Source organism: Pseudomonas sp. MEJ108, assembly GCF_030208985.1.
GTDB classification, from domain to species: domain Bacteria; phylum Pseudomonadota; class Gammaproteobacteria; order Pseudomonadales; family Pseudomonadaceae; genus Aquipseudomonas; species Aquipseudomonas fragariae.
Genome location: NZ_JARVSW010000017.1, coordinates 1 through 57,671, shown reverse-complemented (window position 1 = coordinate 57,671; position 57,671 = coordinate 1). Strand labels below are relative to the sequence as shown.

50 protein-coding genes and 1 pseudogene (1 of these 51 running past the window's edge) are annotated in these 57,671 nt (G+C 59.9%); 26 read left to right on the top strand and 25 right to left on the bottom strand.

Annotated features, from left to right (window positions below):
- The 3 genes in view from moaC to moaE are tightly spaced (at most 2 nt apart) and all read left to right on the top strand, a layout consistent with a single transcriptional unit that may run on beyond the window.
- Positions 1–438: the 3' portion of a cyclic pyranopterin monophosphate synthase MoaC gene (gene moaC / locus QRN50_RS09735; protein ID WP_003341741.1), read on the top strand. It extends 48 nt beyond the left edge of the window; only the last 438 of its 486 coding nucleotides appear in the window; its start codon lies off the left edge, out of view; it ends in the stop codon at positions 436–438.
- Complete coding sequence (gene moaD, locus QRN50_RS09730) at positions 435–680, top strand: molybdopterin converting factor subunit 1 (protein WP_004406746.1); 246 nt, start codon at positions 435–437, stop codon at positions 678–680. The genes moaC and moaD overlap by 4 nt, the downstream gene beginning before the upstream one ends.
- Positions 681–682: 2 nt before the next feature.
- On the top strand, positions 683–1,132 hold the full coding sequence (gene moaE / locus QRN50_RS09725; protein WP_011266803.1) for a molybdopterin synthase catalytic subunit MoaE: 450 nt from the start codon (positions 683–685) through the stop codon (positions 1,130–1,132).
- 3 nt (positions 1,133–1,135) lie between these two features.
- On the opposite strand, the gene rhlB is transcribed toward moaE, so the two are convergent.
- Both rhlB and QRN50_RS09715 read right to left on the bottom strand, forming a co-directional pair.
- Entirely contained in the window at positions 1,136–2,593 is a 1,458-nt protein-coding gene (gene rhlB / locus QRN50_RS09720; protein WP_161806391.1) for an ATP-dependent RNA helicase RhlB, read from the bottom strand.
- Between the two features lie 115 nt (positions 2,594–2,708).
- Entirely contained in the window at positions 2,709–3,368 is a 660-nt protein-coding gene (locus QRN50_RS09715) for an alpha/beta hydrolase (protein WP_003415217.1), read from the bottom strand.
- A 485-nt stretch (positions 3,369–3,853) separates the two neighbouring features.
- Here QRN50_RS09715 and QRN50_RS09710 point away from each other — a divergent pair, with 485 nt between their 5' ends.
- The 5 genes from QRN50_RS09710 to QRN50_RS09690 all read left to right on the top strand — a co-directional run bounded on the left by QRN50_RS09710 (position 3,854) and on the right by QRN50_RS09690 (position 9,414).
- Complete coding sequence (locus QRN50_RS09710; RefSeq protein ID WP_024642131.1) at positions 3,854–4,882, top strand: amino acid ABC transporter substrate-binding protein; 1,029 nt, start codon at positions 3,854–3,856, stop codon at positions 4,880–4,882.
- Between the two features lie 70 nt (positions 4,883–4,952).
- Positions 4,953–6,134, top strand: a complete 1,182-nt coding sequence (locus QRN50_RS09705; protein WP_011266807.1) for an amino acid ABC transporter permease — start codon at positions 4,953–4,955, stop codon at positions 6,132–6,134.
- A gap of 10 nt (positions 6,135–6,144) precedes the next feature.
- Positions 6,145–7,242, top strand: coding sequence for an amino acid ABC transporter permease (locus tag QRN50_RS09700; RefSeq protein ID WP_011266808.1), 1,098 nt, complete (start codon positions 6,145–6,147; stop codon positions 7,240–7,242).
- 10 nt (positions 7,243–7,252) lie between these two features.
- The gene (locus tag QRN50_RS09695) at positions 7,253–8,017 is read left to right on the top strand and encodes an amino acid ABC transporter ATP-binding protein (protein ID WP_003408905.1); all 765 of its coding nucleotides are present in this window, start codon (positions 7,253–7,255) and stop codon (positions 8,015–8,017) included.
- A gap of 167 nt (positions 8,018–8,184) precedes the next feature.
- Complete coding sequence (locus QRN50_RS09690) at positions 8,185–9,414, top strand: CynX/NimT family MFS transporter (protein ID WP_024652199.1); 1,230 nt, start codon at positions 8,185–8,187, stop codon at positions 9,412–9,414.
- A gap of 42 nt (positions 9,415–9,456) precedes the next feature.
- On the opposite strand, the gene QRN50_RS09685 is transcribed toward QRN50_RS09690, so the two are convergent.
- Positions 9,457–10,395 (bottom strand): aromatic alcohol reductase, encoded by a 939-nt coding sequence (locus tag QRN50_RS09685; protein WP_060400538.1) that lies wholly within the window; start codon positions 10,393–10,395, stop codon positions 9,457–9,459.
- A 48-nt stretch (positions 10,396–10,443) separates the two neighbouring features.
- On the opposite strand from QRN50_RS09685, the gene QRN50_RS09680 reads away from it, so the two are divergent.
- From QRN50_RS09680 to QRN50_RS09665, 4 genes are all read left to right on the top strand, one after another.
- The gene (locus QRN50_RS09680; RefSeq protein ID WP_060400539.1) at positions 10,444–10,887 is read left to right on the top strand and encodes a winged helix-turn-helix transcriptional regulator; all 444 of its coding nucleotides are present in this window, start codon (positions 10,444–10,446) and stop codon (positions 10,885–10,887) included.
- Between the two features lie 88 nt (positions 10,888–10,975).
- Positions 10,976–11,467: a nuclear transport factor 2 family protein gene (locus tag QRN50_RS09675; RefSeq protein WP_004406721.1), complete on the top strand. Its 492-nt coding sequence runs from the start codon at positions 10,976–10,978 to the stop codon at positions 11,465–11,467.
- On the top strand, positions 11,460–11,801 hold the full coding sequence (locus QRN50_RS09670; protein WP_024652202.1) for a GIY-YIG nuclease family protein: 342 nt from the start codon (positions 11,460–11,462) through the stop codon (positions 11,799–11,801). The genes QRN50_RS09675 and QRN50_RS09670 overlap by 8 nt, the downstream gene beginning before the upstream one ends.
- A gap of 64 nt (positions 11,802–11,865) precedes the next feature.
- Positions 11,866–12,798, top strand: coding sequence for a glutathione S-transferase family protein (locus QRN50_RS09665; protein ID WP_024652203.1), 933 nt, complete (start codon positions 11,866–11,868; stop codon positions 12,796–12,798).
- 61 nt (positions 12,799–12,859) lie between these two features.
- On the opposite strand, the gene QRN50_RS09660 is transcribed toward QRN50_RS09665, so the two are convergent.
- Both QRN50_RS09660 and yejK read right to left on the bottom strand, forming a co-directional pair.
- A complete protein-coding gene (locus tag QRN50_RS09660; RefSeq protein WP_004406715.1) occupies positions 12,860–13,210 on the bottom strand; it encodes a glutaredoxin family protein in 351 nt (116 codons plus the stop codon).
- A gap of 5 nt (positions 13,211–13,215) precedes the next feature.
- The gene (gene yejK, locus QRN50_RS09655) at positions 13,216–14,217 is read right to left on the bottom strand and encodes a nucleoid-associated protein YejK (protein WP_004406712.1); all 1,002 of its coding nucleotides are present in this window, start codon (positions 14,215–14,217) and stop codon (positions 13,216–13,218) included.
- Positions 14,218–14,610: 393 nt separating this feature from the next.
- On the opposite strand from yejK, the gene QRN50_RS09650 reads away from it, so the two are divergent.
- On the top strand, positions 14,611–14,892 hold the full coding sequence (locus QRN50_RS09650) for an HU family DNA-binding protein (protein ID WP_004406710.1): 282 nt from the start codon (positions 14,611–14,613) through the stop codon (positions 14,890–14,892).
- Between the two features lie 797 nt (positions 14,893–15,689).
- Here QRN50_RS09650 and rlmF read toward each other — a convergent pair.
- On the bottom strand, positions 15,690–16,676 hold the full coding sequence (rlmF, locus tag QRN50_RS09645) for a 23S rRNA (adenine(1618)-N(6))-methyltransferase RlmF (RefSeq protein ID WP_004406708.1): 987 nt from the start codon (positions 16,674–16,676) through the stop codon (positions 15,690–15,692).
- Positions 16,677–16,833: 157 nt separating this feature from the next.
- A complete protein-coding gene (locus tag QRN50_RS09640) occupies positions 16,834–19,680 on the bottom strand; it encodes a valine--tRNA ligase (RefSeq protein WP_058398973.1) in 2,847 nt (948 codons plus the stop codon).
- 180 nt (positions 19,681–19,860) lie between these two features.
- Here QRN50_RS09640 and QRN50_RS09635 point away from each other — a divergent pair.
- Positions 19,861–20,804: pseudogene (locus tag QRN50_RS09635) on the top strand (RHS repeat-associated core domain-containing protein).
- Between the two features lie 43 nt (positions 20,805–20,847).
- Here QRN50_RS09635 and QRN50_RS09630 read toward each other — a convergent pair.
- From QRN50_RS09630 to QRN50_RS09620, 3 genes are read right to left on the bottom strand one after another with little or no spacing between them, the layout of a single operon-like run.
- Positions 20,848–21,282, bottom strand: coding sequence for a hypothetical protein (locus QRN50_RS09630; protein ID WP_024660495.1), 435 nt, complete (start codon positions 21,280–21,282; stop codon positions 20,848–20,850).
- Positions 21,283–21,289: 7 nt separating this feature from the next.
- A complete protein-coding gene (locus QRN50_RS09625) occupies positions 21,290–21,718 on the bottom strand; it encodes a DNA polymerase III subunit chi (RefSeq protein ID WP_002552284.1) in 429 nt (142 codons plus the stop codon).
- Positions 21,719–21,776: 58 nt separating this feature from the next.
- Positions 21,777–23,267, bottom strand: a complete 1,491-nt coding sequence (locus QRN50_RS09620; RefSeq protein WP_032656277.1) for a leucyl aminopeptidase — start codon at positions 23,265–23,267, stop codon at positions 21,777–21,779.
- 319 nt (positions 23,268–23,586) lie between these two features.
- Here QRN50_RS09620 and lptF point away from each other — a divergent pair, with 319 nt between their 5' ends.
- Positions 23,587–24,714: an LPS export ABC transporter permease LptF gene (lptF, locus tag QRN50_RS09615; RefSeq protein ID WP_003316899.1), complete on the top strand. Its 1,128-nt coding sequence runs from the start codon at positions 23,587–23,589 to the stop codon at positions 24,712–24,714.
- Positions 24,701–25,762, top strand: a complete 1,062-nt coding sequence (gene lptG, locus QRN50_RS09610; protein ID WP_004406700.1) for an LPS export ABC transporter permease LptG — start codon at positions 24,701–24,703, stop codon at positions 25,760–25,762. Before lptF ends, lptG begins: the two co-directional genes overlap by 14 nt.
- Before the next feature lie 128 nt (positions 25,763–25,890).
- On the opposite strand, the gene QRN50_RS09605 is transcribed toward lptG, so the two are convergent.
- The 15 genes from QRN50_RS09605 to gap all read right to left on the bottom strand — a co-directional run bounded on the left by QRN50_RS09605 (position 25,891) and on the right by gap (position 45,361).
- The gene (locus tag QRN50_RS09605; RefSeq protein WP_003365337.1) at positions 25,891–26,103 is read right to left on the bottom strand and encodes a cold-shock protein; all 213 of its coding nucleotides are present in this window, start codon (positions 26,101–26,103) and stop codon (positions 25,891–25,893) included.
- Between the two features lie 411 nt (positions 26,104–26,514).
- On the bottom strand, positions 26,515–27,639 hold the full coding sequence (gene gcvT, locus QRN50_RS09600; protein WP_024641315.1) for a glycine cleavage system aminomethyltransferase GcvT: 1,125 nt from the start codon (positions 27,637–27,639) through the stop codon (positions 26,515–26,517).
- Between the two features lie 81 nt (positions 27,640–27,720).
- A complete protein-coding gene (gene gcvP, locus QRN50_RS09595) occupies positions 27,721–30,585 on the bottom strand; it encodes an aminomethyl-transferring glycine dehydrogenase (protein WP_096126773.1) in 2,865 nt (954 codons plus the stop codon).
- Positions 30,586–30,595: 10 nt separating this feature from the next.
- Complete coding sequence (gcvH, locus tag QRN50_RS09590) at positions 30,596–30,979, bottom strand: glycine cleavage system protein GcvH (protein ID WP_011266823.1); 384 nt, start codon at positions 30,977–30,979, stop codon at positions 30,596–30,598.
- Between the two features lie 325 nt (positions 30,980–31,304).
- Positions 31,305–33,422, bottom strand: a complete 2,118-nt coding sequence (locus tag QRN50_RS09585; protein ID WP_004406686.1) for a putative bifunctional diguanylate cyclase/phosphodiesterase — start codon at positions 33,420–33,422, stop codon at positions 31,305–31,307.
- Between the two features lie 9 nt (positions 33,423–33,431).
- On the bottom strand, positions 33,432–33,821 hold the full coding sequence (locus QRN50_RS09580; protein WP_004406684.1) for a response regulator: 390 nt from the start codon (positions 33,819–33,821) through the stop codon (positions 33,432–33,434).
- Positions 33,806–35,536 carry a PAS domain-containing sensor histidine kinase gene (locus QRN50_RS09575; RefSeq protein WP_004406681.1) on the bottom strand — a complete coding sequence of 577 codons (1,731 nt, stop codon included), beginning with the start codon at positions 35,534–35,536 and terminating at the stop codon, positions 33,806–33,808. The genes QRN50_RS09580 and QRN50_RS09575 overlap by 16 nt, the downstream gene beginning before the upstream one ends.
- Positions 35,537–35,706: 170 nt before the next feature.
- Positions 35,707–37,215 carry a transcriptional regulator GcsR gene (gene gcsR, locus QRN50_RS09570; protein WP_004406678.1) on the bottom strand — a complete coding sequence of 503 codons (1,509 nt, stop codon included), beginning with the start codon at positions 37,213–37,215 and terminating at the stop codon, positions 35,707–35,709.
- Between the two features lie 1,078 nt (positions 37,216–38,293).
- Complete coding sequence (locus tag QRN50_RS09565) at positions 38,294–38,650, bottom strand: DUF5064 family protein (RefSeq protein ID WP_096126799.1); 357 nt, start codon at positions 38,648–38,650, stop codon at positions 38,294–38,296.
- A gap of 98 nt (positions 38,651–38,748) precedes the next feature.
- Positions 38,749–39,207, bottom strand: coding sequence for a YbaN family protein (locus tag QRN50_RS09560; protein WP_004406667.1), 459 nt, complete (start codon positions 39,205–39,207; stop codon positions 38,749–38,751).
- On the bottom strand, positions 39,204–39,818 hold the full coding sequence (locus QRN50_RS09555) for a biliverdin-producing heme oxygenase (RefSeq protein ID WP_096126800.1): 615 nt from the start codon (positions 39,816–39,818) through the stop codon (positions 39,204–39,206). The genes QRN50_RS09560 and QRN50_RS09555 overlap by 4 nt, the downstream gene beginning before the upstream one ends.
- Before the next feature lie 114 nt (positions 39,819–39,932).
- Positions 39,933–42,512, bottom strand: a complete 2,580-nt coding sequence (locus QRN50_RS09550) for a TonB-dependent receptor (RefSeq protein WP_096126801.1) — start codon at positions 42,510–42,512, stop codon at positions 39,933–39,935.
- Positions 42,513–42,633: 121 nt separating this feature from the next.
- Entirely contained in the window at positions 42,634–43,599 is a 966-nt protein-coding gene (locus QRN50_RS09545; RefSeq protein ID WP_024640387.1) for a FecR family protein, read from the bottom strand.
- 59 nt (positions 43,600–43,658) lie between these two features.
- Positions 43,659–44,177, bottom strand: a complete 519-nt coding sequence (locus tag QRN50_RS09540; RefSeq protein ID WP_003415260.1) for an RNA polymerase sigma factor — start codon at positions 44,175–44,177, stop codon at positions 43,659–43,661.
- A 182-nt stretch (positions 44,178–44,359) separates the two neighbouring features.
- On the bottom strand, positions 44,360–45,361 hold the full coding sequence (gene gap, locus QRN50_RS09535; protein WP_024643214.1) for a type I glyceraldehyde-3-phosphate dehydrogenase: 1,002 nt from the start codon (positions 45,359–45,361) through the stop codon (positions 44,360–44,362).
- Between the two features lie 219 nt (positions 45,362–45,580).
- Here gap and edd point away from each other — a divergent pair, with 219 nt between their 5' ends.
- From edd to QRN50_RS09485, 10 genes are all read left to right on the top strand, one after another.
- The gene (gene edd, locus QRN50_RS09530; protein ID WP_004406660.1) at positions 45,581–47,407 is read left to right on the top strand and encodes a phosphogluconate dehydratase; all 1,827 of its coding nucleotides are present in this window, start codon (positions 45,581–45,583) and stop codon (positions 47,405–47,407) included.
- Entirely contained in the window at positions 47,404–48,369 is a 966-nt protein-coding gene (locus QRN50_RS09525; protein WP_096126802.1) for a glucokinase, read from the top strand. The genes edd and QRN50_RS09525 overlap by 4 nt, the downstream gene beginning before the upstream one ends.
- A 50-nt stretch (positions 48,370–48,419) precedes the next feature.
- Positions 48,420–49,157 carry a response regulator gene (locus QRN50_RS09520; RefSeq protein WP_011266831.1) on the top strand — a complete coding sequence of 246 codons (738 nt, stop codon included), beginning with the start codon at positions 48,420–48,422 and terminating at the stop codon, positions 49,155–49,157.
- 61 nt (positions 49,158–49,218) lie between these two features.
- Positions 49,219–50,625 (top strand): ATP-binding protein, encoded by a 1,407-nt coding sequence (locus QRN50_RS09515; protein WP_024660500.1) that lies wholly within the window; start codon positions 49,219–49,221, stop codon positions 50,623–50,625.
- 169 nt (positions 50,626–50,794) lie between these two features.
- Positions 50,795–52,081, top strand: coding sequence for an ABC transporter substrate-binding protein (locus QRN50_RS09510; RefSeq protein ID WP_058823343.1), 1,287 nt, complete (start codon positions 50,795–50,797; stop codon positions 52,079–52,081).
- Between the two features lie 104 nt (positions 52,082–52,185).
- Positions 52,186–53,094, top strand: a complete 909-nt coding sequence (locus tag QRN50_RS09505) for a carbohydrate ABC transporter permease (RefSeq protein ID WP_003314048.1) — start codon at positions 52,186–52,188, stop codon at positions 53,092–53,094.
- The gene (locus QRN50_RS09500; RefSeq protein WP_004406653.1) at positions 53,087–53,932 is read left to right on the top strand and encodes a carbohydrate ABC transporter permease; all 846 of its coding nucleotides are present in this window, start codon (positions 53,087–53,089) and stop codon (positions 53,930–53,932) included. Before QRN50_RS09505 ends, QRN50_RS09500 begins: the two co-directional genes overlap by 8 nt.
- A 2-nt stretch (positions 53,933–53,934) precedes the next feature.
- Positions 53,935–55,104: an ABC transporter ATP-binding protein gene (locus tag QRN50_RS09495; RefSeq protein ID WP_024640393.1), complete on the top strand. Its 1,170-nt coding sequence runs from the start codon at positions 53,935–53,937 to the stop codon at positions 55,102–55,104.
- Between the two features lie 125 nt (positions 55,105–55,229).
- The gene (locus QRN50_RS09490; protein ID WP_011266835.1) at positions 55,230–56,591 is read left to right on the top strand and encodes a carbohydrate porin; all 1,362 of its coding nucleotides are present in this window, start codon (positions 55,230–55,232) and stop codon (positions 56,589–56,591) included.
- Positions 56,592–56,700: 109 nt separating this feature from the next.
- Entirely contained in the window at positions 56,701–57,576 is an 876-nt protein-coding gene (locus QRN50_RS09485; protein WP_024643210.1) for a D-hexose-6-phosphate mutarotase, read from the top strand.
- Positions 57,577–57,671 lie beyond the last annotated feature (95 nt).

Here is a 57,671-nt window from a genome sequence, read left to right as displayed (position 1 = left end):
ACGGATAAAGCCGTGACGTCCCGAGAGGCGGTGGCCGAAGCCTTCGTGCGCATGCTGCCGACGACGCTGCAAATGATCGTCAGCGGTGGTCATCCCAAGGGTGACGTGTTTGCCGTCGCGCGTATCGCCGGCATTCAGGCGGCGAAGAAAACCAGCGATCTGATCCCGCTTTGCCATCCGTTGATGCTCACCAGCATCAAGGTGCACCTCGCCGCCGAGGGTGATGATGCCGTGCGCATCACCGCGAGCTGCAAGCTGGCCGGGCAGACCGGTGTGGAAATGGAAGCCCTGACCGCCGCCAGCGTTGCTGCGCTGACCATTTACGATATGTGCAAGGCGGTAGACCGCGGCATGGTCATCGAGTCGGTCCGGCTGCTGGAAAAGCTGGGCGGCAAGAGCGGTCACTTCATTGCCGACCAGGCACAGGTTTCCTCATGAAGGTTCAGGTTCAGTATTTTGCCCGTTACCGTGAAGTCCTGGGCCTGGACAGCGAGTCCGTTGAAGGCGAGTTCGCCACGCTGGACGCATTGCGCCAGACGCTGCTGCAGCGCGGCGAGGTCTGGCAAGTGCTTGCCGAACAGAACCTGATGTGTGCTCGCAACCAGGAGCTGTGCAAGCCGACCGAACCATTGGCCGATGGCGATGAAGTCGCGTTCTTTCCGCCCGTGACCGGAGGTTGATGATGAGCGTTCGTGTCCAGGCAGAGGCTTTCGACCCCGGCACTGAAGTCAACGCGCTGCATGCCGCGAATCTGGGCATCGGCGCGGTGGTCAGTTTTGTTGGCTATGTTCGGGATTTCAATGAAGGGCGTGAAGTGTCCGGCATGTTTCTCGAGCACTATCCGGGGATGACCGAGAAGGCACTGGCAAAAATCATTGCCGATGCCGAACAGCGCTGGCCGTTGCTACGCGTTGACGTACTGCATCGGGTTGGCGCGCTGGAGCCCGGCGAGCCGATCGTGTTCGTCGGCGTTGCCAGCGCGCACCGTCAGGCGGCGTTCGAAGCCTGTGATTTCGTCATGGATTACCTCAAGACCCGCGCGCCGTTCTGGAAGCGTGAAAACACGTCAGAAGGCACGCGCTGGGTCGAAGGTCGTCACAGCGATCACCAAGCGGCTGATCGCTGGAAGTAAGCATCAGGCGTTGCTGCGCACCACAGCCCTGAGCAGATGAGTCGGCGGTGTCTCGCAACTGATCTTGCGGCCCAGTTTTTCCTCGATGGCGGGCAACTGGTAAGAGTCATCCTCACCGGCAAAGCTGATCGACACGCCATCGGCGCCAGCGCGACCGGTACGGCCGATGCGGTGCACGTAATCGTCCGGCACTTCGGGCAGGGTGAAGTTGATCACGTGACTGATGCCGTCGATGTGAATGCCGCGACCGGCCACATCGGTGGCGACCAGCACGCGGATCTTGCCTTCGCGGAAGCCTTCAAGGGTCTTGATGCGCTTGTGCTGAGGCACATCGCCTGACAGCTGCGCCGCGTTCACGCCATCGCGCACCAGGCGCTCTTCGATGCGTCGGACTTCGTCCTTGCGGTTGGCGAAGACCATGACCCGTTCCCAACCGTTGTCGGTCACCAGGTTGTAGAGCAGCTTGTACTTGTCGGCACCGGCGACGGCATAGATATGCTGTTCGACGTTGTCGCTGGCAACATTCAACGATTCGATCTCGACAATGGAAGGGTCCGTCGTCCACTGTTTGGCGAGGTTCATTACGTCTTCGGTGAAAGTCGCGGAGAACAGCAGGGTCTGGCGCTCACCCTTGTGCGGCGTCTGACGAATGATCTGGCGTACCTGCGGGATAAAGCCCATGTCCAGCATGCGATCGGCTTCGTCGAGGACCATCACTTCGACCATGTCCAGATGCACTTCGCCGCGCTGGTTGAAGTCCAGCAGGCGGCCTGGCGTGGCGACCAGGATGTCGCAGTGGCGTGCTTCGAGTTGTTTGAGCTGCTTGTCGAAGTCCATGCCACCGACGAAGGTCATGACGTTCAGGTTGGTGTACTTGGTCAGGTCGGCGGCGTCCTTGGCGATCTGCACCACCAGCTCGCGGGTCGGAGCGATGATCAGCGCGCGCGGTTCACCCATGTAGCGTTCTGCAGGCGGCGGCGTCTGGGTCAGTTGCTCGATGATCGAGATCAGAAACGCAGCAGTCTTGCCGGTGCCGGTCTGGGCGCGTCCGATCGCATCCTTGCCCTTGAGGGTGAAGCCCAGTACGCCCGCCTGGATCGGTGTGCAGTACGGGAAACCCAGGTCCTGAATCGCGTGCATCAGTTCAGGCGCGAGGTTGAAGTCATGGAAGCGGGTCTTGCCTTCCTGCGGCTCGACGACGAAATCCTCGAGTTTCCATTCCGGGGCGGGCGGTTTGGCTACGCGTTCGCGGCGCGGGCGCTCGGCCCTTGGCTTGTCGGTGCGCGGCGCTCTGGCTTTGGAGGGCTCGCTGGTCGTGTCCAGAGCCTGAGTCTGGACAGCATGATCCGGTGTGTCGCCTGTGGCAGCGGGAGAGGCGGGAATAGAGGTTATCGGAGTAGGCGCAGGCTGCTCAGCCTCGCTCTTACCGAACATCTTTTTAAGTGCTTTGAGCACGGTCATCTCATCAATTGGTTAAGGAATGTACGCCGAGCAGTGTAAAGCAAGAACCGTGCTCGGCGTAGTGCCATCCATGGCGAGCTACAAAAGCGGTCCGTCGCAAGGGGGTCAGAGCGCTTCAGCGAAGCCTTTCAGCCAGCCAGACGCCGATGTCGCGAATTTCCTCCGGTAACACTTGATGCTCCATTGGGTATTCCTGCCATTCAACGGTTACACCCTGGGCGGTGAGATGGTCGTAGACGGCGCGGCCCATCGGATAAGGCACCACCGCGTCGTGCTTGCCGTGCAGGCAGTAGGCCGGGATGCGTTGCTGACTCGCTGACAGGGTCATCTCGTTGCTGAATGTAGGGGCATAAGTGGACAGCGCGAGTACGCCGCCCAACGGACCCTGCCAGCGGCGGTAGCCGGCATGCAAGACCACCGCGCCACCCTGGGAAAAGCCGGCCAGGAAGATTCGTGCCGGGTCGATGCCGCTGTCGCGCTGCTGCTCGATCAGGTCCAGCACCTTCTGCGCCGAGGCTTCCATCTGATCATGGTCAATGGCCCTGGCCTCTGAACTCATGGACTTGATGTCATACCAGCTGGGCATTGCATAACCGCCATTGACGGTCACAGCGCGTGTCGGTGCCTGAGGCAGTACGAAGCGGGTGGTGCGCAACGACTCCTGCAGTGCTTCGGCGACCGGCAGAAAATCATAGCGGTCGGCGCCCAATCCATGCAGCCAGATAACGCAGGCGTCGGCGGGGCTGGAAGGTTCAATGATCAAGGAATCGCTCATGACTGCTCCATTTGTGTGCGCGGGCTCTTTTTGAGCGCATTAATAAGGTGCGCAGGTAGATTAAAAATGAAAGAAGATGTCGCAAGGTTACAAGTTTTTGTCTTGACCTGTCGCTAATTCGACTTAGCCAGCATGCTGGTACGGGCTTTGCTACAGCAGCATTGGAGTCGAGTCGCTCACATCGTTCGGTAACACTATAAGGCTATTACTTATAGCGATCGAAAAGCAGCTCGGGAGTCCATGCGTCAGGATTCGCGGCACGATTCAACCTGTACCGCTCAGGTCCGGGAAAATCATGGGGTTTCAGTCCACGGGGCCGATTCTGAATCATGAAGACGAATGACGGGATGATCCTGCAGGCAATTCATGATTCAGGCCCAGCGTCGCATGACCCAAAAATAAGCCAGCACGGGTCATTAGCGCCTCACAAAGGTGCGACGCGACTGAAACACCTACACAACAAAGAGCAAACTGGAGGTTTTTGAATGAAGATGTTGAAATCCACCGTGGCTGTCGTCACTGCCTTGGCCGCATTTGGTGTGATCGGGGCTGCAAACGCCGGTACCACCCTTGACGCTATCAAGAAGAAAGGTTTTATCCAGTGCGGCGTCAGCGATGGCCTGCCAGGGTTTTCCGTTCCGGACTCTACCGGCAAGATCACCGGTATCGATGCTGACGTCTGCCGCGCAGTAGCCGCCGCAGTATTCGGCGACGCCACCAAGGTCAAGTTCAGCCAGTTGAACGCCAAGGAGCGCTTCACCGCACTGCAATCGGGCGAGATCGACATCCTTTCGCGTAACACCACCTGGACCAGCTCCCGCGACGCGGGCATGGGCCTGGTGTTCACCGGCGTGACTTACTACGACGGTATCGGCTTCCTGGTAAACAACAAGCTGGGCGTCAAGAGCGCCAAGGAACTGGACGGTGCAACCATCTGCATCCAGGCCGGTACCACTACCGAGCTGAACGTCTCCGACTACTTCCGCTCGAACGGCCTGAAATACACCCCGATCACCTTCGACACCTCCGACGAAAGCGCCAAGTCGCTGGAAGGCGGCCGTTGCGACGTGCTGACTTCCGACCAGTCGCAACTTTACGCGCAGCGCAGCAAGCTGGCCAAGCCGGACGATTACATCGTGCTGCCTGAAGTGATCTCCAAGGAGCCTCTGGGCCCTGTCGTGCGTAAAGGCGACGAAGACTGGTTCTCGATCGTGCGCTGGACCCTGTTCGCCATGCTCAATGCCGAGGAAGCCAAAATCACTTCCAAGAACGTTGAAGCTGAAGCCAAGTCGACCAAGAACCCTGACGTAGCCCGTATGCTCGGCGCAGACGGCACTTACGGCAAAGACCTGAAGCTCGAGAAAGACTGGGTCGTGCAGATCGTCAAGCAGGTCGGCAACTACGGCGAAGTGTTCGAACGCAACCTGGGCGAAGGCACCCCGCTGAAAATCAAGCGTGGCCAGAACGCTCTGTGGAATGCCGGTGGCATCCAGTACGCTCCACCTATTCGTTGATTGACCCGGCGCCCGACAGGCTTCCCAGCCTGTCGGGCGTTGTTCTGTTGGATTTTTCCTGGGGCATTTCATGGAAAAGCAAATCGTCGCACCCAAGCAAAAGCTCTCTCTGAGCGATCCGAAAGTGCGCGCGTGGTTATTTCAGATCATCACTGTCGTGGCGGTGATCGCGTTGGGCTGGTTCATTTTCGACAACACCCAGACCAACCTGCAACACCGTGGTATTACCTCGGGTTTCGGTTTTCTTGAGAACAGTGCCGGTTTCGGTATCGCTCAGCACCTGATCGACTACAGCGAAGCGGACAGCTATGCCCGTGTGTTCGTCATCGGCCTGCTGAATACCTTGCTGGTGTCGGTTATCGGTATTGTCCTGGCGACCTTGCTGGGCTTTGTCATTGGTGTCGCTCGCCTGTCTCCGAACTGGATGATCAGCAAGCTGGCCACCGTGTATGTCGAAGTCTTCCGCAACATTCCGCCATTGCTGCAGATCCTTTTCTGGTATACCGCCGTATTCCTCACGCTGCCTGGTCCGCGTCAGGCGCATGGCTATCTGGACATGTTCTTCGTCAGCAGCCGCGGGCTCAACATGCCCAGAGCATTGCCTGCCGAAGGCGCCTGGGCATTCCTGATCAGTCTGGTGGTTGCCGTGATCGCCATCGTGATGATGGTGCGCTGGGCCAACAAGCGCTTCGAAGCCACCGGCCAGCCGTTTCACAAGTTCTGGGTCGGCCTGGCGTTGTTGCTGGTTATCCCCGGTCTGAGCATGCTGATCTTCGGCAGCCCGGTGCATTGGGAGCTGCCGCAGCTGAAGGGCTTCAATTTCTCGGGCGGCTGGGTGCTGATCCCTGAACTGATCTCCCTGACCCTGGCACTGACTATCTATACGGCGGCGTTCATCGCTGAAATCGTGCGTTCCGGCATCAAGTCGGTCAGCCATGGCCAGACCGAAGCTGCTCGCTCATTGGGCCTGCGCCCTGGGCCGACGCTGCGCAAGGTGATCATCCCGCAGGCGCTGCGCGTGATCATTCCGCCGCTGACCAGTCAGTTCCTGAACCTGGCGAAGAACTCTTCGCTGGCAGCCGCCATCGGCTACCCGGAAATGGTTTCCCTGTTCGCCGGTACGGTGCTCAACCAGACCGGGCAGGCCATTGAAGTCATTGCCATCACCATGAGCGTGTACCTGGCGATCAGTATCAGCATTTCCCTGCTGATGAACTGGTACAACAAGCGCATTGCGCTGATCGAGCGGTGAGGAAAAGCGCATGACAACTCATACTTTCAAACCTGATATGCCACCACCGGGCAAAGTGTTCGGCCCGATGGCGTGGATGCGGCAGAACCTGTTCTCCAGCTGGATCAACACCCTGCTGACCCTGTTCTCGCTGTATCTGATCTATCTGGTCGTACCACCGATCATCAGTTGGGCCCTGCTGGACGCCAACTGGATCGGCACGACCAAGGCAGACTGCACCAAGGCGGGCGCCTGCTGGGTGTTCATCGAGCAGCGCTTCGGTCAGTTCATGTATGGCTACTTCCCCAATGAACTGCGCTGGAGGGTCGACCTGACCGCCATCCTGGCGATCGTCGGCGCTGCGCCGCTGTTCATCTCGAAGTTTCCGCGCAAGGCTGTCTACGGTATTGCCTTCCTGGTGATCTACCCGGTTGTCGCGTTCTACCTGCTGCATGGCGGCGCGTTCGGTCTGACCAACGTACCGACCAGCCAGTGGGGCGGTCTGATGCTGACCCTGGTGATCGCCACCGTGGGTATCGTCGGTGCCTTGCCGCTGGGTATCCTGCTGGCGCTCGGTCGTCGTTCCAACATGCCGGCCGTGCGTGTGGTGTGCGTGACCTTCATCGAGTTCTGGCGCGGCGTGCCGCTGATCACCGTGCTGTTCATGTCGTCGGTGATGCTGCCGCTGTTCATGCCAGAGGGCATGAACTTCGACAAGCTGCTGCGTGCGCTGATCGGCGTCATCCTGTTCCAGTCGGCGTACATCGCTGAAGTGGTGCGTGGCGGCATGCAGGCCATTCCCAAGGGCCAGTACGAAGCTGCCTCGGCGATGGGCCTGGGTTACTGGCGCAGCATGGGTCTGGTGATCCTGCCGCAGGCGTTGAAGATGGTCATTCCCGGCATCGTCAACACCTTCATTGCCTTGTTCAAGGACACCAGTCTGGTGATCATTATCGGTCTGTTCGACCTGCTCAACAGCGTCAAGCAGGCTACCGCCGACCCGGCATGGCTGGGTATGGCCACTGAAGGCTACGTCTTCGCGGCCCTGGTGTTCTGGATCTTCTGTTTCGGTATGTCCCGCTATTCCATGCATTTGGAACGTAAGCTGGACACAGGCCACAAGCGTTAGGAGTTTTGTGATGAGTGAAGTTATCAATAAGCCTCTGGGCGCTGAAGGCATGATCCGCATGGAGGGCGTACACAAGTGGTACGGCCAGTTCCATGTACTCAAGGACATCAACCTGAATGTGCGCCAGGGTGAACGTATCGTGCTGTGCGGCCCGTCGGGCTCGGGCAAGTCGACCACCATTCGCTGCCTCAACCGTCTGGAAGAGCACCAGCAGGGTCGCATCATTGTCGATGGCACCGAACTGACCTCGGACCTCAAGCAGATCGAGACCATCCGCCGCGAAGTGGGCATGGTGTTTCAGCACTTCAACCTGTTCCCGCACCTGACCATCCTGCAGAACTGCACCTTGGCACCGATGTGGGTGCGCAAGATGCCGAAGAAGAAAGCCGAAGAAATCGCCATGCACTATCTGGAGCGTGTGCGGATTCCGGAGCAGGCCCACAAGTTTCCGGGTCAGCTTTCCGGTGGTCAGCAGCAGCGTGTGGCGATTGCCCGTGCCTTGTGCATGAAGCCGAAAATCATGCTGTTCGATGAACCGACGTCGGCCCTTGACCCGGAAATGGTCAAGGAAGTGCTCGACACCATGGTCGGTCTGGCTGAAGAAGGCATGACCATGCTGTGCGTGACCCACGAAATGGGCTTTGCCCGTACCGTGGCAAACCGGGTGATCTTCATGGACAAGGGCGAAATCGTCGAACAGGCCGCGCCGAACGACTTCTTCGATAACCCGCAGAGCGACCGTACCAAGCTGTTCCTCAGTCAGATCATCCACTGAGTGGACTTCTGCTGAACAAGGAAACCGGGCCCTGTGCCCGGTTTTTTTATGCCTGTCGTTGCTGTGTGGGTTGTATGCAATTGATCTGAACCTTGTATTCGCGATGATTCTCCAACAGGATACCGCCCCCCTGAAAAGGGTCGACATACTTGATGACCGAGAAACTGATGACTGCCAAGGCTCAACTCAGCCCCCAACCGACTGCCGATCAACCTCATTCTGCCTTGAAGCGCCCCTGGCTGTTGCTGCTGGGTCTGGTGCTGGTCGCCCTCAACCTGCGCCCGGCGTTGTCCAGCATTGCGCCGCTGCTTGACACGGTGTCCGACAGCCTGGGCATGTCCGCTGCCGAGGCCGGACTGCTGACCACCTTGCCGGTTTTGTGCCTGGGCCTGTTCGCGCCGCTCGCACCGATCCTCGCCCGCCGGTTTGGCAGTGAGCGGGTGGTCATGGTGGTGCTTCTGACACTGGCTGCAGGCTTGGCAGTGCGCAGTCTGTTTGGTCAGGTCGGGCTGTTTGGCGGCAGCCTGCTGGCGGGTGCGAGCATCGGAATCATCGGCGTGTTGCTGCCGGGTATCGTCAAACGTGATTTTCCGCACAAGGCCGGAGCCATGACCGGTGTCTACACCATGGCCTTGTGCCTGGGCGCGGCCATTGCAGCCGGTTCGACGGTGCCGCTCAGTCAGTACGTGGGTGGCAGTTGGCAGATTGGCCTGGGTTTCTGGCTGGTTCCGGCACTGATTGCCGCCGCATTATGGTTTCCGCAGGCGCGTGAAGTGCATGGCACGCATCGCGATGTTTACCGGGTCCGTGGTTTGTTGCGTGACCCGCTGGCCTGGCAGGTCACGCTGTACATGGGCCTGCAATCGTCGCTGTCGTACATCGTCTTCGGCTGGTTGCCGTCGATCCTCATCGGTCGCGGCCTGACGCCCACCCAGGCCGGCCTGCTGCTGTCCGGCTCGATCATTGCGCAGGTCATCAGCGCGCTGGCGGTGCCTTATCTGGCCACACGCGGCAAGGATCAGCGTCTGGCGATCATGCTGGTCATGTCGCTGACCCTGATCGGTCTGTTCGGCTGCCTGTATGCGCCGCTTGGCGGGCTGTGGGGCTGGGCGATCCTGCTGGGGATCGGGCAGGGCGGCACGTTCAGTCTGGCGCTGGCCTTGATCGTCCTGCGCTCGCGCGACTCACATGTCGCCGCCAACCTGTCGAGCATGGCGCAAGGCGTCGGCTACACCATCGCCTCGACCGGCCCGTTTGCCGTGGGCGTGGTGCATGACATGACCGGCAGCTGGAGCGCGATTGGCTGGATCTTCGCGGTACTCGGGCTGGGCGCCATCATCGCGGGCATGGGCGCCGGTCGGGCGCTGCAGGTGCAGGTCAGTAGCGAGAAGGTTTGATGTTCGATGATTGATGATCGTGCGACCCGGGCTTGAGTTGCTTCAGGTCTGGGTCAGATTGGCCCGTGCCCATTGTTCGGCACGGGTGACGCTCAGCCCTGATTTCGCGTTGTAGGTACTGGCGACGTCCCATGCCACGCCTCGGCCCATGGCAAAGACTGCCCGGTATTTGCCCAGATTGTCATCCGGCATTTCCGTCAGATCAGCTTGCAACTGCGCAACACTCCATACGTGCCGCTCGATGTCGCGCCCCGTGACACGCTCCACCAGATCGGCCAGCCCGGCGTACGTCAATGTGTCGCCAGCGGTGTACACCACCTGATTCACGATGCGCGGCTCGTGCATCACGATGGCAGCAGTCAGCCTGCCAATGTCCTCTGCGGTCGTGACTGTCACGGCAGTATCGAGGCTGCCCAGCGCATTGATCCGCCCGCCTTGCAGATCGACGACACCGAACGCGGGATCGAACAGGAAGCTTGTAAACATGCCGGTCGAAACGATCACCCATTCGGTGCGCTGCTGGGCGCGCAGCTTTTCTCGCACATCGAGTTGTTCATCGAACAGATCCTGAGGGCTGCCCCGGCCGATAAGGTCGTAGTCAACGCCGAACTGCCAGGGCAGGTAGCGTTTTATGCCGGCCTTGAGCGCTGCATCGGTCAGTTTGCGTTGAGTGCCCCGGCCAGCGGCAAACCCCGCACAGCTGATTACCGTGTCGTAGCGCGTCATGACAGTGGCAAGTTCGTCCACGCTGGCAACGGCCAGATCGGCTGTTTCGATGGCAATGTCCAGCGCGCGGATTTCTTCGATTTCCACACGCTTGGCAGGCGCCTGAGTGCTCAAGCTGCTCTGGCGTAGCAGCACGGCAATGCTCAAGCCATGTGCCCCGGCTTTCTCGACCAGCCCTCGCAACACCGCGAGCCCAAGCTCTCCTGCACCTATTACCAGAATGCGTTGTTTGACGTTTGCGTTATCGGCTTGCATGGTGATCCCTTTGGACAGCCTTTCAATTCAGGCGGGAGAGATGCTGGCATGCCTGTCGACATACAAAAAGTAGGCACATCGGTGATACCGGGCGGGCTGGACGCGCAGGAAGTGGTCAGACGCTCCGAAGCGGTCTGTGCTGCGCTCAGCGATGATGAGGATGGTCTCAAGCGTGACATTCTCGGCCACGCCGGTAATCGCTGGTCATTGGGCGTGGTCCATGCCCTTGGCGTCAGCAGCCCTTTGCGCCACGCCCAATTGCGCCGAAAACTGCACGGTGTCACTCAGCGCATGCTCACTCATACCTTGCGCCAGCTCGAACAGGACGGGTTGATCACCCGCCACGACTACCGCGAGAAGCCGCTCAGGGTGGAATATTCGTTGACCGACCTGGGCATGGGGCTGCTGGTACAGATGATTCCGCTGTGGACTTGGGTGATTGAAAATTCGGAGGCGTTCAGTGCGGCGCGAAATCGTTATCTGGACAGGTAAACGTGATGGCTGATGCGCCATCAACCCCTCGCCATTTTCTTCGGCGCCGCTTATCGTGCACGAATAATTCGCCAAGGGATGTGCACGCATGAACTACGAAGAACAAAGTCAGGCCAACAGCGCACTGATCACCCGGTTTTATGAGGCGTTTGCGCAGCTGGATGCCGAGGCGATGAGTGCCTGCTATACCGATGACGTGTTGTTCAGCGACCCTGCCTTTGGTGAATTGCGCGGTGCTCAGGTCGGTGACATGTGGCGCATGCTGACTTCCCGGGCAAAGAATTTTTCGGTGGTCTTCGATCAGGTGCGAGCCGATGACCAGACTGGCAGTGCGCACTGGGTGGCGACGTACCTGTTCAGTCAGACCGGGCGCACGGTGGTCAACGATATTCAGGCCCGTTTCGTGTTTCGTGATGGCAGGATCTGCGAGCATCGCGATCATTTCGATATGTGGCGCTGGTCGCGCCAGGCCCTGGGTTTGAAGGGCCTGCTGCTTGGCTGGACGCCTTTGGTGCGCAACGCCGTCAGGGCTCAGGCGCTCAAGGGCCTGAAGACCTTTTCAGAGAGCCGCCGTGCCTGAGGTCGCCTGCACCGCCAGTGCGTCGACTGCCGAACAGGCGGTCGGCAAACCCTGGTTTGTCTATCTGGTGCGCGCTGCCAACGGCTCGCTGTACTGTGGCATCAGTGATGATCCGCAGCGGCGGTTCGCTGCGCACCAGAGCGGCAAGGGCGCGCGCTTTTTCTCTTCGAGTCCGGCGATGGCGCTGGTCTACGTTGAACAATGGCCCAGCAAGGGCGAGGCGTTACGCCATGAGCGGCTGATCAAGAAGCTGAAAAAAAGCGCCAAAGAGGCGTTGGCTGCCAGCTACGTAATGTCACCGATCCATGCGCGTGATGGTGTCCCATCAGTTTGAGGTCGTGGGCGGCCAGGGTACTGCGGGTTAAGCTGTGTTTTTCCCATGTGCACAGAGGCTGAACATGTCCGAGTTGATCCTTCACCACTACCCCACGTCGCTGTTCGCCGAAAAAGCCCGTCTGATGCTGGGTTTCAAAGGCCTCACATGGCGTTCGGTGACTATCCCTTCGATCATGCCCAAGCCTGACCTGACTGCATTGACCGGCGGTTATCGCAGAACCCCGGTATTGCAGGCCGGAGCGGACATCTACTGTGATACGGCACTGATGGCGCGGCGTCTGGAGCAGGAAAAAGCCTCGCCAGCGTTTTACCCGAAGGGGCAGGAGTTCACGGTTGCCGGCCTGGCCGCCTGGGCCGACTCGGTGCTGTTCATGCATGCCGTGAGTCTGGTATTTCAGCCTGAATCAATGGCTGTGCGCTTCGCCAAGGTGCCGCCAGACGCCGCCAAGGCCTTCGTCGCCGACCGTTCGACGCTGTTCAACGGCGGCACTGCGTCGCGCCCGCCTGTGGAGCAGGTCAAGCACCAATGGCCCACTCTGATGTCACGCCTGGAGCTGCAACTCTCGCACGGCGGTGACTTCCTGTTCGGCGTAGCGTCGATTGCCGATTTCTCGGTTGCCCATACGTTGTGGTTTCTCAAGCAGACGCCGGTGACCGCACCCTTTGTAGATGAGTATCCGAGTGTCAGGGCCTGGCTCGATCGTGTGCTGGGTTTTGGTCATGGCACGTTCAGCGACCTGAGCTCGGCAGATGCCATCGAAATCGCCAGAAACGCCACGCCTGCGCCATTGCCCGATGAAACTCTCGTCGATCCAAATGGCTTCAAGGCAGGTGAAAAGGTTGCGGTTTCTGCGGTCGACTATGGCGTCGAAGCGGTTGAGGGCGAGCTGGTATTTAACGGCCGCGAAGAGCTCATCCTGCGCCGCGAGGACGAGCGTGCCGGTGTCGTGCACGTACACTTCCCGAGAATGGGCTATCGGATCGAGAAGCGCTGAGGTTCAACGATGCTCTGCGTCGCAAAGAGGACGCGGAGCGTTGGCACGCTAGCCAGGCGGGTTACTTCAACGCCGCCAGTATCTGATCCGGGTCAAACCCCCGGATCAGTGTGCCGTTGACGTCGATCAGCGGGATGCCTCTGCCACCCAGCGCTTCATAGGCCTTGCGGCCTTCTTCCGACTTCTCGATGTCGAACTCCTGATACGCAATCCCCTTGCTGTCCAGAAAACGCCGGGTCTGCTTGCAGTAGCCGCACCAGTCAGTGGCGTACATCACCACTTTGGCCTGGCTGTAGCTCTGTGCGACGTCTGCCGGGGGCGGGTTGACGAAGTGCTCGATCCTGCCCCAGTTCTGGTAAATCACGACCACCAGCATGATCAGGGCAAACTTCTTGAGGGTACGCAGCAGCATCTCGGTTACCGTCGCTTCAACTGGTCGGTCAGTTGCGTCGGCAGCCCTTTGATGATCAGGGTACCGGCGCTTTCGTCGTATTCGATCTTGTCGCCCAGCAGGTGGGCTTCAAAACTGATCGACAGGCCCTCGGCGCGGCCGGTGAAGCGGCGGAACTGGTTGAGGGTGCGCTTATCCGCCGGTATTTCCGGGGACAGGCCGTAATCCTTGTTGCGAATGTGATCGTAGAAGGCACGCGGACGCTCTTCGTCGATCAGCTCTGACAGTTCCTCCAGGCCCATCGGTTCGCCCATCTTGCTCTGACTGCTGGCGTAGTCGACCAGAGTCTTGGTCTTCTCGCGGGCCGATTCTTCCGGCAGGTCTTCGCTTTCGACGAAATCGCTGAACGCCTTGAGCAGCGTGCGGGTTTCGCCGGGGCCATCCACGCCTTCCTGGCAACCGATGAAGTCGCGGAAGTACTCGGAAACCTTCTTGCCGTTCTTGCCCTTGATGAACGAAATGTATTGCTTGGACTGCTTGTTGTTCTGCCACTCGGAAATATTGATTCGGGCGGCGAGGTGCAACTGACCAAGGTCCAGGTGCCGGGACGGGGTCACGTCCAGTTCGGCATTCACTGCCACGCCTTCGCTGTGGTGCAGCAGGGCGATGGCCAGGTAGTCGGTCATGCCTTGCTGATAATGGGCGAACAGCACGTGGCCACCCACTGACAGATTGGATTCTTCCATGAGCTTTTGCAGATGCTCGACTGCCACCCGGGAGAACGCCGTGAAGTCGCTGCCGCCGTCGATGTATTCCTTCAGCCAGCCACTGAATGGATGTGCGCCGGACTCGGGATGGAACAGGCCCCATGCCTTGCCCTGTTTGGCGTTATAGCTTTCGTTGAGGTCGGCCAGCATGTTCTCGATGGCCTGGGACTCAGCGAGTTCGGAGTCGCGTGCATGGAGAACAGCGGGCGTACCGTCGGGTTTCTTCTCGATCAGGTGGACGATGCAGTGACGGATCGGCATGGGCTTCTCGGCTGAAAAAGGTGAAGAGCGTGCAGCTCGTTGCAAGATGCCCAGTGTAACGCACGCATGCGCCTGATGGCCCCGGACGGGCTGGTTTTCGCCAGCAGCGAGTGTTTGCTGGGTATTTTTTGTGCAATTAACATTAAAACCTGACCAAAAGGATAGGTAGAGGCGGATATTTGCCCGGCTCTGTGCTAGTTTTGCGCGGTCTTGCGCACTTAGCGCGTCAAGCGTGCAGTTAGCGCACACGTAGGTCGAACCATTACCCGGTTTCAGTATCTACACTTTCGCGATTAATCGTGGCTGCTAGCGGGTGGCCAGGTTCGTTGCCTGGCCACGGGCCGACGTTGCGCTCTGCAATCCAAATGAATTTGATAGGGAAGGAACACCACCATGGCTCTTACTAAAGACCAATTGATCGCCGATATCGCTGAATCTATCGAAGCGCCAAAAACCACCGCGCGTAATGCTCTTGAGCAATTGGGCCAAATTGTTGCCGACCAATTGGAAAACGGCGTGGAAATCACTTTGCCAGGTATCGGCAAACTGAAAGTTGCAGAGCGTCCAGCTCGCACTGGCCGCAACCCTTCGACTGGCGCTGCCATCGAAATCGCTGCCAAGAAAGTTATCAAGTTCGTACCAGCCAAAGTGCTGACCGACTCGATCAACAAGTAAGCAACCGCTTGCTGTGAAAAAGCCGTGCCCCGGTTAACCGGGCACGGCTTTTTTGTGGGCGCCTGATTGGACACCTCCCGCAAAGTCGGACGCAGAGCGTCCAGAACGGTCCTCCAGACGCCTATCGTTCCTCACGCTCCACAGCGTGGGAATGCCTTGCGTGACGCTCCGCGTCACAGATCTGTGCCGCACTGCATACTCAAGAGAGGACGCAGAGCGTCCAGAACGGCATGCCGACGCGGAGCGTCGCACGATAGTCGAGATTACGGCCTGCCGACGCGGCGTCGCACGATAGTTGAGATTATCGTTCCTCACGCTCCAGCGTGGGAATGCCTTGCGTGACGCTCTGCGTCACAGATCTGTGCCGCACTGCATATTCAAGAGAGGACGCAGAGCGTCCAGAACGGCATGCCGACGCGGAGCGTCGCACGATAGTCGAGGTTAAGGCATGTCGCTGCGGAGTCGCACGATAGTCGAGGTTAAGGCATGTCGCTGCGGAGTCGCACGATAGTCGAGGTTAAGGCATGTCGCTGCGGAGTCGCACGATAGTCGAGATTACGGCCTGCCGACGCGGCGTCGCACGATAGTTGAGATTATCGTTCCTCACGCTCCAGCGTGGGAATGCCTTGCGTGACGCTCTGCGTCACAGAACTGTGCCGCACTGCATACTCAAGAGAGGACGCAGAGCGTCCAGAACGGCATGCCGACGCGGAGCGTCGCACGATAGTCGAGGTTAAGGCATGTCGCTGTGGAGTCGCACGATAGTCGAGATTAGGCGCGTGTTCACGATAGTCGAGTCAGCCTGGTGCGCGCTGTGCCTTGTCGAGGAAGGTCCAGGCCACAAAACGACTTTGCTTCTGGCCCTGGCCCATTTCCACGACCTTCACTTCCAGCGCGCCGGCTTTTTTCAGGGCGCTGTGGATCGGCGGCAGGTTGGAGGCCTTGGACACCAGTGTGCTGAACCACGCCACCTGGCTCGGCAGCAAGGCGCTTTCCTGGATCAACTGCGTTATGAAGCCGATCTCGCCGCCGTCGCACCACAACTCCTGCGACTGTCCACCGAAATTGAGCACCGGCAGCTTGCGCTTGGGATCAGCCTTGCCCAGCGCCCGCCACTTGCGCTGGCTGCCACGCTGCGCTTCTTCCAGCGAGGCATGGAAGGGCGGGTTGCAGAGGCTGACGTGGAAGCGTTCGCTACTGTCGAGCAGCCCGAGCAGGATCTGCTTGCGATTGGCCTGCTGGCGCACGCTGATGGCCTTGCTGAGGCCGTTGGCCTTCACAATCGTGGTGGCTGCGGCGATGGCGGTGCTGTCAATGTCCGAACCCACGAACTGCCAGCCATAGTCGCTATGCCCCAACAACGGGTAGATGCAATTGGCGCCGGTGCCGATATCCAGCGCCTTGATGGATGCGCCGCGTGGTATCACGCCTTCATTGTCTTCGGCCAGCAGGTCGGCGAGGAAGTGCAGGTAGTCCGCACGCCCCGGAATCGGCGGGCACAGGTAATCCGCCGGAATGTCCCAATGGGCGATGCCATAGAACGCCTTGAGCAGCGCGCGGTTGAACACCCGTACCGCCTGCGGATTGGCGAAGTCGATACTTTCCTTGCCGTAAGGGTTGAGGATCACGAACGCTGCCAGTTCGGGGCTGGATTTGATCAGCTTCGCAAAGTCGTACTGGCCCTGATGCCGATTGCGCGGGTGCAAGGTGGCCTTTTCACGCGGCGCAGCAGGTTTGGCTGGCCGCTGAGGCTTCTTGCGCGGTGGTTTGCGGGTATCGGTCATGGATTCGATTGTCAGCCGTGAGGGTGAGTTGCCTGGCTTATTCGCGAGCAAGCGCAGCGTCGCCTTTGGCGTAGTACGCGTTGCTCGCGAATAAGTCAGTACAGAAGTTCAGATAACAAAAAGCCAGCCCATGATCGGGCTGGCTTTTCTGGCCACCTTACAGGCTGGCGATGCGTGCGTGTTGCTCGGCCAGCTTGCCCAGCGCCTGTTCGGCTTCGGTCAGCTTGGCGCGTTCCTTGGCGATGACTTCAGGCGGTGCCTTGTCGACGAAGGCGGCGTTGGACAGCTTGCCGCCGACGCGTTGCACTTCGCCTTGCAGGCGCTGGATTTCCTTGTCCAGGCGCGCCAGCTCGGCCCCTTTGTCGATCAACCCGGCCATCGGCACCAGCACTTCCATGTCACCGACCAGGGCGGTGGCGGACAGCGGTGCTTCTGCGCCTTCGGTCAGTACGGTCATGGATTCGAGCTTGGCGAGCTTCTTGAGCAGGTAATCGTTTTCGCTCAAACGACGCTGATCTTCGGCGCTGACGTTCTTGAGGAACAGTTGCAGCGGCTTGCCCGGACCGATGTTCATCTCGCCACGGATGTTACGCACGGCGAGCATCAGGCCCTTGAGCCATTCGATGTCGTCTTCGGCCGCCTGATCGATGCGTGCGTCATTAGCCACCGGCCAGGGTTGCAGCATGATGGTCTTGCCTTGCGCACCGGCCAGCGGCGCGAGGCGCTGCCAGATTTCTTCGGTGATGAACGGCATGAACGGGTGCGCAAGACGCAACGCGACTTCCAGAACGCGAACCAGCGTGCGGCGTGTGCCGCGCTGACGCTCGACCGGCGCTGTCTCGTCCCACAGTACCGGCTTGGACAGTTCCAGATACCAGTCGCAATACTGGTTCCAGATGAACTCGTACAACGCCTGGGCGGCGAGGTCGAAGCGGAACTGATCCAGCTGGCGGGTCACTTCGGCTTCGGTGCGCTGCAACTGCGAGATGATCCAGCGATCGGCCAGCGACAGTTCGACCGCTTCGCCGTTCTGGCCGCAGTCTTCGCCCTTGTCCAGTACGTAGCGCGCCGCGTTCCAGATCTTGTTGCAGAAGTTGCGGTAGCCTTCGACGCGGCCCATGTCGAACTTGATGTCGCGACCGGTGGACGCCAGCGAGCAGAAGGTAAAGCGCAGGGCATCGGTGCCATAGCTGGCGATGCCGTCGGCGAATTCCTGGCGGGTCTGCTTCTCGATCTTTTTCGCCAGTTGCGGCTGCATCAGGCCACTGGTGCGTTTCTCTACCAGCGTTTCGAGGTCGATACCGTCGACGATGTCCAGCGGGTCAAGCACGTTGCCCTTGGACTTGGACATCTTCTGGCCCTGGCCATCGCGCACCAGACCATGCACATAGACAGTCTTGAACGGGACTTGCGGCGTGCCGTCCTCGTTCTTCACCAAGTGCATGGTGAGCATGATCATCCGGGCGACCCAGAAGAAAATGATATCGAAGCCGGTGACCAGCACGTCGGTGGAGTGGAAAGTTTCCAGTGCCTTGGTCTTTTCCGGCCAGCCGAGCGTGGAGAAGGTCCACAGGCCCGAGCTGAACCAGGTGTCGAGTACGTCGTTGTCCTGCTGCAGCGCGACTTCCGGCCTAAGGTTGTTCTTGGCACGGACTTCGGCTTCGTCGCGGCCGACGTAAACCTTGCCGGATTCGTCGTACCACGCCGGAATCCGGTGGCCCCACCAGAGCTGACGGCTGATGCACCAGTCCTGGATGTCGCGCATCCACGAGAAGTACATGTTTTCGTATTGCTTGGGCACGAACGCGATGCGGCCGTCTTCGACAGCGGCAATCGCAGGCTCGGCCAGCGGCTTGGTGGAGACGTACCACTGATCGGTCAGCCACGGCTCGATGATGGTGCCGGAACGGTCGCCTTTCGGCACTTTCAGGGCGTGATCATCAACGCTGACCAGCAACCCGGCGGCGTCGAACGCGGCAACGATCTGTTTGCGCGCTTCGAAGCGATCCAGCCCGGCATAGGCTGCAGGCAGGCTGCCGTCGACGCTTTCGTTCAATGTGCCATCAAGGTTGAACACCTGAGCGGCGGGCAATACGTTGGCATTCTTGTCGAAGATGTTCAGCAGCGGCAGGTTGTGGCGCTTGCCGACTTCATAGTCGTTGAAATCGTGGGCCGGGGTGATTTTCACGCAGCCGGTGCCGAACTCGGGATCGCAGTAATCATCCGCGATGATCGGGATGCGGCGGCCTACCAGAGGCAATTCGACGAACTTGCCGATCAGCGCCTTGTAGCGCTCGTCCTGCGGGTTCACCGCAACGGCGGCATCACCGAGCATGGTTTCCGGGCGCGTGGTGGCCACGATCAGGTAATCCAGACCTTCGGCGGTCTTTGCGCCGTCAGCCAGTGGATAACGCAGGTTCCACAGATGACCCTTATCGTCGTGGTTCTCCACTTCGAGGTCGGAAATGGCGGTGTGCAGCTTGGTGTCCCAGTTGACCAGGCGCTTGCCACGGTAGATCAGGCCGTCTTCATGCAGACGCACGAAAGCTTCCTTTACCGCTTCGGACAGGCCGTCGTCCATGGTGAAGCGCTCGCGGCTCCAGTCGACGGACGAGCCCAGGCGGCGGATCTGGCGGCTGATGTTGCCGCCGGACTCGGCTTTCCATTCCCAGATCTTGTCCAGAAACTTCTCGCGGCCCAGTTCATGACGGCTTACGCCTTGCGCTTCGAGACGACGCTCGACCAGCATCTGCGTGGCGATACCCGCATGGTCGGTGCCCGGTTGCCACAGCGTATTGCGGCCCTGCATGCGACGGAAACGGACCAATGCATCCATGATCGCGTTATTGAAACCGTGGCCCATGTGCAGGCTGCCGGTGACGTTCGGCGGCGGGATCATGATGGTGTACGAGTCACCCACGCCTTGCGGAGCGAAGTAGTTCTCGGACTCCCAGGTCTGGTACCAGGAAGTTTCGATGGCGTGCGGCTGGTAAGTCTTGTCCATGCGCGGCGGGAACCTGTGGCATTGATTCGGAAACCGGTAAGTATAGACCTGACGGCCAGCGACAAGCCACAGGAGTAGCTGTGAGCTTCAAGCTGCAAGCTGGTAGTTCTGTCAGTAGGCGGCGTGTCGGCCAGACGGCATGATCGGTATTCAGACTTTACTTGCAGGGCGGACGCTGCCATGGACGATACGCCTGAAGGCAGACGCGTGCTGTGTCGATATCGCTATGACGCGCTGGACCGGGTTGCGGTTGTCGATCCCGATGCACAGGAAGCAGTGTCGCGGTTCTATCAAAAGAAACGTTTGACGGTCGAGATACAGGGTGCAATGCGCCGTCGTGTGTTTCTCGGTGAAGACCGTTTTCCGGCTTCAACGGCGAGCGCGCGGACCCTGTGACCGGGCATTACCTGCTGGGTAACGGCTACCGCGCGTTCAACCCGGTGCTGATGCGTTTCAACCGACCAGACTCGCTGAGTCCATTTGGACGGGGAGGCCTGAATGCGTATGCCTACTGTCAGGGGGATCCGGTTAATCGGAGTGATCCGGGTGGGCACGTCGGGGTCCACATACTCTTTCTCGACAAGTTACCGGACCTAGCGCTTGGCAGAATATTCAGGCACTTGTCTTTCAAGGATATGGCCGCAGTGAGTGGAGCGTCTAATACATTGAATGAGAGAGGAGCCGGGCTGATAGCCTTGCAGTTAAATAAGCGTTTTGTAGACGCCAGTGACCCAGGCGTACTGTCGAACCTTCGCAGCGCTATAAAAAGCGAAACGGGTGTTTTGCCCAGTGTATTCAAGAGTGAAGACTTCAAAACACGATTTGATGAGGTCGTGGCGAACGCCAGCCAAAAAATGAGTGATCGAATCAAGGAGGCCAAGCATGCCGAGCAATCATTCTCTGATAAATTCACGGGTAAACCCAATACCAGTTACGACGATTTCAAGAAAGCATTGGTTAGTAAGCGCAAGGAGCACGAAGGGTCTCTCGAAATGCTGCTAAATATTAATAGAGATGTGGCTAGACGCACGACGCTCATGGGAGCCTGGTACACCCAAATTGGTCTCAAGGGGAAAATGGAGCGGCGCGTAGCAGATATCCGCTCCCTATTGAATACTCCCTGACAGCGTCTCTATGTGCGTGTATTCCGGACTCCTGATCACACGCTCACTTCTGCTGCTGCGCCAATAACCGCTCCAGCCTTGCCTCCAGCCGGCGTTTGATTTCGTTTTCGATATGCGGGGCGAAGTCGTCGATGACGTCCTGCATGATCAATCGCGCGGCTGCGCGCAACTCGTTGTCCAGGTGCAGCAGTGCATCAGGGTTGGGCAGCGCTTGCGGCTGGGCTGCCTGCTGCGCCTGCGGGGCGGGTGCTGTGTGCGCATCAGGTGTCAGCGTCGGGATGTCGTCTTCGTCGAAGTCCTGTTGATACGCCGCGTCGGGGCGAGCGCCGACAACATCGAACAACAGGGGAATCTGACCTTCGGGACGAGCTGTGTCGTTCGACTGGGGGGAATGTGCGGGGTCATCGCCGAGCAGTTGGCGGATCGACTCGAGGTCGTTCAGCAAGTGCGCGGATTCAGCTTTTTTTGAAGTATCCATCGTGTCCTCAAAGGCGCTGCAGTCGGTGATCTTGCGGAGGATAGCCCTGTTCGCGGTAGGAACGGAAACTCTCGCGTGCGGCAAGACGTATGGCCGGGTCTTCGACAACGACTTCGGCCACGCGGGCGAAACGTTTGAAGAAGGCCGGAATGCTCAGGTCGAGATTGACCAGCAGGTCGCTGTGTTCGCCCGAGTCGTCGCCCAGACCCAGTACCACGGCCGCATCGTGATCGCTCTCGGCGTCGCCATGGGGCAGGAACACTTCGCCTCTGAAACGCCAGAGCCGGGCATCGAGGTCCTCACGCTGCGCAGCATCGCTGCAATGCAGATAGACCTTGTGACCCAGGCGCCAGGCCTTTTCCGTCAGCTTGCAGGCAAAATCCAGGCGGGCCGCAGGATCGGCGCTGGGCAGGATGTAGAAGTCGACTTGAGTCATGTGGGTTCCAGAACCGGAGGCGTATCGACTGTGCAGCCGATACGCCAGGGTCTCTTTCTTATACGCCGGCGCGGTCGAGCAGGTATTGGGTCAGCAGCGGAACCGGACGCCCGGTGGCGCCTTTTTCCTTGCCGCCGCTCAGCCATGCAGTGCCGGCGATGTCCAGGTGAGCCCAGTGGTAGGCCTTGGTGAAGCGCGACAGGAAGCAAGCCGCGGTGATGGTGCCGCCTTTCGGGCCACCGATGTTGGCAATGTCGGCGAACGGGCTGTCGAGCTGCTCCTGGTACTCATCGAACAACGGCAGCTGCCAGGCACGGTCATCGGCCTGTCTGCCCGCGTCGAGCAACTGATTAATCAGCGCGTCGTTATTGCCCAGCAGGCCGGAGGTATGGCCACCCAGTGCAACGACGCAGGCGCCGGTCAGGGTTGCGATATCGATCACCGCCTGCGGCTTGAAACGCTCGGCGTAGGTCAGTGCATCGCACAGCACCAGACGGCCTTCGGCGTCGGTGTTGAGGATTTCGACGGTCTGGCCGCTCATGGTCGTGACGATGTCGCCCGGACGTGTCGCAGTGCCGCTCGGCATGTTTTCGGCACAGGCCAGAATGCACACCAGATTGATCGGCAGCTTCAATTCGAGCACCGCACGCAGGGTGCCGAACACGCTGGCTGCGCCGCACATGTCGAACTTCATCTCGTCCATGCCCGAGGCAGGCTTGATGCTGATGCCGCCGGTATCGAAGGTGATGCCTTTACCGACCAGCACGAATGGCTGGTCGCCTTTTTTGCCACCCTGGTAGTTCATGACGATGAGGCGCGGCGGCTGGGCGCTGCCCTGTGCTACCGCGAGGAACGAACCCATGCCCAGATCGGCCAGTTTCTTCTCGTCGTGGACTTCCACTTTCAGGTTCTTGTGTGCCTTGCCCAGTGCCTTGGCTTCTTCGCCCAGGTAGGTCGGGTGGCAGATGTTCGGCGGCAGATTACCCAGGTCGCGGGTCAGCGCCATGCCAGTGGCGATTGCCTGAGCGTGAGTCGAAGCGCGTTCGACGTCGGCCGCCTTGACCTTGTCGGTCAACAGGGTGATTTTCTTCAGGGCACGAACTTCGGCCTTCTGGGTCTTGAAGCGGTCGAAGACGTATTCGCCGTCGGCCAGGGCTTCGACCAGCAGACGAGCCATGCCATAGGTGTCGCGGTTTTTCACCGACAGGTCATCGAGCGCAATCGCTGCATCGGTGCCGCCCAGGCCCTTGAGGCAGGTGAGCGCTGCGCCGACGATCTTTTTCAACTGACGGTCCGACAGCTCGTCTTCCTTGCCGGTGCCGACCAGCAGAACGCGCTCGGCCTTGATGTTGGGCAGATTGTGCAACAGCAGGCTCTGGCCGACCTTGCCGGCCAGATCGCCGCGCTTGAGGATCAGCGAAACGGCTCCGCCGCTGAGGATATCCACAGTCCTGGCAGCACCGGCCAGTACACGGCTTTCACCGACGGTGACCACCAGCGTCGCGGTTTTCAAGGTTTCTGGGCTTACGCTTTTAACAACCAATTCCATGTGGGGTCCCCGAATAGACGATGAGAGTCGCAATATGAATGTCGTACGCAGCATGGCCCGAGTGTTTTCAGGGGCGATGCCTGCGCTAAGCCTTGCAGTTTGACCCCGCTGCACGACTGCTGACAACCCCGCAGAGCTGCCTGTCTGGCGTCTATGTGCGAACTATCCCCGGTGCGCAGTGACAGAAACACACAATCACAGGATAATGCCGCATATTTTTTGAGGCCCACGCCTTTTGTCGGCGTGAAGCTCTGGTTGCCGTGGCTCACAAATTTTCCCTGTTTGGCTGCCTGAGCCTGACAACTCTGGAGTGTCTGGTTTGATTGTCTTCCGTTATCTGTCCCGAGAAGTGCTGCTTACCTTGAGTGCGGTCAGCGCCGTACTGCTGGTGTTCATCATGAGCGGGCGCTTCATCAAGTACCTGGCGCAGGCCGCGTCCGGTGCGCTCGATCCTGGCGTACTGTTCCTGATCATGGGCTTCCGCCTGCCGGGCTTTCTGCAGGTTATCCTGCCGCTGGGCCTGTTCCTCGGCATCCTCATGGCGTACGGACGCCTGTACCTGGAAAGCGAGATGACCGTGCTGGCCGCAACCGGCATGAGTCAGCAGCGCCTGCTGGCTATCACCATGGGGCCGGCCACGCTGGTGGGTCTGCTGGTCGCCTGGCTGAGCTTCAGCCTGGCTCCACAGGGTGCCACACAATTTTCGCTGCTGATCAATCAGCAGGACGCCATGACCGAGTTCGACACGCTGGTGCCGGGCCGTTTTCAGGCGCTGCGTGACGGTACGCGTATCACCTACACCAAGGAGCTGTCGGAAGACCGCTCGCAACTGGCCGGCGTGTTCATCTCGGAAAAGCGCATGTCCAGCGACAAGAGCAAGGACAACGGCATCACCGTGCTGGTCGCGGAGAAGGGCCACCAGGAGGTACGGCCCAATGGCAGTCGCTTTCTGATCCTCGAGAACGGCTATCGCTATGACGGCAATCCGGGGGCTGCCGACTACCGCGTGATCAAGTACGACACCTACGGGGCGATGCTGCCCAAGCCGGAAATCAGTGAGGAAATCACCGACCGTGAAGCCATTCCGACCAGCGAGTTGATCGGCAACCCGGCACCGCGCTCCGTGGCCGAGCTGCAGTGGCGTATTTCGCTGCCGCTGTCGGTGTTCATCGTGACCTTGATGGCCATCCCTCTGTCACGGGTCAATCCGCGTCAGGGCCGTTACCTGAAACTGCTGCCGGCGATCCTGCTGTATATGTCTTACCTGGCCATTCTGATTTCGGTGCGCAGTTCGCTGGAGAAAGGCAAGCTGCCGCTCAGCCTGGGGATGTGGTGGGTGCATGCCATCTACCTGTCCATCGGCCTGCTGTTGTTCTATTGGGAGCCTCTGCGTCTGAAGATGGCGAGTCGTCGCAGCGTCACGGAGGTGACTCGTGGTCAAGCTTGATCGATACATTGGCAAAAGCGTCCTGCTGGCGATTCTCGCGGTTCTGGGCATCATTCTGGGGCTGGTCTCGCTGTTCGCGTTCATCGACGAGATGGGCGATATCAGCGACACCTACACACTGGCGGATGCGCTCAGCTACGTCATGCTGACGGCGCCACGTCGCGTCTACGACACCTTGCCGATGGCCGCCCTGATCGGTTGCCTGATCGGTCTGGGTACGCTGGCCAGCAGCAGTGAGCTGACCATCATGCGTGCGGCGGGCGTGTCCATCGGGCGCATCGTCTGGGCGGTCATGAAGCCCATGCTGGTGCTGATGATCGCAGGCGTGCTGGTCGGCGAGTACGTGGCCCCCTATGCCGAGAACCAGGCTCAAGCCGCGCGCTCGCTGGCCCAGGGCTCAGGTGATGCGCAGAGCGCCCGTCATGGTCTGTGGCACCGCCAGGGTGATGAATTCATCCACATCAACACGGTTCAGCCCAATGGCCTGATGCTCGGTGTGACACGTTATCGTTTCGACGACCAGCGCCACATGCAGACCTCCAGCTTTGCCAAAGAAGCCAACTTCAAGACCGATTACTGGGAATTGAAGGACGTCACCACCACGCACTTCAATGACGGCCGCACCGAGGTCATCAACACCCCGGTCGAGCGTTGGGACGTGGCGTTGAGCCCGCAACTGCTGAGCACGGTAATCATGCCGCCCGAGTCGCTGTCCATCAGCGGCCTCTGGAGCTACGCGCATTACCTGGCTGATCAGGGCTTGAGCAATGGCCGCTACTGGCTGGCGTTCTGGACCAAAGTCCTGCAACCGGCGGTGACCGTCGCGCTGGTGTTGATGGCGATCTCGTTCATCTTCGGCCCGCTGCGCTCGGTTACGCTTGGGCAGCGCGTGTTCACCGGTGTAGTGGTGGGCTTTACCTTCCGCATCATTCAGGACCTGCTCGGCCCATCGAGTCTGCTGTTCGGTTTCCCGCCGTTGCTGGCGGTGCTGCTGCCAGCTGCCGCCTGTGCGCTGGCCGGAGTACTTCTGTTACGCCGGGCCGGATAATGCATCAGCCGGACTGAAAAAGCCGACCCCTGGGTCGGCTTTTTTATGGGCGCTTGCTAATCCCGCATGCAAAAAAGCCTCTGGCATCGCTGCCAGAGGCTTTCTTGTAAATGCGTGGTGCGTCGTTCTCAGCCTTCGGCTTGAACTTCGTCAGCCTGCATGCCTTTCTGGCCCTGAACTGCAACGAAGGTAACTTTCTGGCCTTCTTTCAGGCTCTTGAAGCCGTTACCCTGAATAGCGCGGAAGTGTACGAACAGATCCGGCCCGCTCTCAGGAGTGATAAAACCAAAACCTTTTTCGTCGTTGAACCACTTGACGGTACCGCTCTGACGTTCAGCCATTTTCTTATTTCCTTGACGCTTGACTTGAATTGGTTACAGCCTCTTTCGCATGAAAGAGCACTGGGGCTGGTTGCAGGAAGTAAGAAACGTAGAACGGGTTGTAGCAAACCTAGAGCTACTGCCCAGGTCCAGATTCGGCGACCCATGCAAACACAGTCCGGAAACTCTACGCCAACTCTCGTTGCAAATACAACCCCCTTGCCTGGCTCCCTGTTTTCGGGGCTTTGGCCTTATACCTGCAGGGTTTGCATCGCGTGCACGGTGTTTGACCCGTCATAACATTTTGCACTTTATAGGTGCATTTTTTGCATATATGACAGGCTGTTCACGCGGCTGAAATACTCACGAAACACTGCAGGGGAACAGTGCCCCAGCAACACCGAAGTGTTGCTGTTTTTTTGACGCCGCTATTTAACCGCGGAAGTAACGTTGCGCAACGAAAGGCATTTTTGCAACGAGCATGGGGACTTTCTTGCCGCGCACCATTGCCCACACCGGTGTATTCAGCGCCGTGTAATCGTTATGCAGATAACCCATGGCCAGTGGGCCAGCCAGCGAAGGGCCAAAGCCGCCGCTGCATACCGTGCCGATGACCGCGCCCTGTTCATCGACGATCTCGGTACCTTCGCGCACGGGCGTGCGCTCCTGCGGAAGCAGGCCGACTCGCTTCTTGCTGACACCGCTCTGTTGCTGGGCAAAGATGCGCTCGGCTCCCGGGAAGCCGCCTGCACGCGCACCGTCGGCGCGACGCACTTTGGAAATCGCCCATAGCAGACTGGCCTCGATCGGCGAGGTCTGCGTGTCCATGTCATGGCCGTACAGGCACAAACCGGCTTCCAGTCGCAGCGAATCACGTGCGCCCAGGCCAATAGGCGCCACTTCCGGTTCTTCCAGCAGGCGGCGTGCCAGGGCTTCAGCCTGTTCGGCAGGCACCGAAATTTCATAGCCGTCTTCGCCGGTATAGCCCGAGCGACTGACATAGCATTTGACGCCCAGCAGCGTGACGCTGGTGAACTGCATGAAGGTCATTTTGGCGACTTCCGGGGCGAGGCGTGCCAGTACGGTCACAGCGGCCGGCCCTTGCAGCGCGAGCAGGGCGCGTTCTTCAAACAGTGGTTCGATCTTGCAATGCCCGGCCAGGTGCCTGCACAAGTGCGCCAGGTCCTGATCCTTGCAGGCCGCGTTGACCACCAGCATCAACTGGTCGTTACCGAGATTGGCAACCATCAGGTCATCGAGAATGCCGCCGTTCTCGTCGGTGAACATCGCGTAACGCTGCATGCCGACCGGCAGGTCAATGATGTCCACCGGCACCAGGGCTTCCAGCGCCTTGGCGGAGTCTGCACCGCTGAGGCGAATCTGGCCCATGTGCGAAACATCGAACAGGCCGGCCTGAGCGCGGGTGTGCAGGTGCTCTTTCATTACGCCCGCCGGGTATTGAACAGGCATGTCGTAACCGGCGAAAGGCACCATCTTCGCGCCGAGTTCGCGGTGCAGGGCATGCAGGGGAGTGGTCAGCAGTGATTCTGTGGACATGTTCGATTCCTTGTTGAGCGGGTCATACCGGTGGCACCACCTGTGCGTGCAGCGCAATCAGGCAGTGCCAGGCAGCGGCTGTCACGCTTCCTGATAGTTCTCGATGGACGGGCAGGCGCAGACCAGGTTGCGGTCGCCGAAGACGTTGTCGACACGACCGACCGGAGGCCAGTACTTGTTCTCGATCAGTGAATCGACCGGGTACACCGCCTGTTCGCGGCTGTAAGGATGGCTCCACTGGCCGACGATTTCGGCAGCGGTGTGCGGCGCGTTTTTCAGCGGGTTGTCATCCTTGTCCAGGGTGCCGTTTTCAACTGCGCGGATTTCTTCGCGGATCTTGATCATGGCATCGCAGAAGCGGTCCAGTTCTTCTCGGGATTCACTCTCGGTCGGCTCGATCATCAGTGTTCCGGCGACCGGGAACGACATGGTCGGGGCATGGAAGCCGAAGTCGATCAGGCGCTTGGCCACGTCGTCGACGCTGATGCCGCTGCTGTCCTTGATCGGGCGCAGGTCGAGGATGCACTCGTGCGCGACCAGGCCGTTGCTGCCGGTGTAGAGCACCGGGTAATGCTCCTCCAGACGGCGCGAGATGTAGTTGGCGTTGAGAATCGCCAGTTGCGAAGCGCGCTTGAGGCCTTCACCGCCCATCATGCGGATGTACATCCAGGTAATGGGCAGAATGCTGGCGCTGCCGAACGGTGCCGCGCAGACCGCGCCTTCCTTGCGCTCCATGCGGGCATGACCGGGCATGAACGGGGCGAGATGGGATTTCACGCCGATCGGGCCAACGCCCGGGCCGCCACCGCCGTGGGGGATGCAGAAAGTCTTGTGCAGGTTGAGGTGCGATACGTCGCCGCCGAACTTGCCCGGTGCGCACAGGCCAACCATGGCGTTCATGTTTGCGCCATCGATGTAGACCTGGCCACCGTTGTCATGAACGATGCCGCAGATTTCGCGAATGCCTTCTTCGAACACGCCGTGGGTCGACGGGTAGGTGATCATGATCGCCGCAAGCTGGTCGCGATGCTGAACGGCCTTGGCGCGCAGGTCTTCGATGTCGACGTTGCCGCGTGCATCGCAGGCGGTCACCACGACGCGCATACCGGCCATGTTGGCAGTCGCCGGGTTGGTACCGTGCGCCGAGGAAGGGATCAGGCAGATGTCGCGATGTTCGTCGCCACGGCTCTGGTGATAGGCGCGGATAGCCAGCAATCCGGCGTATTCGCCCTGCGAGCCGGCGTTCGGTTGCAGCGAGATCGCGTCGTAACCGGTGGCCGCACAGAGCATGGCCTCCAGCTCATCGGTCAGTTGCTGGTAACCGGCGCTTTGCTCGGCCGGGGCAAACGGGTGCAGGTTGCCGAACTCGGCCCAGGTCACCGGGATCATTTCGCTGGCGGCGTTGAGCTTCATGGTGCACGAGCCCAGCGGAATCATGGTGCGATCCAGCGCCAGGTCCTTGTCGGCCAGCTTGCGCAGGTAGCGCATCAGCTCGGTTTCCGAGTGATAGCGGTTGAACACCGGGTGACTGAGGATCGCTGACTGACGCAACAGCCCGGCCGGCAGGCGCGACTGCACGCTGTCTGCCAGCGCGGCGAAGTCCGGCAGGCTCTGGCCGTCGTTGGCAAAGATTGCCCACAGCGTTTCGACGGCCGACTGCGAGGTGGTCTCGTCCAGTGACAGACCCAGACGCTGGTCATCGATTTCGCGCAGGTTGATGTGCCTGGCGCGTGCGGCGGCATGCAGTGCAGCGGTTCTGTCGCCGGTGTGCAGTGTCAGGCTGTCGAAGAAAAATGCCTGCTCGGCGTTCAGGCCCAGCGTGCTCAGGCCTTCGGCAAGAATCGCGGTCAGCTGGTGAACACGATTGGCGATCTGTGTCAGGCCGCGCGGACCATGGTAGACGGCGTACATGCTGGCGATGTTGGCCAGTAGCACCTGTGCGGTGCAGATGTTGCTGGTGGCCTTTTCGCGACGAATATGCTGTTCGCGGGTCTGCATGGCCAGGCGCAAGGCCTGCTTGCCGTGACGGTCCACCGACACGCCGACCAGACGGCCCGGCATGTCACGCTTGAACGCGTCGCGGGTCGAGAAGTAGGCCGCATGCGGGCCACCGAAGCCCAGTGGCACACCGAAGCGTTGCGCGCTACCGATTGCTACGTCAGCGCCGAATTCGCCTGGCGGGGTCAGCAGGGTGAGGGCCAGCAGGTCGGCAGCCACGGCAAACAGTGCGTTGCCCGCATGGAAGCGCTCGACCAGCTCGCGGTAATCGAACACGTCGCCATTGCTGGCCGGGTATTGCAGCAGCGCGCCGAAGTAATCGCTGACATCGCCCAGCTCGTGCTCATCGGCCACGACCACGGTAATGCCCAACGGCTCGGCGCGAGTACGCAACACATCCAGGGTTTGCGGGTGGCAGTGGCTGGACGCGAAAAACTGCTGGCTGGCCTTGTTTTTGCTCAAGCGTTTGCAAAAGGTCATTGCCTCGGCGGCGGCGGTGGCTTCGTCGAGCAGAGAGGCGTTGGCAATCGGCAGGCCGGTGAGGTCGCTGATCAGTGTCTGGAAATTGAGCAATGACTCCAGGCGGCCCTGGGAAATCTCTGGCTGATAGGGGGTGTAAGCGGTGTACCAGGCCGGGTTTTCCAACAGGTTGCGCAGAATCGGTGCTGGCGTGTGGGTGTTGTAGTAACCCTGGCCGATGTAGGTCTTGAACAGCTGATTCTTGCTGGCGATGGCCTTGATGGACGCCAGTGCATCGGCTTCGCTCTGCCCGGCAGGCAGGTTCAGAACGCTGGTGCCCTTGATGCTTTCCGGGATAACGCTTTCGCTCAGCGCTTCGATGGAATCGAAACCCAGTGTTTGCAGCATGGCCAGCTCGTCAGCCGCGCGCGGGCCAATGTGACGGGCAATGAATTCGTTGGCAGTGGTCAGTTCGATACGGTCAGTCATGGCGTGCTCCTCAGGCTTCGGCGTTGGCTTTGATCAGGCGGTCGTAGGCGTCCTGATCCAGCAGGCCGTGAATGGCGTTGGCGTCTTGTGGAACGAAGCGAAAGAACCAGCCCGCACCGAGGGCATCTTCATTGACCAGCTCCGGCGTGGCATCGAGGGCGGAATTGACCTCGACGACGTCACCGTCCAGCGGCATGTTGATGCTGCTGGCGGCCTTCACCGATTCCACCACCGACACTTCAGCGTGTTGAGTGTAGGCCTGTAATTCCGGGAGCTGCACGAAGACCACATCGCCCAGCGATTCCTGTGCGTAGGGCGTAATGCCGACCGTCACGCTGCCGTCGGTTTCGGCACGCAGCCATTCATGGTCAACGGTGAATCGCAAATCGCTCATACAAACTCCTCGGAGAACAGGGCTCGCGCAGCACGCGAACAATATGAGCCATGACCTAGCAATTTAGCGGCCATGTTTTATTTTCCTTTTTAAATCAATGGTTTGTATGTTCTTTGGCTACGCTTGACGATATCGGGTGTAGCGAAAACGCTACGGTCGTCAGGTATTTGAAAATACCTGACTGATCAAGGCCTTGATGCGTGGGGAATGAGCTGTTTTGGAGCGAAATCGTTACGGTGGAGCGTTTTCGTTACGATCGGGCCGGCATGATTGCACCCGGCTACCATTGGCTATTACCCGGAACCCGTCGCTAGCGCGTCGGCAGTTACCCGACGCGGCTTGCCGGTGAGCACAAAAACGTTTCGAGCTCTTCAAGCGGCAGTGGCTTGCTGATCAGATAGCCCTGAATTTGATCGCAATGGTTTTCGCGCAGGAACGCCAGTTGCTCTGGGGTTTCAACCCCTTCGGCGATCACCTGCAGGTCGAGGCTGTGAGCCAGCTCGATGATGGCTCTGGCGATGGCCGCGTCCTGTGGGTTGCTGGTCACCTCGCGAATGAATGCGATGTCGATTTTCAGCTTGTCGATAGGGAAGCGGCGCAGGTACGCCAGGCTTGAATAGCCGGTGCCGAAGTCGTCGATGGAAATACTCACGCGGTTGGCTCGCAGTGCTCCCAGGGTGGCGATGGTGTGTGCGGTATTTTCCATCAACGAACTTTCTGTCAGCTCGACCTCAAGCCACTGCGGCGCAACATTGTGTTTTTCGAGGGCCTGACGGATGTCGGCAACCAGGCTGCTGCTGGAAATCTGTTGCCCGGAGATGTTGACCGCGACCTGAAACGAGCCCAACCCGGAGCGTTGCCAGCGCGCAATCTGGGCGCAGACGCTGTCGACCACCCAGTTGCCGACTTCACCGATCAGGCCGAGGCTTTCCAGTACGGGGACAAATACGGCAGGCGAAACGCCTGGATGACCAGGGCGTGGCCAGCGCAACAGCGCCTCAAGTCCGCAGATACGGTCGTTGTTCAGGTCCAGCTTGGGTTGGTAGACGATTTCGAAGGCCTGGTTGCGCACCGCTTCGCGCAGCGCGGCCTCAAGGTCCAGACGGGCCGAAACGTCGGCGTTCATCTGCGGCGTATAGAACCGGTAGTTGTCCGGGCCGATCTTTCGAGCGCTGTTCATGGCGGTGTAGGCATGTCTGATCAGCTCGCGCGAGTCTTCGCCGTCCTCCGGGTACAGGGCAATGCCGATGCTGGCGGTCATGACCAGGCTCTGGCCTTCTATGCGGAAGGGCGCTCGCAATGCGTTGCGGATGCGTTCGAGCGTTTGCCGGGTATCCGCCTGGCCGGGACGAAGCATCAGAATCAGGGCGAACTGATCGCCGTCCACGCGGCCGAGGGTGTCGCTGGCATTCAGGCAGTTCGACAGTCGGCGGCTGACTTCCAGCAGCACCTCATCGCCCAGCACATGCCCCCAGGTTTCGTTGATGTTCTTGAAACCGTCGATATTGACCGTCAATGCCGCCAGCTTCCAGCGACTGATGGCCGCCTGGGTCATGCCCATTTGCAGGCTGGTAAAAAACAGATCCCGGTTGGGCAGGCCGGTCAGCGTGTCGTAGTGGGCCATGGTCAGCAGGCGCTGGTCGCTTTCCTTGCGCCGGGTGATGTCGCGCACGATGCCGACGATGACCCAGTCCTCGCCGGTTCGGTAGGCCTGGCGATGGATTTCGACCTCGACATCCCGGCCGCTCTTGTCGCGAATCTGGGTTTCCAGCGGTTCGCTGGGGCCTTTGCCGGCGATGATCTGGTCATACACGACCTCAAGCTGCTCCATGGACGTCTCGCCCAGTTCCGCAGGTGTCTTGTGCGACAGCTCCTCGGCGGTGTAGCCCAGCAACTGGCAGGCCCGGCGGTTGAATTCGATCAGGCTCATGGTGTTGCGGTTGATCAGGAAGATCGCGTCTTCGGAGGCGTCCATTACCGTGCGAAAACGCTCGAGATCGATGGTGCGCTGCTGCAACTGATCTTCGAGGATCAGGCTGTGGCTCTTCAGGTAGTCGCCGAACGCCTTGAGACGCAGCAGGTTACGCACGCGCAGCCACAGTTCGGCGCTGTCCACAGGCTTGTTGAGGTATTCCTCGGCCCCCGCTTCCAGCCCTGAAAGACGGGAACTCTGGTCGTCGAGTGCCGAGAGCATGATGATCGGTATATTGGCGGTGCCCTTTTCGGCCTTGAGCTGGCTGGCGACTTCATAGCCGTCCATGCCCGGCATCATGATGTCCAGCAGAATCAGGTCGGGTGCCTGTCGTTTGATCATGGCCAGCGCCAGCTCGCCTGATTCCGCCGTCAGTGTCCGGTAACCCTGGTTCTGCAAGAGAACCTCCAGCAGGTCCCGGACATGGACGTCGTCATCGATAATCAGGATGGTCGCGGCGCTCTGGGTCATATCGAATGCTCAGGTAATGGGCTGTTGAGGCAGATTTTTTTCCAGCAGGGTGTCGATGACCCGGTACAGCTCCTTGTAGCGCAACGGCTTGATGACATAAGCGTTGCAGCCCGCCAGGCGGATCTTCTCCTTGTCTTCCTTCATGGCCATCGCGGTCAGTGCGACCACCGGGATCGCGGCGGTGCCGGCGTCTTTCTTCAACAGCGCTGTGGCGGTCAGGCCGTCCATTTCCGGCAGATGGATGTCCATCAGGATCAGGTCGGGCTGACGCTCGCGAGCCAGTTTCAGGCCGGTTTCGGCATCGACGGCCGACAGCACAGTGTGCCCGGCGCTGGTCAGCAATAGTTCTGCCAGACGCATGTTCGCCGCATTGTCTTCAATGATCAGGATCTGGGCCATCGCGCCTCCGCTGATTCAGGTGAGCGGATGGGCAGCCAGACCACGAAGCGTGCGCCGAGGTCCTTCACGCTGGCGACCGCGACGCAGCCGCCGTGAAGTTCGGTCAGTTGCTTGACCATCGCAAGACCCAGTCCGGTGCCTTCGAATTTGCGTGCCAGGCCGCTGTCGATCTGGCTGAACGCCTTGAACAGCTTGTTCATGTCGCTTTGGGCGATGCCGATTCCGGTGTCGCTGACACTCAGTTCCAGAAACTGCTCACAGTCACCGGATGGAAGCGCAAACCCGTAGGTCGGCCAGTCACCGTCGATAAGACCTGCCTGGGAAGCCGGCACCAGACGCACCGCCAGCGTCACCCAGCCACCGGGCTCGCTGAATTTCACGGCGTTGGCCAGCAGGTTGTAGACGATCTGCTTGGTCTTGCGTCGATCGAGCTCAAGCTCACCGAATTCGGCCTCTGTTTCCAGTTTCAGCTGAATGTGTTGCAGGGCGGCTTGCTCACGCACGATCAGCAGGCTGTTGCTCAGCAGTTCGTCCAGATCGACCGACTCGAGCTCCAGCGTCATCATGCCGGCCTCGACCTTGGACAGGTCGAGGATGTCATTGATCAGCGACAGCAGGTGCTGGCCGCTGTTGAAGATATCGCCTATGTAGCGTCGCTGGGCATCGGTCATGTCGCCGACCATGCCGTCCCTGAGTGCCTCGGAGAAACCGATCACGGCGTTGAGCGGGGTGCGCAACTCGTGCGACATGGTGGCAAGAAACTCGGACTTCATGTGGCTGGCGTGTTCCAGCTCGATATTCTTTTCTTCCAGCGTTCGCTCGAAACGCTTGCGCTCGGTCACGTCGCGGGCCGCGGCGAAGACACCCTTTAGCTTGCGGTCACGGTCATGAAAGGTCGCGGCGTTGTAGGACACCACGGTTTCAGTGCCGTCGTAGGCGCGCACGGTGAGTTCGTAGTCACTGACCTTGTGCTCGCTGAGCACGCGCTTGATGGCGGCATCGGCACTCGCCGGGTCGGTGAAGAAGTTCTTGCAGGGCGCGCCGATCAATTCGTCGCGGGTGCGCCCGGTCAGCGCCATCATCTGCTTGTTGACGTCGGAAATGATGCCTTGCGGGTCGGTCATCATCAGCGCATCGATGTTCGATTCGATCAGCGAACGGGTATAGAACTGTTGGTCCCGCAAGCGCTGATCGAGCAAGGCCTGAGCTTCTTCCTCCTGCTTGCGCGCGGTGTTGTCGGTGCCGATCAGCAGATAACCGATGATGGTTTCGGCGCTGTCGCGCAGTGACGTGACCGAGACCATGGCCGACAGGCGGCTGCCATCCTTGCGGATGTAGGTCAGTTCGTAGATGTCTTCGATGCCGCGCGAAGCCTTGAATACCAGGGCTTCGAAACCCGGCGTGATGGGCGTGTTGAGTTCATGGCTGAGGGCCGCCGCGCGGATGATGAGCTCGGCGGGGTCGGAGATGTCCGCAGGTGTGATCTTGTCGACCACGTCTTCGGAGTGATAGCCGAGCATCCGTTCGGCGCCGACATTGAATATCTGGATAACGCCGTGCTCATCGGTTGCGATGCTGGAGAAGTAGGCGCTGTTGAAAATTGCGTCCTGCAGCGCGCCGGTCTTGAGAAGGATTTTCTGACGGCGAGATTCGACGATTTTTTCAGCGCGAGACTGAGCGTCGACAAGCGGGCGGTCCACTGGCGAGGTTGGCATATGACTTCCCGGTACTACCTGACCTTTTTGCCATTACGGCCGTAATCACACTACGGACATCCATTCAAATGGATGATAAGAGGTTCATGGACGATACCAGATCGTTATCGGCAAACTAGTTATTAAATGAATCCTTTCGGAATATATTTTCGATGAGCGACTTCAATCGACTAACGCTTGCCAGGAATTCCATATTTTCGCAGGCGATGAGCGATGGCGGTGTGCGAAGTATGCAGGCGATTGGCCAGTTGGCGGGTGGAAGGGTAGTCCGCGTAAAGCTTTTCCAGCAGATTCCGCTCGAAGGCTTCGACGGCATTTTCGAGGCTGTCGATCGGGCTGTCGTTCTGACGCGCCACTGCAGTGCCGGCGATATCCAGGTCGCCTATATCCACTTGAGTGTGTTCGCAGATGGCAGCTGCGCGAAAAATCACATTCTGTAATTGCCGCACATTGCCTGGCCAGCGGTTGCCGAGCAGTGCAGGGTAGGTGCCGGGTGCAAGCCTGCAGACCGGGCGCTGAATCTGTGCGCATGCCTGCTCCATGAAGTATCGGGCCAGCAGCAGAATGTCCTGACCGCGCTCGCGCAACGGTGGAACCTCAAGATTGAGGACATTAAGGCGGTAGAACAGGTCTTCACGGAAGGTGCCTTCGCTGACCATCTTTTCCAGATCGCGGTGGGTGGCGCTGAGAATGCGCACATTGACCCGTACTTCGCGATCGCCACCGACGCGCCGGAAGCTGCCATCGTTGAGAAAACGCAGCAGTTTGGCCTGCAGATAGGGTGACATTTCGCCGATTTCATCGAGAAATACGCTGCCTTGGTTGGCCAGCTCCATCAATCCCGGTTTGCCGCCACGCTGTGCCCCGGTAAACGCTCCCGGGGCATAGCCGAACAGTTCGCTTTCGGCGAGGTTCTCCGGCAAAGCCGCGCAGTTGAGGGCCAGAAACGGTTCGCCGTGGCGCGCGCTGCTGGCGTGACAGGCGCGGGCGACCAACTCTTTGCCGGTGCCGGTTTCGCCCTGAATCAGCAGCGGTGCGTCCAGCGCCGCCACCCGTTGCGCGCGTGCCTTGAGAGTGCGGATGGCGGCCGAGTCGCCGAGCAGAGCGTCGAAACCTTCGGCGTGATCATGGTGCAATGCCGACAGGCGTTCGCCGATTCGGCTGGGCAGGTACAGGGTAATCAGCGCGCCGGCCTCGGTGATCGGCGTGGCATCTAGCAGCAGTGCTTCACCATTGAGGGTGATCTCGCGCAGCGGCAGGCGAAAGCCGTTTTCCAGCAACGCGACGTGCAGACTGGGGTCGCTGAACAGCTCACCGATCGATTCGCCCGCCGGCTCCCGGCCAATGAGCGCGATGAGTGCCGGGTTGGCCAGCAGCACATGCCCGGCGCTGTCCAGTGCCAGCACCGGATCGGTCATGGCGGCGAGCAACGCGTCCAGCTGCAAGTGGCGACGCTGACCCGGAAGGATGTCGACCACGGTGATCGCTTCCACACCACGGACCCGAAACAGCGCGTCCTTGAGCTCTTCGAGCATTTGATGGCTGAGCGTCGGCGCATCGATGTACACGTTGGGCGGTACCATCTCCACCGCGTCCAGATTCAGATTGCGTCCACCCAGAATCGCCAGCACTTCCTGGGTGATACCGACGCGGTCGATGAAGCTGACATGGATGCGCATGAGGCGTTGACGGTTCGCGAATGAGAAGGCGGCAAGTATGCCTTGTGGCGGCAGGTTTGGTGAAATCCGCTGGTGTCCTTGCAGACACCTGTCACTCTTCACGCTCCTGCAGGCACCTATCGTTCCTCACGCTCCAGCGTGGGAGTGCCCTTCGTGACGCTCTGCGTTATGGATTTATGCCATGCCGCCTATTCAGGAGAGGACGCAGAGCGTCCAGAACGGCATACCCACGCGGAGCATGGGCACGATGGTGTTTTCCGATGCCTGATTCCTCCCGCTACTGCCCGCTGGTGTCCTTGCGCACACCTATCGGTCCTCACGCTCCAGCGTGGGAATGCCCTTCGTGACGCTCCGCGTCATGGATTTATGCCATGTCGCCTATTCAGGCGAGGACGCAGAGCGTCCAGAACGGCATACCCACGCGGAGCATGGGCACGATGGTGTTTTCCGACGCCTCATTCCGCCCGCTACTGTGCGCTGGTGTTTTTGCGCACGCCTATCGTTCCTCACGCTCCAGCGTGGGAATGCCCTTCGTGACGCTCCGCGTCATGGATTTATGCCATGTCGCCTATTCAGGCGAGGACGCAGAGCGTCCAGAACGGCATACCCACGCGGAGCATGGGCACGATGGTGTTTTCCGATGCCTGATTCCTCCCGCTACTGCCCGCTGGTGTCCTTGCGCACGCCTATCGTTCCTCACGCTCCAGCGCGGGAACACCCTTCGTGACGCTCTGCGTCATGGATTTATGCCATGCCGCCTATTCAGGCGAGGACGCAGAGCGTCCAGAACGGCATACCCACGCGGAGCATGGGCACGATGGTGTTTTCCGATGCCTCATTCCTTCCGCTACTGCGCGCTGGTGTTTTTGCGCACGCCTATCGTTCCTCACGCTCCAGCGTGGGAATGCCCTTCGTGACGCTCCGCGTCATGGATTTATGCCATGTCGCCTATTCAGGCGAGGACGCAGAGCGTCCAGAACGGCATACCTACGCGGAGCATGGGCACGATGGTGTTTTCCGATGCCTGATTCCTCCAGCTACTGCCCGCTGGTGTTCTCCAGGCCTCGGCTGCGCTGGCTTACTCCAGATGCTCCGGTTTAACCGGGTCGCCTGACTTGGCGTGGAGTTTGTCGCGAATGTCCGCGAACATTCGGTCATAGTCCTTGTGCTCAGCGATGGGCAGTGCGGCCGAGTTGGGCAAGCCGTGCCTTATCGCGATGCGACTCGCGTCATGGGCGAAGTTGAAGGCAAGGTCACGGGGCAACTGGAATTGCTCCTCGAACGGCTTGCCGTTGATTTCGCCCTGCATGGTGAAGTGCATGGACGTGCCTTGCTTGGGATCTTCCTCCACGTTGTAGCGCAAGTGGATGTCATAGCTGATATCCGACGGTTGAAGCGCCACGTGGGTGAGGTGCAGATGGCCTGGCTCGTACATGAAGTGACTCCATCAAGGGGTGAGTGTGCTCAGTCTGACACTGACCGAGACAGGACGGTTCAGCCTTGCGCAGGGTGCCACGCGCATCATGCCTGCGCTCAACGCTCTATCTTGTCCGGCTCCGGCCTCGACCAGATCCATAGATTGCCCAGCGCCATCCCCGTGAGTGCCAGGTACAGCCACCAGGCATGGCCGATCAGGCTCAGCATCACCACGGCACAGACAAGCATGCTGATGGTAGCGCTGATCTTGGCCTTGCGCGCGACCAGTCGGCCGTTACGCCAGTTGTACAGTATCGGTCCGAACACCCGGTGATTTTCCAGCCAGGCGTTCAGTCGCGGCGAACTGCGTGTTGCCGCCCAGGCGGCCAGCAGAATGAACTCGGTGGTTGGCAGGCCGGGAACGAAGATCGCAACGATGCCTATGCCCAGCGCGGTGTAGGCGAGGATGCCGTATAAAAGGCGTGAAAGTCTTGAGCCGGGTGGTTTGTACGTCATGGTCTCTACAGGCAGGTTCGGGGAGCCCGGCCAGCTTAACAGCACCGGGCGCTTTTTCATGCCTGTGCCATGTCTGCAACGGGAGCATCGGCGTAGGCGTACTGCAGCAACACGTTGAAACGCTCGAATGCGGCGATGGCGCCGCGATCGAGTTCTGCTTCCTGTTCGGCAGTCAGTGGCAGTTCATCAAGCGTTCGGACAAAGGCTTTCCAGCCTGCAGCCCGGCCTCCGGCAGGCTCGCCCAGGTGCCGCGCGCCGAAGCTGTCGCTCAGGTTCAGGGCCTGGGCACGTTTGATCAGGAATGCTGCACCGAGCTTGGAGCCCTCGGAGACGAACAGCCAGCCGAGCGCTTCAGCGCTGCTCGGCTTTTGTACCGCGCCCGCCACCGGCAGGGGAAGGTCCATGTTCAGGTCGGCAAGGTCTGCTCTGGCCTGTTCGGCCCGGCAGCGTGCCGGCAGGTCACTGATGATCGTTTGAAGCGTGGGGTCGCTGTACAGGGGTTGCAGCTCTTTCTGGAACAGGTACTGGGCAACCACGAAGCGCGAATAGCTGGCCAGGGTGTCAAACGGCGCATGTGCCTTGACCGCCTTGTCGAGCTGTTCATGCGGTGCGTGGGTGATCTGGCTCAGGCGTTGCGAACGCAGGGTCGGTCGGTTCTGATCAAGGGGCATCGTAGTCTTCCTTGCTGAAAAAGGGCTTGTTGAATAGACGAACAGTCAGGCCCGAAAGCGTAAAAAAAGCCTGCCGCTCGATCATCCAGCGGCGGCCTTCAGAGACGTTCGGGCTCAGATGTCCCACACCACGTTGACGCTGAAATTGCGTCCCGGCTGGGTCAGGCGATCGAGGTTGGCGGGTGCGGTTACGCCGGCTTCTCCCACGCCGTCGTAGCCGCGCACATCGTCCCAGCGCCAGTATTTTTTATCGGTCAGGTTGTACAGGCCTGCGTTGACGGTCACGTCATCACTGACCTTGTAGTAGCCGGTCAGGTCCAGAATGCCGAAGCCCGGTGTCCTGAACTGGCTGGAGGTGCCATCCGGCGTGTGGAAGTTGCTGTCATCCACGCGGTTCTTGCGCTTGACCAGGGTCCAGCTCAACAGACCTCCGTAGTGATCGCGGTCATAACCGAGCCCCATGACACCGGTCAGCGGGTTGACGCTGTTGAGCGGCTCGCCCGTGTCGTCGTTGCGGCCGTGCAGATAGGCGACGGAGGCCTGGCTGTAGAGGCCGTTCGGCGCACCCAGGCTGTCGAGGTTCAGACGGCCTTTGAGTTCGGCGCCTTTGAGGGTGGCGTGGCGTATGTTGTTGGACTGGAACGTGAGTTCGCTGTAGCCGGGTGTGATGGCGTCCTCGTTGATGAAGTCGCGGTACTTGTTGTAGAACACCGCGATGTCGAACGAGCCGGATTCGAAGCGACCGCGCAGCCCGGTTTCGTAACTTTTGCTCGTTTCGGGCTTCAGGTTCGGATTGGGCTCGACCACGTACCCGGCCGTCGGGTTTTCGAAGCGTCCGTAAAGTGACTTGGCCGAAGGCGTGCGGAAGCCCTCGGCATACTGGCCGTACCACGTGTAGGCATCGCTGAGTGCGTAAGTCACGCCCAGCTTGGGCGACAGGCGATGCCAGGTTCGCGTTTCATCGTTCGCCTGGTCTGGGTCGGTCAGGCTGACCGACCTGAGGAATTGCGAGGTGAATGTCGGATCAAGCCGGGTGTGGTCGTAACGCACGCCAGGCAGGAAGGTCCAGTCATTCCAGCTGATCTGATCCTGCGCGAACAGCGCGTAGCTGGTGATGGTCGGGTCGGGGAAATCACTCGTTGCGGCCAGCCGGTCGCTCGGGCTGTCTGCACCGACAGCGCGGCAGGAGCCGAAGACTCGCGCACAAGTGCCGCTGCCGCTGCGCAATCCGGTCACTTTCTGGCGCTTGATCGTTGTCCCGTAGGTCAGCACGTGGTCGGTGCTGGCAACGGAGAATGCCTTGTCCAGCTGGGCATCGAACACCCACTGCTTTTCCTGATACTGCGTGTTGCGTTCACGAATGACATCGCGGGAGAACGGAAAGTAACGCTCCCGGGTGCTCTGATCGGTTTTCGCGATCTGGTAGTTCAGGCTCCACCTGACGTTGTCGACCAGCAGGCTGTCGAGTGCAAAGCTGTTTTCGATCCCAAAGCGCTCGCGGGTGATGGTGTCGTTACCTTCGCGCGCCTGATACATCCCCAGACCGCTGCCGTTGGCGAATGGCCCGCCGACTGCGCTTTTCAGATTGCTGTCGCGGTCGTCCTTGTACTTTTCATAGGCCAGCGCCAGACGCGAACCGTCGCCGTAATTCCAGCCCAGTTTGCCCAGCACATTGGTACTGCGCGCATCCTCAGGGTTGGCTTGCGTGCGGCTCAATCCGCTACCGCCGGTGCTGCCATAGGATTCGGTTTCATGGCCATTGCGCTGGCTGAGGTGCAGCAAGCCGTCGAACTCGCCCTGACGGCCTGCGACGGTGGCCGAGTTGAGCCAGCTTTGGTCTGCCGAGCTGTAGCCGGTTTTCAACCGTGCGCCGACATCCTTGCCGGGCTTGATGATGTCGTCCGGGTCCAGTGTGTAGTAGCTGACCACACCACCAATGGCGCTGCTGCCGTAGAGGGCCGAAGCGGGACCGCGGAGGATTTCCACGCGCTTGACGATCTCCGGGTCGACATAGTTGCGGTGAGTCTGTGCATAGGGACCGGTGAAAAAGCTGTCGGGCACCTCGACGCCGTCGACCTGGGTCAGGATCCGGTTGCCGTCGATGCCGCGAATGTTATAGCCGGTCGTGCCCGCACGCTGGCCTGCGCCACCCACCGAAACCCCAGGCTCGTAACGCACCAGGTCGCGGAGCGTGTTGACGTTGTCGCGGTCCAGTTCCTCACGGGGATGTACGCTGACAGTGCTCGGCACCGTGGCGACATCCTGGGCCTGGCGTGTGGCGCTGACAGTGATCTGATCCAGCGCCATGACGCCAGCGGTGGGGGCGCGTTTTTCCAGCACGACGCTGTTGTTGCCCAGATTGCGGTAGCTCAGCAAGCTTCCGGAAAGCATGCTGTCCAGCGCCTGGGCAGCGCTCAGTTCCCCGCTGGCCCCAGGGGAGATGACGTTTTGGGCCAGGCCCGCCGACATGCCTACCTGCCAGCCGGTCACGCGGCTGAACTCGTTCAGCGCCGATACCAGGGGTTGCTGACTGATCGAGAAGGGGTAGGTGGCCGCCGGGCGGGTCGCATGAGTACTTTCACTGGCAGCACTGGCGTTTGTCAGCTGCAGACTGGCGCCCAGTACCGCAATCGTCAGCAGAGAAAGCGTAAGCCTTGCGCGTTGTCGGGCGACAGGCGTGAACGTGGATGACATCGGTAGCGCTCCCTGGGGTGTTGCTCGTCATAGTGTTTACAAGCTGTTTCACAATGAGAATCAGTTGCATTGGCTATGACTAGACGAACGGCCAGTCGCTATCGAGTAAAAAAACTTTTCTTCAGTTGAGAATCACCAGCGCGGGCATTTCGTGAATGCTTGCCGACGTGATCTGCGCCAGCGAACGCACCACGTCGAGCGGGTTGTCCAGGCGGTAGTTGCCGGTTACGGCAACACGGTCCAGTTGCGCATTGGTGCTGACGATCCAGCCTGGATAGTAACGGCGCAGCTCAGCCAGTACGTCGCCCAGCGGGGAGTTGTCGAAGATCAGTCGGCCCTGCACCCAGGCCAGGTCCCGGGCCGGGTCAAGCTTTTCACGCTGCCCAAACCCGTCAGGCCCCACGCGAACGCTGTCTCCAGCGCCCAGACTGAGGCTGGAGTCGCCATGGCTGGCGTGCACGTCGACAGCGCCGCGTTGCACGTGTACCTGCGCGACGCCGTTCAGGTAGCGCACCGAAAACGCGGTGCTGTTGGCGCTCATGCGCACCGGGCCTGCTTCGATTTCCAAGGGCAGCCCGGGCCTGGGCGTGACATCGAAGAAGGCTTCACCCTGGTACAAGCGGGCAGAGCGCTGTTTTTCTCCGACCTGACTGGAGAAAGCCGAATCAGTATTGAGCAGCACCTTCGAGCCGTCCGCCAGTTCCAGGCGCTGGCGTTCACCGACGACCGTCAGATGATCGGCCTGCAGGCGCAAGGGCAGATTGCTGAAGCTGAACAACCCCAACAGCAGCACCGCAGCAGTGGCCAGAGGTTTCCAGTGGGAACGGGCACGCTGCCATGCCGAGCGCTTGCGCGGTGGTGCGATATTTTCGGCTGCGCACCGAACCGGCTGCGAGCTCCAGAGCGTCCGGGCCTTCTCGAATGCGCGAGCGTGGTCGGGATCGGCATTCAGCCATTCCTGAAAACGCGCCTGATGCGCATCGTCTGCGCCTTCCAGCTCGATCAGCCAGGTCAGGGCCTGATCCATTGCAGCGTTGCTCAACACGTCCTGCGCGATCGCGTGCGGACGTTCTGTTTTCGGGGCCACGGTGTTCCTCGGCAATCCTGAAACTGTATCGATATGAGTGTGGCAGCGTGCGGCAGGGTTCAGGGCGGGTCAAGCCTGGAAAGGACGCCTATGCAGATCGCCATGATCAGTTTCAATTCTTTTTGTACGGTACTGGCAGAGACCTGCAACTGCTCGGCAATTTCCAGATAGCTGCGGCCATCGAGGCGGCTGAGGGTAAAGATTTTCTGCTGGCGCGGGCTCAGCGTGCTCAGACTGGCGCTCAGGTTCTCCAGCAGGCGCTTGGCGTGTGCAGCATCTTCGGGCGAGCCCAGCTGGGCCACGACATTTTCGAGCCGTGCAGGCGACACGTCTTCGAGCATGGTGCGGCCGTGGATGCGCCGCGCACGCAAATGATCCAGCGCCAGGTTGCGAGCGGTCTGGAAAACGAAGGGTTCAAGATGAGCGACCGGGTGTTCGGTCAATGCACGGCTGACGCGCAGCCAGGTTTCCTGAAGCAGGTCTTCAGCAGCGCTTTGATTGCCAACCATGCGTTGCAGAGTACGTAACAGGACCGGGCGCTGGGCCAGAAACACGTTGTTGAAGTCTGAGTGCGACACGAAGGAGCCCGACCGGAGATTCGAGCAAATGATAATGCTTCTCATCTTCTGGGCGGGTCAAGCCTGGATCTGTAAATATTTGTCCGCCAGAGGCGCGCTCAAGACCGCGCGAGGACGCCCGAAGCCGCATGCCCACGCAGTGCATGGGCATGAGAGCAGGCGCTTGTCTGGACGTCTGTCCTTTACTGCGCGTTATGCAGTGCCAGGCAGTTGTCGAGCATGCGATTGGAAAACGCCCATTCGTTGTCGTACCACGACAGTACCTTGAGCAGCTTGCCGCTGACCTTGGTGTGGTTGGCGTCGAAGATCGACGACAGCGGGTTGTGGTTGAAGTCGTGGGAGACCAGCGGCAATGAGTTGTAACCGAGCACTTTGGAGTGCTGACTGGCTTCTTTCATCAGCGCGTTGACTTCATCGGCGGTGGTTTCGCGCTTCAGGGTCACGGTCAGGTCGACCAGCGAAACGTTGATGACCGGTACGCGCACAGCCATGCCGGTGAGTTTGCCTGCCAGCTCCGGCAGTACCAGACCTACCGCTTCGGCAGCGCCGGTCTTGCTCGGGATCATCGACTGCGTGGCCGAGCGGGCGCGGTACGGATCGGTGTGATAGACATCGATCAGGTTCTGGTCGTTGGTGTAGGCATGAATGGTGGTCATCAGACCGTTTTCGATACCCAGCTCGCGATGCAGCACTTGAGCGACCGGTGCCAGGCAGTTGGTGGTGCACGAGGCGCTGGAGATGATCTGGTGCGACTGGCGCAGCGTGTCGTGGTTGACACCATAGACGATGGTGGCATCGGCTCCGCTGGCTGGCGCGGAGATAATCACCTTGCGGGCGCCGGCGGTGAGGTGCGCGGCGGCCTTGTCACGGCTGGTGAACAGACCGGTGCATTCGAACACCACGTCGATGTCCTGCGCTTTCCAAGGCAGCTCGGCCGGATTGCGAATGGCACTGACCGAAATACGGTCACCATTGACGGTCAGGCTGTCCTTGTCGCACTCGACCGTGCCGCTGAAAGGGCCGTGTACGGTGTCGAAGCGCAGCAGGTGTGCGTTCATTTCGCTGTCGCCAAGATCGTTGATGGCGACGACCTGCAGGTCCTGACGGTAGCCTTGGGTATACAGTGCGCGTAGGACGTTGCGGCCGATTCGGCCAAAACCGTTGATTGCGATACGAAGAGTCATACAGCCGTCCTTCTGAATTTGTTGTTGGAATTACAAGATTATTCTCATAGAAATAGAAAACAAGCCTTTTTAGTGGCAATATTTTGTTTTATCTACAACTACAAGCCTGAAAGGCCCTCCCAGTTGATCGAGATCAGGGTTTTGCTCCCTGACAGTCACTGCTCGAAAACCGGAGCCGTCTTTACGGGTGACCTTAGACGTTAGCCTGGAGTTCATCACATGCATCCCCGCGTCCTTGAAGTAACCGAGCGTCTCATCGCCCGCAGTCGCGATACCCGTCAGCGCTACCTTCAATTGATTCGCGGCGCAGCGAGCGATGGCCCGATGCGCGGCAAGCTCCAATGCGCCAACTTTGCCCATGGCGTCGCCGCCTGCGGACCGGAAGACAAGCAAAGCCTGCGTCTGATGAACGCCGCCAACGTGGCCATCGTCTCTTCCTACAACGAGATGCTCTCGGCGCATCAGCCCTACGAACACTTTCCAGCCCAGATCAAACAGGCTTTACGTGACATTGGTTCGGTCGGTCAGTTTGCCGGCGGTGTGCCGGCCATGTGCGATGGCGTGACCCAGGGTGAGCCGGGCATGGAGCTGGCCATTGCCAGCCGTGAAGTGATTGCCATGTCCACGGCGATTGCCTTGTCACACAATATGTTCGACGCCGCCATGATGCTGGGCATCTGCGACAAGATCGTCCCCGGCCTGATGATGGGCGCCTTGCGGTTCGGTCATCTGCCGACCATTTTCGTGCCCGGCGGGCCGATGGTTTCAGGCCTCTCCAACAAGGAAAAAGCCGACGTACGGCAGCGTTATGCGGAAGGCAAGGCCACCCGCGAAGAGTTGCTCGACTCGGAAATGAAGTCGTATCACGGTCCGGGAACCTGCACCTTCTACGGCACCGCCAACACCAACCAGCTGGTGATGGAAGTGATGGGCATGCACCTTCCCGGTGCCTCGTTCGTCAATCCCTATACGCCCTTGCGTGATGCGCTGACGGCCGAGGCGGCCCGCCAGGTGACGCGTATGACCAAGCAAAGTGGCAGCTTCATGCCGATCGGCGAGATCGTCGACGAGCGCTCGCTGGTCAATTCCATCGTTGCGCTGCACGCGACTGGCGGCTCGACCAACCACACGCTGCACATGCCGGCCATTGCCCAGGCCGCCGGCATTCAGCTGACCTGGCAGGACATGGCCGATCTGTCGGAAGTGGTACCGACCCTCAGTCACGTCTACCCCAACGGCAAGGCCGATATCAACCACTTCCAGGCTGCAGGCGGCATGTCGTTCCTGATTCGCGAGCTGCTGGCTGCCGGCCTGCTGCACGAAAACGTCAACACCGTGGCCGGTTACGGCCTGAGCCGTTACACCAAAGAGCCGTTCCTGGAAGACGGCAAACTGGTCTGGCGTGAAGGGCCGCTCGAAAGCCTCGATGAAAATATCCTGCGGCCGGTTGCCCGTCCATTCTCGCCGGAAGGTGGCCTGCGGGTCATGGAAGGCAACCTGGGGCGCGGCGTGATGAAAGTGTCCGCCGTGGCTCCGGAACATCAGATCGTCGAAGCGCCGGCCAAGGTGTTCCAGGATCAGAAGGAACTGGCCGATGCGTTCAAGGCGGGTGAGCTGGAGTGCGATTTCGTCGCTGTGATGCGCTTTCAGGGCCCGCGCTGCAATGGCATGCCCGAGCTGCACAAGATGACGCCGTTTCTGGGGGTCCTTCAGGATCGCGGGTTCAAGGTTGCGCTGGTCACCGATGGACGCATGTCAGGCGCCTCGGGCAAGATCCCGGCGGCGATTCATGTCTGCCCGGAAGCGTTCGATGGTGGCCCATTGGCTCTCGTGCGTGATGGCGATGTGATTCGTGTGGATGGTGTAAAAGGCACGTTACAAGTTCTGGTCGAAGCGTCAGAATTGGCCGCCAGAGAACCGGCCATCAACCAGATCGACAACAGTGTCGGCTGCGGTCGCGAGCTTTTTGGATTCATGCGCATGGCCTTCAGCTCCGCAGAGCAAGGCGCCAGCGCCTTTACCTCTAGTCTGGAGACGCTTAAGTGAAGTTGGCCCTGGTCGGTGATATAGGCGGTACCAATGCACGTTTTGCCATTTGGGAAAACAGCACGCTGCATTCTGTCCGGGTATTCCCGACCATTGACTACGCGGGTCCGGAGAAGGCCATCGAAGTCTATCTGCAGGACCTGGAGCTGCAGCGCGGCGATATCGGTCATGTATGCCTGGCGGTCGCCGGACCGGTCGACGGTGATTTTTTTCAGTTCACCAACAGCCACTGGCAATTGAGCCGCGAGGCGTTCTGCGCCGACCTGCAGGTCGATGAACTGCTGTTGATCAACGACTTCACCGCCATGGCGCTGGGCATGACCCGGCTGAAGGACGATGAATACCTGACGGTCTGCCACGGTGTCGGCAAGCCTGACCGGCCGCGCGTGGTGGTGGGGCCGGGGACCGGGCTGGGCGTCGGTACGCTGATCAAACTCAAAGGCAGTCGCTGGATGGCGTTGCCGGGCGAGGGTGGGCATGCCGATCTGCCCATCGGCACCGCACGTGAGGCGCTGCTGTGGACACGGCTGATGGCCGAACACGAGCATGTCAGCGCCGAGGTCGTGCTCAGCGGTGCCGGCTTGTTGTTGCTGTATCAGGTCAGTTGCGCGCTGGACGATATCGAGCCGGTGCTCAAATCGCCTGCGGCGATCACCACCGCCGCGCTCTCGGGCGACCCGGTAGCCGCGGCAGTGCTGGAGCAATTCTGCGTGTTTCTCGGCAGAGTGGTCGGCAACCATGTGCTGGCCCTGGGCAGCCTCGGCGGGGTTTATATCGTCGGTGGCGTGGTGCCTCGTTTTACTGAGTTCTTCATCAACAGCGGGTTCAAGCGCGCCATGGCCGAGAAGGGCGTCATGAGCGACTATTTCAAAGGTCTGCCGGTGTGGCTGGTAACGGCCGAATACCCTGGCCTCATGGGGTCGGGCGTGGCCCTGCAACAGGCGTTTGGTGCGCAGATCTGAGCGATATGGCATAACAACAAGAATTCACAGCCAGACAAGGACGCTTCAACTTGAGCCCAGTCAGTAAATCGATCCTGTTGGTGGATGACGATCAGGAAATTCGCGAGTTGCTGGACACCTACCTGAGCCGCGCCGGTTTCCAGGTGCGCACGGTGGGTGATGGCGCGGATTTCCGCCGGGCGTTCAATGACCAGCCAAGCGACCTGCTGATCCTTGACGTCATGCTGCCCGATGAAGACGGTTTCAGTCTGTGTCGCTGGATCCGCCAGCATCCGCGCCAGCCGCATGTGCCGATCATCATGTTGACTGCCAGTTCTGACGAGGCCGACCGGGTCATCGGCCTGGAGCTGGGAGCCGATGATTATCTGGGCAAGCCGTTCAGTCCGCGCGAGCTTCAGGCGCGCATCAAGGCGCTGTTGCGACGTGCCCAGTTCGGTCAGGAGCGTCCGGGTGGCGATGTGATCCTGTTTGATGAGTGGCGACTGGACATGGTCAGCCACCGGCTGTTTCACAATGACGGCGAAGAGGTGATTCTGTCCGGCGCCGACTTCGCACTGCTCAAACTGTTTCTCGACAACCCCCAGCAGATTCTCGACCGCGACACCATCGGCAACGCCACGCGTGGGCGAGAGCTGATGCCGCTGGAGCGGATCGTCGACATGGCGGTCAGCCGCCTGCGTCAGCGTCTGCGCGACACCGGCAAGTCGCCGCGTCTGATCCGTACCATTCGTGGCAGTGGTTACCTGTTGGCCGCGAACGTCAACTCGCAAGCGGGCAACGGCTATTAAACCGACAGCGGCAGGCGCGAAGAGAACCGGCCTGCCGCTGCCGCGCTCGTTGCTGGGCCGCATGTTGCTGCTGACCTTGCTGGCGGTTCTCCTGGCTCAGGCGCTGTCCAGTGTGATCTGGCTGTCACAGCTACGTGCCACGCAGATGGAGGGCCTGGTGACCAGTGCGCGCAGCCTGGCGTACTCGATGGCGGCCAGTGTCAGCTACTTTCGCTCATTGCCGCTGGCTTACCGGCCTATGGTGCTCGACCAGTTGCGCAGTATGGGCGGCACACGCTTCGTGGTGTCACTCAACGATCATCCGTTGGACATGCAGATCATGCAGCCCACTCCTCGCAAGCAGGCGGTGCTGGACGTGGTGGGCGAAGTGCTGCGCCAGCGTCTGGGCAATGGTCCGGACATCACCGTATGGTTTGCGCGGCCCGAAGATCTGAGGATCTTCAACAGCGGTCTGAAGCTCGACGAGCTGCCGCGTTCCTGGGCCCATTACGCGTTGACACTCGAGCCGGTGAACCCTCCGGTGCTGGTCACGCAAATCGAAATGGCGCCCGGCGAGTGGTTCTACATTGCCTCGCTACTGCCTGAACCCTACACCTCGCTGGAGGAGCAGGAACTGCCCCTTCAGCAGGTGTCGTTCATTGTCCTGACCAGCGCATTTCTGCTGTTGTTCATCGGGTTGCTGGTGCATTGGCAGAGCCGTCCGCTCAAGCGCCTGGCGCGGGCCGCACGGGACATGTCGCTGGGCGCGGATGTCGAGCCTGTGGTCGAGGGCGGCGGCAGCGAAGTCATCGAGGTCAGCCGGGCATTCAACGCCATGCGCACGCGGATCAGCCGCTACCTGACCGAGCGAGGCCAGTTGTTCAGTGCCATCTCCCATGATCTGCGTACGCCCATCACGCGTTTGCGCCTGCGCGTCGAGTTGCTCGAGGATGAGCAACTGCAACGCAAATTCAGTCGCGATCTGGACGAACTGGAATTGCTGGTCAAAGGCGCGCTGCAGTGCGTCAAGGACACCGATATCCATGAAAACATAGAGCCGGTGGACCTCAATGCGCTGCTTGAATGTCTGGTCGAACCCTGGCTGCTCGCTGATGGCAATGGACGTGTCACGCAGCAGGGTGAGGCACAGGCTGCCTATTCAGGCAAACCGCTGGCGCTCAAGCGCTGCATCGGCAACCTGATCGACAACGCGCTCAAATACGGTGACCGCGCGCACCTGAAGGTCGAAGACGATGCCCACGCGTTCGTGCTGCATGTCGACGATGAAGGCCCTGGCGTTCCCGAGCAGCGCCTTGAGCACGTTTTCGAACCGCATTTCCGCCTGGCAGGCAATCAGCAGCAGGGCTACGGCCTTGGCCTGGGCATCGCTCGCAACATTGCCCACAGTCATGGCGGCGAAGTCAGCCTGCAGAACCTGCGTGACGGAGGGTTGCGGGTAACGTTGTACCTGCCGAGAACTGCGGAATGACTGGTTGGGAAGTGGCTTTTGGCTAGTGGTTGCAATCGGATTTAAATTGTCACCATCCTGTGACAATTGCGCGTCCCTTCGTTACTGTCGGCGCGTCAGGCTTGGTTAGACTCCCACGAAGCGCAAGCACCAGACTTGCTCATGCATAACAACAAGAAAGGTCAATTCGATGAATTCCATGTCACGTCTCGCTGTTGTCATCTCTCTCGCTTCGTTGTTCCCTCTGAGCGCTAACGCCGCTGACTCCAAAGGCACTGTTGAAGTGGTGCACTGGTGGACGTCGGGTGGCGAAAAGGCTGCAGTCGATGTTCTGAAAGCTCAGGTTGAAAAGGACGGCTTCGCCTGGAAGGACGGCGCCGTTGCAGGCGGCGGCGGCTCCACGGCCATGACCGTGCTCAAGAGTCGCGCGGTTGCCGGCAATCCTCCTGGTGTGGCCCAGATCAAAGGCCCGGACATTCAGGAGTGGGCCTCTACCGGTCTGCTCGATACCGAGGCGCTGAAAGAGGTCGCCAAGTCCGAGAAGTGGGACTCCCTGCTGGACAAGAAAGTCTCCGACACCGTGAAGTACGAGGGCGATTACGTAGCCGTGCCGGTGAACATTCACCGCGTCAACTGGTTGTGGATCAACCCTGAAGTCTTCAAGAAAGCCGGTATCGACAAGGCACCCACTACGCTCGAAGAATTCTACGCCGCGGGCGACAAGCTGAAAAAAGCCGGCTTCATCCCGCTGGCGCATGGCGGTCAGCCTTGGCAGGACAGCACCGTGTTCGAAGCCGTTGTGCTCTCGGTCATGGGCGCTGACGGTTACAAGAAAGCCCTGGTCGATCTGGACAAGGATGCGCTGACCGGTGATGGCATGGTCAAGTCGCTTACCGAACTCAAGAAAGTCGCGACCTACATGGATGCCGACGGCAAGGGCCAGGACTGGAACCTGGAAGCTGCCAAGGTCATCAATGGCAAGGCCGGCATGCAGATCATGGGTGACTGGGCCAAGAGTGAATGGACCGCGGCCAAGAAGGTCGCCGGCAAGGACTACCAGTGCGTAGCCTTCCCGGGCACCGACAAGGCGTTTACCTATAACATCGACTCGCTGGCCGTGTTCAAGCAGAAAGACGAGGGTACGACTGCCGCACAGCAGGATCTGGCCAAGGTCGCCATGGGTGAGGACTTCCAGAAGGTCTTCAGCATCAACAAGGGGTCGATCCCGGTTCGTGAGGACATGCTGTCCGACATGAGCAAGTACGGTTTCGATTCGTGTGCGCAAACTGCTGCGAAGGACTTCCTGGCTGATTCGAAGACCGGCGGTCTGCAGCCAAGCATGGCGCACAACATGGCAACTACGCTGGCAGTGCAGGGCGCGTTCTTCGATGTGGTGACCAACTACATCAACGACCCGTCAGCCGATCCGGCAGCAACCGCCAAAAAGCTGGCCACTGCGATCAAATCTGCCCAGTAATTTGTTCTTAACAGCCTTTAACCGTCGTCCGCAGTGTTGAAATCCCTGGTTGATTTCACCTGCGGCTGCGGCCTGGATTCGATATACCGCATGGGATACTCCCGATGAGCTCTGTCGCTGCGAACAGCAAAGCCTCGCCAATGGATGCGCTGCAACGCTGGCTACCAAAACTGGTGCTGGCCCCCAGCATGTTCATCGTACTGGTGGGTTTCTACGGCTACATCCTCTGGACATTCGCACTGTCGTTCACCAACTCGACGTTCCTGCCTTCCTATAAATGGGTCGGCCTGGCGCAATACGCGCGTCTGATGGACAACGATCGCTGGTGGGTGGCAAGCAAGAACCTCGCGGTCTTTGGCGGGATGTTCATTGCAATCAGCCTGGTGATCGGGGTCCTGCTGGCCGTCCTGCTGGACCAGCGGATTCGTCGCGAGGGCATGATTCGTACTATCTACCTGTACCCGATGGCGCTGTCGATGATCGTCACCGGTACTGCCTGGAAATGGTTGCTCAACCCAGGCCTGGGCCTGGACAAGATGTTGCGCGACTGGGGCTGGGAAGGTTTCCGTTTCGACTGGCTGATTGATCAGGACCGCGTTGTGTACTGCCTGGTCATCGCGGCGGTATGGCAGTCCTCCGGCTTCGTCATGGCATTGTTTCTGGCGGGGCTGCGTGGCGTCGATCAGTCGATCATTCGCGCGGCGCAGATGGATGGCGCAAGTCTGCCGATGATCTACTGGCGCGTCGTGCTGCCAAGCCTGCGTCCGGTGTTCTTCAGTGCCGTGATGATTCTCGCGCACATTGCGATCAAGAGTTTCGACCTGGTAGCCGCGATGACCGCCGGTGGCCCCGGTTACTCATCCGACCTGCCGGCGATGTTCATGTATTCCTTCACCTTCAGCCGCGGCCAGATGGGCATGGGCTCTGCCAGTGCCATTCTGATGCTCGGCGCGATCCTGGCGATTCTGGTGCCGTATCTGTATTCCGAGCTGAGGACCAAACGCCATGACTAGTCATGTTGGCAAACCGGGCATCAGCTTCAGTCGTGTTCTGATTTACGCGGTGCTGATGCTGGCCTGTCTGATTTATCTGGTGCCGCTGGTGGTGATGCTGTTCACCAGCTTCAAGACCCCCGAGGACATCGGCACCGGCAACCTGTTGAGCTGGCCGAGCGTAGTGACTGCAATCGGCTGGATAAAAGCCTGGGATCTGGTCGATGGCTACTTCTGGAACTCGATAAAAATCACCGTTCCGGCCGTGATCATCTCCACCGCAATCGGCGCGCTCAATGGCTATGTGCTGTCGATGTGGCGTTTCAAGGGCTCGCAGCTGTTCTTCGGTCTGTTGCTGTTCGGTTGCTTTCTGCCGTTTCAGACCGTCCTGCTGCCGGCATCCTTTACGCTGGGCAAGATGGGCCTGGCCAACACGACCACCGGGCTGGTGTTTGTTCACGTGGTCTACGGGCTGGCATTTACCACGCTATTCTTCCGTAACTACTACGTCAGCATTCCCGACGCGCTGGTCAAGGCTGCACGACTGGACGGTGCCGGTTTCTTCACCATCTTCGGGCGCATCATTCTGCCGATGTCCACGCCCATCGTGATGGTCTGCCTGATCTGGCAGTTCACCCAGATCTGGAACGATTTCCTGTTCGGCGTTGTGTTCTCCAGCGGCGAGTCTCAGCCGATCACTGTGGCCCTGAACAATCTGGTCAACACCAGCACAGGTGCCAAGGAATACAACGTTGACATGGCGGCGGCGATGATTGCCGGCCTGCCGACACTGCTGGTCTACGTACTGGCTGGCAAGTATTTCCTGCGTGGGCTCACGGCCGGCGCGGTCAAGGGGTAATCATGGCGACTCTCGAATTACGCAACGTCAACAAGACCTACGGCAGCAACCTGCCGGACACACTCAAGAACATCGAGCTGTCGATCAAGGATGGCGAGTTCCTGATCCTGGTCGGTCCATCGGGCTGCGGTAAATCCACCCTGATGAACTGCATTGCCGGTCTGGAAAGCATCAGTGGCGGCGAGATTCTGATCGACGGCCAGGACGTCAGCGGCACCAGCCCCAAGGACCGTGACATTGCGATGGTCTTTCAGTCCTACGCCCTGTACCCGACCATGAGCGTGCGTGAAAACATCGCCTTCGGGCTGAAGATCCGCAAGATGCCGCAAGCCGACATCGACGCTGAAGTGGCGCGCGTTGCCAAGCTGTTGCAGATCGAGCACCTGCTCAATCGCAAGCCGGGGCAGATGTCCGGTGGCCAGCAACAGCGTGTCGCGATGGGCCGTGCCCTGGCACGTCGACCGAAGATCTACCTGTTCGATGAGCCTCTTTCGAACCTCGATGCCAAGTTGCGCGTCGAGATGCGTACCGAAATGAAGTTGATGCATCAACGTCTCAAAACCACCACTGTGTATGTGACCCACGATCAGATCGAGGCCATGACGCTGGGTGACAAGGTGGCGGTGATGAAGGACGGTATCGTCCAGCAGTTCGGCACGCCCAAGCAGATCTACACCGATCCGGCCAACCTGTTCGTCGCCAGCTTCATCGGTTCGCCGCCGATGAACTTCATCCCGCTGCGCCTGCAACGCAAGGATGGCCAGTTGATCGCTGCGCTCGACAGTGGCCAGGCGCGTTGCGAACTGCCGGTGGGTGTGTCCGATGCAGGCCTGGAAGATCGAGAAATCATTCTCGGTATTCGCCCTGAACAGATTATGCTGGCCGGCGCTGAGTCGACCGGGCTGCCGACCATTCGTGCCGAGGTCCAGGTGACCGAGCCGACCGGTCCGGATACGCTGGTGTTCGTCACGCTCAACCAGAGCAAGGTCTGCTGTCGCCTTGCCCCGGATGTTGCGCCGCAGGTGGGCGAGAGCCTTACCTTGCAGTTCGATCCTGCCAGGGTGCTGATTTTCGATGCCCAGAGCGGCGAGCGTCTTGGGGTGTTGGGAGCGCGGCAGGCGGCTGAACGGGAAAACAATGTGTCACCGGTCCAGCCGCAAGTGATAAATTGATTCAGCAATGAGCACCGCTGGCTGGCCGTTGGCTGCCAAAACGCACGGCCGATCAGCGAATACAAGGCAGTGAATGAAGCAACATGTCTACCAAAGCTAATAACAATAAAACGAGGATTGATGGGATGAAGAAGATCAACAAAGGTAAATCGCTTTCCCGGCTCCAGTTGGTATGCAAGCTGTCGGCGTTGGGTGCAATGGGTCTGGCAGGCAGCGTTCACGCCGCCGAGCCATTTGCCGCGGATTCACCCTGGATGACGGGTGACTGGGGTGGCAAGCGCACCGAGTTGCTGGACAAGGGTTATGACTTCTCGCTGGAATACGTTTCCGAGATGGCCAGCAACCTGAAGGGCGGCTACAACGATGACACCACCGGTCGTTACAGCGACCAGTTCGCGCTGGGCATGAAAGTCGATTTGCAGAAGGTTCTTGGCTGGCAAGACGCGGAGTTCAAGCTGGCAATCACCGAACGTAGCGGTCGCAATATCTCCAATGACCGTATCGGCGATCCTCGCGCCGGTACACTCAGCTCCTCCCAGGAAGTCTGGGGCCGTGGTCAGACCTGGCGCCTGACGCAGATGTGGATCAAGCAGAAGTACTTCGACGGCGCGCTGGACGTCAAGGCCGGTCGCTTTGGTCCGGGCGAAGACTTCAACAGCTTCCCGTGCGACTTCCAGAACCTGTCGTTCTGCGGCTCGCAGGTCGGTAACTACGTTAATACCTGGTACAACTGGCCTATCAGCCAGTGGGCGTTGCGCATCAAGTACAACATCACGCCTGAAGTCTATGCCCAGGTCGGCGTGTACGAGCAGAACCCGTCCAACCTGGAAACAGGCAACGGCTTCAAGCTCAGTGGCAGTGGCACCGAAGGCATGATTCTGCCGGTCGAACTGGTCTGGACTCCGTCCTTCAACTCGTTGCCTGGTGAGTACCGTGTCGGTTACTACAAGAGCACGCCGAACGCCAACGATGTCTATGAAGACGTGAACGGTCAGCCGCAGGCCTTGACTGGCGCAGCGTTCAAGTCGCACAGCAGCAAGCATGGCTGGTGGGTCGTGGCTCAGCAACAACTGACCACTCATGACGGCGACGCCTCGCGCGGCCTGAGCATCTTCGCCAACGCCACCGTGCATGACAAGGCGACCAACTTCGTCGACAACTACCAGCAGATCGGTTTCACGTACAAAGGTCCGTTCAACTCGCGTCCGAAAGATGACATCGGTATCGGTTTTGCCCGTATCCACGTCAACGACGATGTTCAGGATCGCGTGCGTCTGGCCAACCAGATCAGCGGTATCAACGACTACGACAACCCTGGCTTCCTGCCGGTTCAGAGCACTGAGTACAACTCTGAAATCTACTACGGCTTCCATGTCACCAACTGGCTGACCGTGCGTCCCAACCTGCAGTACATCAAGCATCCTGGTGGCGTAGATCAGGTTGATGATGCGCTGGTAGCGGGCATCAAGATCCAGTCGAAGTTCTGAGTATTGACTGACGCGTAACGCGATCAAGGGTCGTGTGTGCTTTGCGGGCAGCCTGGCTGCCCGTTTTTTTATGGCTTGATCCTTTTATTTTTCAGGGACGCGATTGGCGATGACCACTCACGACGCGCAACTGCCTGAACATCCCTTGCAACGCTTCTTCCGATCCCGACGGGCCAGACCTACTTTCGAGTGGGAGCGCCATCAGCTGCGCGAGGTACTGGTCATCGATCACCCGCAATGTCAGGCCGTATTCAGTCGTCAGGGTGCGCAATTGCTGCACTTCCAGCCGCAGGGCCAGAAACCCTGGCTCTGGTGCGCCGCGCAGTGGCCCCAGGTGGGCGCCATTCGTGGAGGCGTGCCGGTCTGCTGGCCATGGTATGGCCGACATCCCGGCGAGAGCGGCTGGCCGGCGCACGGCTGGGGACGTTTGCTGGACTGGAAACTGATCGACAGCAGTGAGAGTGAGGAGGGTGTGAGCCTGCACTGGCGCTTGCAATTGTGGGACTGGCAGGTCGATCTGCATGCCGAGCTAGGGCAGAGCATGGAACTGCGTTTGAGCACGTGTCACGAGGACAGCGAGCCGTGTCACTTCAGCCATGCGTTGCATGTTTATTGGCGGATCGGTGATGTGGCTGAGGTCGCGCTGGAGGGGCTCGACGGCGCACAGGGTTATGACCAACTCAGCCGCCAAGCCTGTCAGCAACAGGGCGAACTGCGCGTGGCGGGCGCCTGCCAACGCGTATTCGAACACGCCGGCGCCGTACAGCTCCAGGACCCGATCTGGCAGCGCAGGCTCAACATCGACACCGGCGACAGCACCAACACCGTCGTCTGGCACCCCGGCAGCCGACCGCTCCTCGGCGTATGCGGCAGCGAAACCACAGGCTTTGTCCGCGTCGAAGCGGCCTCAGGCTCCGGCGACACCTTCAGCCTGCGGCCCGGAGAACAGGTGCAGCTCAAACTGCAAGCCAGCCTGGCGGGGTGAGTTGCAGATGACGCAGAGCGTCGGCACGATAGTCAAACCCCGATGGCACAGACGACGCAGAGTGCGACGTAAGTGACGGCTGAGTCCTGGCGCTG

What these genes read in the sequence shown, in the direction of transcription:
- QRN50_RS09515 (WP_024660500.1), top strand. Translation starts at nt 49,219, where the DNA reads ATGTTGCTGCTGACCTTGCTGGCGGTTCTCCTGGCTCAGGCGCTGTCC.
- yejK (WP_004406712.1), bottom strand. Translation starts at nt 14,217, where the DNA reads ATGCCGATCCGTCACTGCATCGTCCACCTGATCGAGAAGAAACCCGAC.
- QRN50_RS09640 (WP_058398973.1), bottom strand. Translation starts at nt 19,680, where the DNA reads ATGGACAAGACTTACCAGCCGCACGCCATCGAAACTTCCTGGTACCAG.
- QRN50_RS09555 (WP_096126800.1), bottom strand. Translation starts at nt 39,818, where the DNA reads ATGCCCCTTGATCAGAACCGACCGACCCTGCGTTCGCAACGCCTGAGC.
- gcvT (WP_024641315.1), bottom strand. Translation starts at nt 27,639, where the DNA reads ATGTCCACAGAATCACTGCTGACCACTCCCCTGCATGCCCTGCACCGC.
- QRN50_RS09560 (WP_004406667.1), bottom strand. Translation starts at nt 39,207, where the DNA reads ATGAAAAAGCGCCCGGTGCTGTTAAGCTGGCCGGGCTCCCCGAACCTG.
- QRN50_RS09565 (WP_096126799.1), bottom strand. Translation starts at nt 38,650, where the DNA reads ATGTACGAGCCAGGCCATCTGCACCTCACCCACGTGGCGCTTCAACCG.
- gcsR (WP_004406678.1), bottom strand. Translation starts at nt 37,215, where the DNA reads ATGCGCATCCATGTCAGCTTCATCGACCGCGTCGGTATCACCCAGGAA.
- QRN50_RS09585 (WP_004406686.1), bottom strand. Translation starts at nt 33,422, where the DNA reads ATGACCCAGAGCGCCGCGACCATCCTGATTATCGATGACGACGTCCAT.
- QRN50_RS09695 (WP_003408905.1), top strand. Translation starts at nt 7,253, where the DNA reads ATGAGTGAAGTTATCAATAAGCCTCTGGGCGCTGAAGGCATGATCCGC.
- QRN50_RS09605 (WP_003365337.1), bottom strand. Translation starts at nt 26,103, where the DNA reads ATGGCTGAACGTCAGAGCGGTACCGTCAAGTGGTTCAACGACGAAAAA.
- QRN50_RS09580 (WP_004406684.1), bottom strand. Translation starts at nt 33,821, where the DNA reads ATGGCCCAGATCCTGATCATTGAAGACAATGCGGCGAACATGCGTCTG.
- gcvH (WP_011266823.1), bottom strand. Translation starts at nt 30,979, where the DNA reads ATGAGCGATTTGCGATTCACCGTTGACCATGAATGGCTGCGTGCCGAA.
- QRN50_RS09625 (WP_002552284.1), bottom strand. Translation starts at nt 21,718, where the DNA reads ATGACTCAAGTCGACTTCTACATCCTGCCCAGCGCCGATCCTGCGGCC.
- QRN50_RS09705 (WP_011266807.1), top strand. Translation starts at nt 4,953, where the DNA reads ATGGAAAAGCAAATCGTCGCACCCAAGCAAAAGCTCTCTCTGAGCGAT.
- QRN50_RS09650 (WP_004406710.1), top strand. Translation starts at nt 14,611, where the DNA reads ATGGCTCTTACTAAAGACCAATTGATCGCCGATATCGCTGAATCTATC.
- rlmF (WP_004406708.1), bottom strand. Translation starts at nt 16,676, where the DNA reads ATGACCGATACCCGCAAACCACCGCGCAAGAAGCCTCAGCGGCCAGCC.
- QRN50_RS09550 (WP_096126801.1), bottom strand. Translation starts at nt 42,512, where the DNA reads ATGTCATCCACGTTCACGCCTGTCGCCCGACAACGCGCAAGGCTTACG.
- QRN50_RS09680 (WP_060400539.1), top strand. Translation starts at nt 10,444, where the DNA reads ATGCCTGTCGACATACAAAAAGTAGGCACATCGGTGATACCGGGCGGG.
- QRN50_RS09700 (WP_011266808.1), top strand. Translation starts at nt 6,145, where the DNA reads ATGACAACTCATACTTTCAAACCTGATATGCCACCACCGGGCAAAGTG.
- QRN50_RS09715 (WP_003415217.1), bottom strand. Translation starts at nt 3,368, where the DNA reads ATGAGCGATTCCTTGATCATTGAACCTTCCAGCCCCGCCGACGCCTGC.
- QRN50_RS09490 (WP_011266835.1), top strand. Translation starts at nt 55,230, where the DNA reads ATGAAGAAGATCAACAAAGGTAAATCGCTTTCCCGGCTCCAGTTGGTA.
- QRN50_RS09620 (WP_032656277.1), bottom strand. Translation starts at nt 23,267, where the DNA reads ATGGAATTGGTTGTTAAAAGCGTAAGCCCAGAAACCTTGAAAACCGCG.
- QRN50_RS09685 (WP_060400538.1), bottom strand. Translation starts at nt 10,395, where the DNA reads ATGCAAGCCGATAACGCAAACGTCAAACAACGCATTCTGGTAATAGGT.
- QRN50_RS09500 (WP_004406653.1), top strand. Translation starts at nt 53,087, where the DNA reads ATGACTAGTCATGTTGGCAAACCGGGCATCAGCTTCAGTCGTGTTCTG.
- QRN50_RS09710 (WP_024642131.1), top strand. Translation starts at nt 3,854, where the DNA reads ATGAAGATGTTGAAATCCACCGTGGCTGTCGTCACTGCCTTGGCCGCA.
- gcvP (WP_096126773.1), bottom strand. Translation starts at nt 30,585, where the DNA reads ATGACTGACCGTATCGAACTGACCACTGCCAACGAATTCATTGCCCGT.
- moaD (WP_004406746.1), top strand. Translation starts at nt 435, where the DNA reads ATGAAGGTTCAGGTTCAGTATTTTGCCCGTTACCGTGAAGTCCTGGGC.
- QRN50_RS09630 (WP_024660495.1), bottom strand. Translation starts at nt 21,282, where the DNA reads ATGGATACTTCAAAAAAAGCTGAATCCGCGCACTTGCTGAACGACCTC.
- QRN50_RS09495 (WP_024640393.1), top strand. Translation starts at nt 53,935, where the DNA reads ATGGCGACTCTCGAATTACGCAACGTCAACAAGACCTACGGCAGCAAC.
- gap (WP_024643214.1), bottom strand. Translation starts at nt 45,361, where the DNA reads ATGACTCTTCGTATCGCAATCAACGGTTTTGGCCGAATCGGCCGCAAC.
- QRN50_RS09665 (WP_024652203.1), top strand. Translation starts at nt 11,866, where the DNA reads ATGTCCGAGTTGATCCTTCACCACTACCCCACGTCGCTGTTCGCCGAA.
- QRN50_RS09660 (WP_004406715.1), bottom strand. Translation starts at nt 13,210, where the DNA reads ATGCTGCTGCGTACCCTCAAGAAGTTTGCCCTGATCATGCTGGTGGTC.
- rhlB (WP_161806391.1), bottom strand. Translation starts at nt 2,593, where the DNA reads ATGACCGTGCTCAAAGCACTTAAAAAGATGTTCGGTAAGAGCGAGGCT.
- moaE (WP_011266803.1), top strand. Translation starts at nt 683, where the DNA reads ATGAGCGTTCGTGTCCAGGCAGAGGCTTTCGACCCCGGCACTGAAGTC.
- QRN50_RS09575 (WP_004406681.1), bottom strand. Translation starts at nt 35,536, where the DNA reads ATGCCAACCTCGCCAGTGGACCGCCCGCTTGTCGACGCTCAGTCTCGC.
- QRN50_RS09485 (WP_024643210.1), top strand. Translation starts at nt 56,701, where the DNA reads ATGACCACTCACGACGCGCAACTGCCTGAACATCCCTTGCAACGCTTC.
- QRN50_RS09675 (WP_004406721.1), top strand. Translation starts at nt 10,976, where the DNA reads ATGAACTACGAAGAACAAAGTCAGGCCAACAGCGCACTGATCACCCGG.
- QRN50_RS09505 (WP_003314048.1), top strand. Translation starts at nt 52,186, where the DNA reads ATGAGCTCTGTCGCTGCGAACAGCAAAGCCTCGCCAATGGATGCGCTG.
- edd (WP_004406660.1), top strand. Translation starts at nt 45,581, where the DNA reads ATGCATCCCCGCGTCCTTGAAGTAACCGAGCGTCTCATCGCCCGCAGT.
- QRN50_RS09510 (WP_058823343.1), top strand. Translation starts at nt 50,795, where the DNA reads ATGAATTCCATGTCACGTCTCGCTGTTGTCATCTCTCTCGCTTCGTTG.
- QRN50_RS09690 (WP_024652199.1), top strand. Translation starts at nt 8,185, where the DNA reads ATGACTGCCAAGGCTCAACTCAGCCCCCAACCGACTGCCGATCAACCT.